Annotated in this window: 53 protein-coding genes (1 of these 53 running past the window's edge); 20 read left to right on the top strand and 33 right to left on the bottom strand. The window is 70.4% G+C overall.

All coding sequences use genetic code 11. The features are described 5' to 3' along the window. The 5 genes from Adu01nite_RS21590 to Adu01nite_RS21570 all read right to left on the bottom strand — a co-directional run. Positions 1–468, bottom strand: partial view of a carbohydrate-binding domain-containing protein gene (locus Adu01nite_RS21590; RefSeq protein WP_239132603.1) — the 5' end (the start) only. The gene continues 1,308 nt to the left of window position 1, outside the view; the window shows 468 of its 1,776 coding nt (coding positions 1–468); it begins with the start codon at positions 466–468; the stop codon falls past the left edge of the window. A 2-nt stretch (positions 469–470) separates the two neighbouring features. Then, positions 471–1,238: a polyphosphate polymerase domain-containing protein gene (locus tag Adu01nite_RS21585; RefSeq protein ID WP_239132602.1), complete on the bottom strand. Its 768-nt coding sequence runs from the start codon at positions 1,236–1,238 to the stop codon at positions 471–473. Further along, positions 1,235–1,801 carry a DUF4956 domain-containing protein gene (locus tag Adu01nite_RS21580; RefSeq protein WP_203728727.1) on the bottom strand — a complete coding sequence of 189 codons (567 nt, stop codon included), beginning with the start codon at positions 1,799–1,801 and terminating at the stop codon, positions 1,235–1,237. The genes Adu01nite_RS21585 and Adu01nite_RS21580 overlap by 4 nt, the downstream gene beginning before the upstream one ends. Before the next feature lie 75 nt (positions 1,802–1,876). Further along, complete coding sequence (gene crcB, locus Adu01nite_RS21575; protein ID WP_203728726.1) at positions 1,877–2,236, bottom strand: fluoride efflux transporter CrcB; 360 nt, start codon at positions 2,234–2,236, stop codon at positions 1,877–1,879. Beyond that, on the bottom strand, positions 2,233–2,664 hold the full coding sequence (locus tag Adu01nite_RS21570; RefSeq protein WP_203728725.1) for a fluoride efflux transporter FluC: 432 nt from the start codon (positions 2,662–2,664) through the stop codon (positions 2,233–2,235). Before Adu01nite_RS21570 ends, crcB begins: the two co-directional genes overlap by 4 nt. Positions 2,665–2,826: 162 nt before the next feature. Here Adu01nite_RS21570 and Adu01nite_RS21565 point away from each other — a divergent pair, with 162 nt between their 5' ends. Further along, a complete protein-coding gene (locus Adu01nite_RS21565; RefSeq protein ID WP_203728724.1) occupies positions 2,827–3,984 on the top strand; it encodes a LacI family DNA-binding transcriptional regulator in 1,158 nt (385 codons plus the stop codon). 77 nt (positions 3,985–4,061) lie between these two features. On the opposite strand, the gene Adu01nite_RS21560 is transcribed toward Adu01nite_RS21565, so the two are convergent. The 10 genes from Adu01nite_RS21560 to Adu01nite_RS21520 form a co-directional block, all read right to left on the bottom strand. Continuing rightward, positions 4,062–4,958: a sugar phosphate isomerase/epimerase family protein gene (locus Adu01nite_RS21560; protein ID WP_203728723.1), complete on the bottom strand. Its 897-nt coding sequence runs from the start codon at positions 4,956–4,958 to the stop codon at positions 4,062–4,064. Continuing rightward, positions 4,955–5,080, bottom strand: coding sequence for a hypothetical protein (locus Adu01nite_RS48525; protein ID WP_275414683.1), 126 nt, complete (start codon positions 5,078–5,080; stop codon positions 4,955–4,957). Before Adu01nite_RS48525 ends, Adu01nite_RS21560 begins: the two co-directional genes overlap by 4 nt. Next, the gene (locus tag Adu01nite_RS21555) at positions 5,077–6,147 is read right to left on the bottom strand and encodes a Gfo/Idh/MocA family protein (protein WP_203728722.1); all 1,071 of its coding nucleotides are present in this window, start codon (positions 6,145–6,147) and stop codon (positions 5,077–5,079) included. Before Adu01nite_RS21555 ends, Adu01nite_RS48525 begins: the two co-directional genes overlap by 4 nt. Next, positions 6,144–6,971: a sugar phosphate isomerase/epimerase family protein gene (locus Adu01nite_RS21550; protein WP_203728721.1), complete on the bottom strand. Its 828-nt coding sequence runs from the start codon at positions 6,969–6,971 to the stop codon at positions 6,144–6,146. The genes Adu01nite_RS21555 and Adu01nite_RS21550 overlap by 4 nt, the downstream gene beginning before the upstream one ends. Before the next feature lie 12 nt (positions 6,972–6,983). Further along, entirely contained in the window at positions 6,984–7,880 is an 897-nt protein-coding gene (locus Adu01nite_RS21545) for a Gfo/Idh/MocA family protein (RefSeq protein WP_239132601.1), read from the bottom strand. Beyond that, the gene (locus Adu01nite_RS21540) at positions 7,877–8,740 is read right to left on the bottom strand and encodes a carbohydrate ABC transporter permease (RefSeq protein ID WP_203728720.1); all 864 of its coding nucleotides are present in this window, start codon (positions 8,738–8,740) and stop codon (positions 7,877–7,879) included. The genes Adu01nite_RS21545 and Adu01nite_RS21540 overlap by 4 nt, the downstream gene beginning before the upstream one ends. Further along, positions 8,740–9,615: a carbohydrate ABC transporter permease gene (locus Adu01nite_RS21535; RefSeq protein WP_239132600.1), complete on the bottom strand. Its 876-nt coding sequence runs from the start codon at positions 9,613–9,615 to the stop codon at positions 8,740–8,742. Before Adu01nite_RS21535 ends, Adu01nite_RS21540 begins: the two co-directional genes overlap by 1 nt. Positions 9,616–9,629: 14 nt before the next feature. Continuing rightward, complete coding sequence (locus Adu01nite_RS21530) at positions 9,630–10,961, bottom strand: extracellular solute-binding protein (RefSeq protein ID WP_203728718.1); 1,332 nt, start codon at positions 10,959–10,961, stop codon at positions 9,630–9,632. A 293-nt stretch (positions 10,962–11,254) separates the two neighbouring features. Further along, positions 11,255–11,674: a hypothetical protein gene (locus Adu01nite_RS21525; protein WP_203728717.1), complete on the bottom strand. Its 420-nt coding sequence runs from the start codon at positions 11,672–11,674 to the stop codon at positions 11,255–11,257. Positions 11,675–11,691: 17 nt separating this feature from the next. Beyond that, positions 11,692–12,867: a thiolase family protein gene (locus Adu01nite_RS21520; RefSeq protein WP_203728716.1), complete on the bottom strand. Its 1,176-nt coding sequence runs from the start codon at positions 12,865–12,867 to the stop codon at positions 11,692–11,694. A gap of 71 nt (positions 12,868–12,938) precedes the next feature. Between Adu01nite_RS21520 and Adu01nite_RS21515 the strand changes: the two genes are divergently transcribed. The 4 genes from Adu01nite_RS21515 (at position 12,939) to Adu01nite_RS21500 (ending at position 17,629) form a co-directional block, all read left to right on the top strand. Then, positions 12,939–13,835, top strand: coding sequence for a LysR substrate-binding domain-containing protein (locus Adu01nite_RS21515; RefSeq protein ID WP_203728715.1), 897 nt, complete (start codon positions 12,939–12,941; stop codon positions 13,833–13,835). 212 nt (positions 13,836–14,047) lie between these two features. After that, entirely contained in the window at positions 14,048–15,493 is a 1,446-nt protein-coding gene (locus Adu01nite_RS21510; protein WP_203728714.1) for a vWA domain-containing protein, read from the top strand. 357 nt (positions 15,494–15,850) lie between these two features. After that, positions 15,851–17,062, top strand: coding sequence for a PP2C family protein-serine/threonine phosphatase (locus tag Adu01nite_RS21505; protein ID WP_203728713.1), 1,212 nt, complete (start codon positions 15,851–15,853; stop codon positions 17,060–17,062). 54 nt (positions 17,063–17,116) lie between these two features. Next, positions 17,117–17,629: a DUF6328 family protein gene (locus tag Adu01nite_RS21500; RefSeq protein ID WP_203728712.1), complete on the top strand. Its 513-nt coding sequence runs from the start codon at positions 17,117–17,119 to the stop codon at positions 17,627–17,629. A 71-nt stretch (positions 17,630–17,700) separates the two neighbouring features. On the opposite strand, the gene Adu01nite_RS21495 is transcribed toward Adu01nite_RS21500, so the two are convergent. Then, positions 17,701–19,116 carry a GGDEF domain-containing protein gene (locus tag Adu01nite_RS21495; RefSeq protein WP_203728711.1) on the bottom strand — a complete coding sequence of 472 codons (1,416 nt, stop codon included), beginning with the start codon at positions 19,114–19,116 and terminating at the stop codon, positions 17,701–17,703. Positions 19,117–19,147: 31 nt separating this feature from the next. Further along, on the bottom strand, positions 19,148–20,137 hold the full coding sequence (locus Adu01nite_RS21490) for an acetamidase/formamidase family protein (RefSeq protein WP_203728710.1): 990 nt from the start codon (positions 20,135–20,137) through the stop codon (positions 19,148–19,150). Between the two features lie 139 nt (positions 20,138–20,276). Between Adu01nite_RS21490 and Adu01nite_RS21485 the strand changes: the two genes are divergently transcribed. Continuing rightward, positions 20,277–21,452: a S8 family peptidase gene (locus Adu01nite_RS21485; RefSeq protein WP_203728709.1), complete on the top strand. Its 1,176-nt coding sequence runs from the start codon at positions 20,277–20,279 to the stop codon at positions 21,450–21,452. Here Adu01nite_RS21485 and Adu01nite_RS21480 read toward each other — a convergent pair. Together Adu01nite_RS21480 and Adu01nite_RS21475 are read right to left on the bottom strand one after the other, a co-directional pair. Further along, complete coding sequence (locus tag Adu01nite_RS21480) at positions 21,437–22,111, bottom strand: glycosyltransferase family 2 protein (RefSeq protein ID WP_203728708.1); 675 nt, start codon at positions 22,109–22,111, stop codon at positions 21,437–21,439. The genes Adu01nite_RS21485 and Adu01nite_RS21480 overlap by 16 nt on opposite strands. A 9-nt stretch (positions 22,112–22,120) precedes the next feature. Continuing rightward, positions 22,121–22,717, bottom strand: coding sequence for an ElyC/SanA/YdcF family protein (locus Adu01nite_RS21475; RefSeq protein ID WP_203728707.1), 597 nt, complete (start codon positions 22,715–22,717; stop codon positions 22,121–22,123). A gap of 135 nt (positions 22,718–22,852) precedes the next feature. On the opposite strand from Adu01nite_RS21475, the gene Adu01nite_RS21470 reads away from it, so the two are divergent. From Adu01nite_RS21470 to Adu01nite_RS21460, 3 genes are all read left to right on the top strand, one after another. Continuing rightward, positions 22,853–23,341 carry an alpha/beta fold hydrolase gene (locus Adu01nite_RS21470; RefSeq protein WP_203728706.1) on the top strand — a complete coding sequence of 163 codons (489 nt, stop codon included), beginning with the start codon at positions 22,853–22,855 and terminating at the stop codon, positions 23,339–23,341. An 87-nt stretch (positions 23,342–23,428) separates the two neighbouring features. Then, on the top strand, positions 23,429–24,418 hold the full coding sequence (locus Adu01nite_RS21465; protein WP_203728705.1) for an ATP-binding cassette domain-containing protein: 990 nt from the start codon (positions 23,429–23,431) through the stop codon (positions 24,416–24,418). Between the two features lie 85 nt (positions 24,419–24,503). Beyond that, positions 24,504–25,331 (top strand): ABC transporter permease, encoded by an 828-nt coding sequence (locus tag Adu01nite_RS21460; RefSeq protein ID WP_203728704.1) that lies wholly within the window; start codon positions 24,504–24,506, stop codon positions 25,329–25,331. Here the strand turns inward: Adu01nite_RS21460 and Adu01nite_RS21455 are convergent. Further along, positions 25,313–28,624: an AfsR/SARP family transcriptional regulator gene (locus Adu01nite_RS21455; RefSeq protein ID WP_239132599.1), complete on the bottom strand. Its 3,312-nt coding sequence runs from the start codon at positions 28,622–28,624 to the stop codon at positions 25,313–25,315. The genes Adu01nite_RS21460 and Adu01nite_RS21455 overlap by 19 nt on opposite strands. 93 nt (positions 28,625–28,717) lie before the next feature. Between Adu01nite_RS21455 and codA the strand changes: the two genes are divergently transcribed. Next, a complete protein-coding gene (codA, locus tag Adu01nite_RS21450) occupies positions 28,718–29,953 on the top strand; it encodes a cytosine deaminase (protein ID WP_203728703.1) in 1,236 nt (411 codons plus the stop codon). Here codA and Adu01nite_RS21445 read toward each other — a convergent pair. The 3 genes from Adu01nite_RS21445 to Adu01nite_RS21435 all read right to left on the bottom strand — a co-directional run bounded on the left by Adu01nite_RS21445 (position 29,932) and on the right by Adu01nite_RS21435 (position 33,696). After that, positions 29,932–31,323: a purine-cytosine permease family protein gene (locus Adu01nite_RS21445; protein WP_203728702.1), complete on the bottom strand. Its 1,392-nt coding sequence runs from the start codon at positions 31,321–31,323 to the stop codon at positions 29,932–29,934. The genes codA and Adu01nite_RS21445 overlap by 22 nt on opposite strands. 61 nt (positions 31,324–31,384) lie before the next feature. Continuing rightward, entirely contained in the window at positions 31,385–32,356 is a 972-nt protein-coding gene (locus Adu01nite_RS21440) for an LLM class flavin-dependent oxidoreductase (RefSeq protein WP_203728701.1), read from the bottom strand. Continuing rightward, a complete protein-coding gene (locus tag Adu01nite_RS21435) occupies positions 32,353–33,696 on the bottom strand; it encodes an LLM class flavin-dependent oxidoreductase (RefSeq protein ID WP_203728700.1) in 1,344 nt (447 codons plus the stop codon). The genes Adu01nite_RS21440 and Adu01nite_RS21435 overlap by 4 nt, the downstream gene beginning before the upstream one ends. A gap of 96 nt (positions 33,697–33,792) precedes the next feature. Between Adu01nite_RS21435 and Adu01nite_RS21430 the strand changes: the two genes are divergently transcribed. Further along, entirely contained in the window at positions 33,793–34,626 is an 834-nt protein-coding gene (locus Adu01nite_RS21430) for a LysR family transcriptional regulator (RefSeq protein ID WP_203728699.1), read from the top strand. 4 nt (positions 34,627–34,630) lie between these two features. On the opposite strand, the gene Adu01nite_RS21425 is transcribed toward Adu01nite_RS21430, so the two are convergent. From Adu01nite_RS21425 to Adu01nite_RS21400, 6 genes are all read right to left on the bottom strand, one after another. Beyond that, positions 34,631–35,530 carry a hypothetical protein gene (locus Adu01nite_RS21425; protein WP_203728698.1) on the bottom strand — a complete coding sequence of 300 codons (900 nt, stop codon included), beginning with the start codon at positions 35,528–35,530 and terminating at the stop codon, positions 34,631–34,633. Between the two features lie 82 nt (positions 35,531–35,612). Continuing rightward, on the bottom strand, positions 35,613–36,041 hold the full coding sequence (locus Adu01nite_RS21420; protein ID WP_203728697.1) for a hypothetical protein: 429 nt from the start codon (positions 36,039–36,041) through the stop codon (positions 35,613–35,615). 445 nt (positions 36,042–36,486) lie between these two features. Further along, a complete protein-coding gene (locus tag Adu01nite_RS21415) occupies positions 36,487–37,557 on the bottom strand; it encodes a D-alanyl-D-alanine carboxypeptidase family protein (protein ID WP_239132598.1) in 1,071 nt (356 codons plus the stop codon). Positions 37,558–37,621: 64 nt separating this feature from the next. Then, complete coding sequence (locus Adu01nite_RS21410) at positions 37,622–38,671, bottom strand: NAD(P)-dependent alcohol dehydrogenase (protein ID WP_203728696.1); 1,050 nt, start codon at positions 38,669–38,671, stop codon at positions 37,622–37,624. After that, positions 38,671–39,123 (bottom strand): DUF4334 domain-containing protein, encoded by a 453-nt coding sequence (locus Adu01nite_RS21405; protein WP_203728695.1) that lies wholly within the window; start codon positions 39,121–39,123, stop codon positions 38,671–38,673. Before Adu01nite_RS21405 ends, Adu01nite_RS21410 begins: the two co-directional genes overlap by 1 nt. Before the next feature lie 11 nt (positions 39,124–39,134). After that, positions 39,135–40,250, bottom strand: a complete 1,116-nt coding sequence (locus tag Adu01nite_RS21400; protein WP_203728694.1) for a DUF805 domain-containing protein — start codon at positions 40,248–40,250, stop codon at positions 39,135–39,137. A 158-nt stretch (positions 40,251–40,408) separates the two neighbouring features. On the opposite strand from Adu01nite_RS21400, the gene Adu01nite_RS21395 reads away from it, so the two are divergent. The 3 genes from Adu01nite_RS21395 to Adu01nite_RS21385 all read left to right on the top strand — a co-directional run bounded on the left by Adu01nite_RS21395 (position 40,409) and on the right by Adu01nite_RS21385 (position 43,544). Further along, entirely contained in the window at positions 40,409–41,197 is a 789-nt protein-coding gene (locus Adu01nite_RS21395; RefSeq protein WP_203728693.1) for a DUF4142 domain-containing protein, read from the top strand. Between the two features lie 48 nt (positions 41,198–41,245). After that, positions 41,246–42,913 carry an aminotransferase class V-fold PLP-dependent enzyme gene (locus Adu01nite_RS21390; RefSeq protein WP_203728692.1) on the top strand — a complete coding sequence of 556 codons (1,668 nt, stop codon included), beginning with the start codon at positions 41,246–41,248 and terminating at the stop codon, positions 42,911–42,913. A 76-nt stretch (positions 42,914–42,989) separates the two neighbouring features. After that, the gene (locus tag Adu01nite_RS21385; RefSeq protein WP_203728691.1) at positions 42,990–43,544 is read left to right on the top strand and encodes a Uma2 family endonuclease; all 555 of its coding nucleotides are present in this window, start codon (positions 42,990–42,992) and stop codon (positions 43,542–43,544) included. A 48-nt stretch (positions 43,545–43,592) separates the two neighbouring features. Here Adu01nite_RS21385 and Adu01nite_RS21380 read toward each other — a convergent pair whose 3' ends face one another. Both Adu01nite_RS21380 and Adu01nite_RS21375 read right to left on the bottom strand, forming a co-directional pair. Further along, positions 43,593–44,015, bottom strand: coding sequence for a hypothetical protein (locus Adu01nite_RS21380; RefSeq protein ID WP_203728690.1), 423 nt, complete (start codon positions 44,013–44,015; stop codon positions 43,593–43,595). 93 nt (positions 44,016–44,108) lie between these two features. Beyond that, positions 44,109–45,134, bottom strand: a complete 1,026-nt coding sequence (locus tag Adu01nite_RS21375; protein WP_239132597.1) for an alpha/beta hydrolase — start codon at positions 45,132–45,134, stop codon at positions 44,109–44,111. 229 nt (positions 45,135–45,363) lie between these two features. On the opposite strand from Adu01nite_RS21375, the gene Adu01nite_RS21370 reads away from it, so the two are divergent. Beyond that, the gene (locus Adu01nite_RS21370) at positions 45,364–46,371 is read left to right on the top strand and encodes a sensor histidine kinase (RefSeq protein ID WP_239132596.1); all 1,008 of its coding nucleotides are present in this window, start codon (positions 45,364–45,366) and stop codon (positions 46,369–46,371) included. Between the two features lie 128 nt (positions 46,372–46,499). Continuing rightward, positions 46,500–48,917, top strand: coding sequence for a penicillin-binding protein (locus Adu01nite_RS21365; RefSeq protein ID WP_203728689.1), 2,418 nt, complete (start codon positions 46,500–46,502; stop codon positions 48,915–48,917). A gap of 71 nt (positions 48,918–48,988) precedes the next feature. On the opposite strand, the gene Adu01nite_RS21360 is transcribed toward Adu01nite_RS21365, so the two are convergent. After that, positions 48,989–50,473, bottom strand: a complete 1,485-nt coding sequence (locus Adu01nite_RS21360) for an alkaline phosphatase PhoX (protein WP_203728688.1) — start codon at positions 50,471–50,473, stop codon at positions 48,989–48,991. Positions 50,474–50,647: 174 nt separating this feature from the next. Here Adu01nite_RS21360 and Adu01nite_RS21355 point away from each other — a divergent pair, with 174 nt between their 5' ends. From Adu01nite_RS21355 to Adu01nite_RS21345, 3 genes are all read left to right on the top strand, one after another. Continuing rightward, on the top strand, positions 50,648–51,994 hold the full coding sequence (locus tag Adu01nite_RS21355) for a PQQ-dependent sugar dehydrogenase (protein ID WP_203728687.1): 1,347 nt from the start codon (positions 50,648–50,650) through the stop codon (positions 51,992–51,994). 157 nt (positions 51,995–52,151) lie between these two features. Continuing rightward, a complete protein-coding gene (locus tag Adu01nite_RS21350) occupies positions 52,152–53,135 on the top strand; it encodes an ABC transporter substrate-binding protein (RefSeq protein WP_203728686.1) in 984 nt (327 codons plus the stop codon). Between the two features lie 127 nt (positions 53,136–53,262). After that, positions 53,263–54,618, top strand: a complete 1,356-nt coding sequence (locus tag Adu01nite_RS21345; protein ID WP_203728685.1) for a hypothetical protein — start codon at positions 53,263–53,265, stop codon at positions 54,616–54,618. A 1-nt stretch (position 54,619) separates the two neighbouring features. Here the strand turns inward: Adu01nite_RS21345 and Adu01nite_RS21340 are convergent, their stop codons facing one another. Beyond that, complete coding sequence (locus tag Adu01nite_RS21340; RefSeq protein ID WP_239132595.1) at positions 54,620–55,441, bottom strand: CAP domain-containing protein; 822 nt, start codon at positions 55,439–55,441, stop codon at positions 54,620–54,622. A gap of 138 nt (positions 55,442–55,579) precedes the next feature. Between Adu01nite_RS21340 and Adu01nite_RS21335 the strand changes: the two genes are divergently transcribed. Further along, positions 55,580–56,290 carry a CPBP family intramembrane glutamic endopeptidase gene (locus tag Adu01nite_RS21335; RefSeq protein WP_203728684.1) on the top strand — a complete coding sequence of 237 codons (711 nt, stop codon included), beginning with the start codon at positions 55,580–55,582 and terminating at the stop codon, positions 56,288–56,290. Positions 56,291–56,306 lie beyond the last annotated feature (16 nt).

Below are 56,306 nucleotides of genomic sequence, written 5' to 3'. Positions count from 1 at the left end.
GGTCAGGGTGTTGGTGCTGCCGTCGGCGAGGACGACGTCGAGCTGGTCGACCTCGGTGGCGCCGATCGCGGCGGTGGTGGAGCTGGTGATGTGCGCGCCGTCGAGGATGAGCACCACGGTGGCGTCGGCCGCGGTCACGACGATCTGCCCGTCGCTGAGCGTCCCGGAGATCCGGTAGGTGCCGGCCGCGGAGATGGTCACCGTCGAGCGGTCGATCTTCACCCCGGCGGTCGCCGACGTGGACGCGGAGGTGCCGCTGAGCGTGATGGTGACCGCATCACCGGTGGTAGCGGCGGAATGGACCTCCTGGTCGGCGGCGAGAACGTCCTTCGCGCTCTGCACGGCGACGGCGGCGGTGCTCGACGTGGCCGTGCTGGTGGCCGAGGAGTCGCTGGAGGAGGAGCAGCCGGCCAGGACGGCGGCGGCGAGGGCCGCCGAGAAGACCGCGGTACCGAGACGCCTTTTCATGATCAACTCGCTTCCGAAAGGGCGAAATGCTGACGCAGGATGCGGTGCCACCGGTTGTCCGGCAGTTCGGGGCGCAGCGCGGCCATCCCGGTGGCGTACTTGGAGATCGGGCACGGCCGGTGCGACAACGACCAGAGCAGCCGGTCCAGCGGGGACGCGCCGCGCGGCGACTTCGTCTCGACGATCACCCGGTCCGGCAGGTGCAGCGAGCTGCCGTCCGGGAGGGTCCAGGTCAGGTCGCGGTCGATCGTCGCCCGGCTGCCGGTCGACGGCAGGAGCAGGGTGATGCGCTCGAAGCGGGTGGTGATCACGGCTTCGAAGCGAGGGTCACGCAAGGTGACCCGAGAGGCTTTCAGGGAGCGTACGGCGTGATCGAGCATCTCCGTGGAAAGCGTGACGCCGTCCCCGGCGTACGGAAATCGATGCTTGACCGTCGCTCCGCGCGCGCCCCGCGTCTTGATCTCCAGGAGATGCAGGTCGGAGTCGAGATAGCTGCGGATACGCAGCTTGAAGCGGCGGCGTCGCCGCTGCGCGGTGGTCAGGTAGCTGTCCAGGCCGGGCGTGTCGAAATACTCGGATCGGTACGCGAAGTGACGGCTTCCGCCGATCTCGAGGACGCTCGCGTCGCGCGGTAACCCGCCCAGGATCACCGGGAGTGAGCTGGCCGGCAGCAGGTATTTCCGGTCGATGCGGGTCAGCAGGCTCGCCCGCTCGACGAGCTCGTCGAGGCCGATCGGGGCTAGGCCGGCCACCAGGTCCGTGGTGATCATGCCGGCACCGTCTCGCGCACGCCGGTCTGGACATATCGGACGTCGACCACGGTGGTGTCGTTGACCAGGTCGACGCTGCGCACCGAGAGGTTGACGATCCGGCCCTTGAGGAGCATCTCCAGGTGCTCACGCAGCGCATCGTCGTCGAGGTAGGCGGCATCGAGCGTGACTGTCCGTTGCCGGTAGCGCTGGAACAGCCGCGGGTGGTCGCCCACCCAGAGCGCCGCGATGATCAGCACCATCAGGCCGGCAATCATCGGGTTCACCTCGGCGCCGAGGCCGGCCAGCAGGCCGAGCGCGAGCGCGGCGAAGTAGTACGCCACCTCGTGCTGGGCGATCTCGTTGGACCGCAGCCGGATGATCGACAGCACGCCGAAGAGCCCGAGTCCGAGCCCGGCACCGACGGTCGACGAGCCGAGCACCATCGCGGTGGCCAGCACGCCGATGTTGACCCCGAGGAACGCGGTGACCAGATCGCGCCGGTGATGCCGGGGGAAGTAGATGCCGAAGGTCAGCAGGGCGATGGCGACGATATCGACCACGACGGCCAGGAATTGACTCACCGCCCCATTACGCCTGGGGCGTCTGTGAACCAGCTGTTCTCAGCCTGTGTCGTTCACCACGCGTCCATCTTCCGTTCAGCTGACCGCCCGCCCCAGGATCAGCCCGATCGCGGCGGCGCCGAGCCCGGCCACCACCGAGACGATGACGTTGGCGGCCGCGTGGAAGCGGTTGCCGTCCTGGGTCAGCCGCAGGGTCTCGTAGCTGAACGTCGAATACGTGGTGAGCGCGCCGCAGAAGCCGGTGCCCAGCAGCGCGGTGAAGGCCGGGTCGGCCGGAATGGCCGTGAGTAGGCCGAGCACGAACGAGCCCACCACGTTGACGGTCATCGTGCCCCACGGGAACGCCGACTCGTGCCGCCGCTGGACCGCCCGATCGGTGAGATAACGCAGCGGCGCGCCGATCGCGGCGCCGATCGCCACCAGCAGCAGGGTCATCGCTTCACCAGCCGGTTCGTCGCTCGGTCCGCCAGCTCGGCGCCGGCCCAGACCGCGGTCATCGCCCCGACCAGCGTGATGCCGAGGTAGGCCAGCGCGGCCCACGGTGTCGTCCTGTAGATGTCGACGATGTAGGTGGAGAAGGTCGTGTAGCCGCCGAGGACGCCGACGCCGGCGAACGGCCGCAGCAGCCGCTGCTGCGGCGTCACCCGGGTCACGATCACCATGAGGACGCCGATCAGGAAACAGCCCGACACGTTGATCAGCAGCGTCGACCAGGGGAAGCCGCCGGCCGGATGCGGCCAGGCCGCCGCGACGCCGTAGCGGGCGAGCGCCCCGAGAACGCCACCGGCCGAGATCGCCGCGAGAACCGCAAGGTCCAGCTCCCGGCGCTGCGCCGGCACATGCAGATCGACATCGGGATCCATCGCATCTCCCTACCAGGGTTGACTGGCAGGGACCGTTGGCATCGATGCGGTTCACCCCTGGGGGTCGGCGGGCCCCACCGCCGTACTCGTAGGTTAACCGCCGTTCGCGGGAGAGCGGCGCGCGGGCAGCGAATGCGTGGTTACGCATTTAACATCCTTGATATGGGTCGCCCGACGATCTACGACGTGGCGCGTGTGGCGGAGGTGTCCGCCTCGACCGTGTCGCGGGCCTATGCGCGGCCCGGGCGGGTCAACACCGAGACCGCCCAGCGGATCTTCCGGGCGGCCGAGGTCCTCGGCTACCGCACCGCGGCGGCCCGGCTGCGGCCCGCCAACGTCACCCAGAACGCGATCGCGCTGGTGGTGGCGGACGTGACCAACCCGTTCTACGGCGACATCATCAAGGGCGCCTACGAGGCGGCGCGGGAAGCCGGCTGCCAGCTGATCCTGTCGCACACCAACGAATCGCCGAAGGTGGAGCGGGAGACGATCGAGCGCGAGCTGGCCCAGGTCGACGGGGTGGTGATCGCCAGTTCGCGAATGACCGACTCGGCGCTGCGGATGGTGGCCAAGCAGAAGGCGATCGTGCTGCTCAACCGGATTCTGCCGGAGGCGTCCTGCGTGCTCAACGACGCGCAGCGGGGGATCCGCCGGGCGGCCGAGCACCTGGCCGGCCTCGGGCACGACCGGATCACCTACGTGGCCGGCCCGGAGACCAGCTGGTCGGACGGGGTGCGCTGGCGGTCATTACGGCAGGCGGCGGCCGAGCTGGGCCTGGAGGTGCGCCGGATCGGCCCGTACGAGCCGACCGTGCTGGCCGGCCGGCACGCCGCACTGCGGGTCGCCGAGCAGGCCGCGACGGCCGTGCAGGCCTACAACGACCAGCTGGCCATCGGCATCGTCAAGGGCCTGCGACAGCTCGGGCTGAGCGTGCCGGAGCAGGTGAGCGTGATCGGCTTCGACAACATCGTCTTCGACGAGTTGGTCGAGCCGCCGTTGACCACGATCGCGTCGCCGCTCTACCGGATGGGCTTCACCGGCGTGCGCAACTGCATCGCGGTGGCCCAGGGCGCCCGGCCCAGCGGCCAGCCTCTCGTGCTGCCGGTCCGGCTGGTGGTGCGCGAGTCGACGGCCCGCCCACGCAGCACGTCACCGGCGCGCGGCACAACCAGAAGGCCCGGCCCGACGGCAAATCCGGCCGTCACGGGTGGCGGCGTGGCCGGGATGCCGGGTGCGGCGGCGATGCCGGCCGTTACGGGTGGCGGCGTGGCCGGGATGCCGAGTGCGGAGGCGAACCCGGCTGCCGGCGGGTCGCGGTAGCCGGGAATCGTCGCCCGCCGGCGGGTCGGGGTAGCCGGGAATCGTCGCCCGCCGGACCTTGGTGGCCGCGCTGCTGGTCATGGGCCGATGCGGCCGGCGAGTGCTTTCTGCGCCCACGCGAAGGACATGCGGTGGGACTCCTTCTTCGACTCCACGCTCGGCTCGTCGACCTCGATCATGAAGTCGCCGTCGTAGTCGGCCGGGATCGCGGCCAGCACCGCGTCGAAGTCGACGACGCCGAGGCCCGGCTCGGCCCAGAGCCGCTTGGACGACGTGGCGTCGCGATAGGAGAGCGGGACACCGGCATGATCGGGGGCGCGGTCGGCGAGCGGGCCGCCGAGGTGGTCGGGGAAGACGTCCTTCAGGTGGAGGCCGCCCAGGCGGTCGGCGTATCGTCGGATGAACGCCGCCGGGTCCACCCCGGCCCAGCGCAGGTGGCCGGTGTCCGGGCCGAGGCCGATCACGTCCGGGCCGAGGTCGTCGAGGAGTCTGGTTAATTCGGATTCGGTTTCGAAGATGCCGCCCACGTGTGAGTGGTGCAGTGGTCGCAGGCCCTCGGCCTGCAGCACTCGGCAGATCTCGCCGCAGAAGTCGATCGCCCGGGTTAACCGGCCTTCGTCGAAACCGGCGCCGACGGCCGGTTCCGCGAGGCGCTCCGGGCGGGACATCGAGGAGATCATCGTGCGGTCGAGGCCGAGCTCGACCTGGACGGCGGCGAACTGCTTGGCCCGCTCGATCTCGTCGGCGAGCACGACGGTCTCGTCGAACGGCGAGTTGAACAGGCTCAGCGAGGGGTCGAGGCCGTAGCCGTCGATCCACTGCCGGTAGCCCGCCGCGGTCATGCCGTCGGGCACGTCCGCCTTGACCGCGGTGAAGCCGATCTCCCGAAAGTCGGCGAACGCTTCGGCGAACACCGCACGCGTCTTGCCGGCCGAAGCCCAGTAGGGAATGGGGTTAGCGGCGATCCGGCTCATCCGAGGGCCACCGCCCGCCGGCTGCGGGCGGGCTTGTCGGCGCTGGTCATGACCTCGACCCGACTCATGCGGGGGCCGACGGCCGGCCGGTCGGCGCCGGCTGTCGCAGCGATCCGGCTCATGACAGCGCCACCGGTCGTCCGGTCCGGGCCGACTCGTAGGCACCGGTGATCACCGCTATCGCCTGGCGGTTGGTCGGCAGGTCCACCCGCAGCTTTTCGGTGCCGGCCAAGGCGCCGAGGAAATTCAGGTATTGCCGGCGGTGTGAGTCGTTCAGCCGGCCCGGGTTGCTGGCGGCGGCGGTGTCGCCGCTGCCGCCGGAAGTCGGCTGTGCTTTGCCCATCATCTTTTCCTCCGGGTCGGTGCCGGCCGGCGTCGCGTGGAAGAACGCCATCTCGTCGTTGTCGATCACCGCTGATCCGCGGTCGCCGTGCACCTGCAAACGGGCACTCAGGCCCGGGTAGGCCGCGGTCGTCGCGTGCAGCACGCCGAGCGCGCCGGATGCGAAGCGGACCAGGCCGACCGCCACGTCCTCGACCTCGATCCGCTGGTGGGCGAGGGTTCCGGTGTAGGCGAACACCTCGATCGGGCGGCCCAGCGCGGCGATCAGCAGGTCGACCGTGTGGACGCCCTGGTTCATCAGCGCGCCGCCGCCGTCGAGGTCCCAGGTGCCGCGCCAGTCGCCGGAGTCGTAGTAGCTCTGGCCCCGCCACCAGTCGATCGACGCGATGCCGGAGGTGAGCCGGCCGAACTCGCCACGGTCGATCGCGGCCAGGGTCTGCTCGGTGGCCGGGTCGAAGCGGTGCTGCGAGATCACCGTGACCAGGGTCCCGGCCTTCTGCTGTACCCGGATGATCTCGTCGGTGCGCTCCACCGTGATCTCCGCGGGCTTCTCCAGGATCACGTGCTTGTCGGCCGCGAGGGCCTCGATCGCGACCTCGCCGTGCCGCCCGGTCGGCGTGCAGACCACCACCACGTCGATCTGTTCCGCGGCGAGGGCGGCGGTCATCGACGGGTACGGACGTCCGCCGCGCTCGGCCGCCAGACGTTCGGCCCGCTCGAACTCGACGTCGGCCACCGCGACCAGCTCGGCCCGCCCGGCCAGCTGGCCGAGAACCGCGCCGTGGTGCTTGCCGATGACACCGGCGCCGACGATCGCGAACTTCGGAACCTCGGTTCGTTCGCTCACGCGTACTCAATCCCCTCGGTTTTCAGGATGTTGGTGAAGGCCTGCCAGGCCGTGCGGAACAGCTCCGGGCCCGAAAAACCGCCGGTGGCGTGGCCGGCGGCCAGGTGGGGCTCCAGGGAGAAGAAACCGTCGAAGCCGTCGTGGCGCAGCGCCCGGATGGTGGCGGCCACCTCGCCGTCGCCCTGGCCGGCCGGCACCACCGTGCCGTCCGCCGCGTGGGCGTCCTTGATCTGGATGTACTCGACGTGCGGGCGCAGCATCGCGTAGCCGTCGGTGAACGGGCGTACGCCGACCTGCACGAAGTTGGCCGGGTCCCAGGCCAGCCGCAGGTACGGCGAACCCACCGAGCGGATCAGGTCCAGGCAGCGGGCCGGCACGTCGCCGTAGATCTGCTTCTCGTTCTCGTGCAGCAGGATCAGGTCGGCGTCCTCGGCCACCCGCACCAGCGCCCGCATCCGGTCGATCACCTCGGCGCGGTGCTCGGCCGGGTCGGCGCCGGGGCGCAGGAAGAACGAGAAGATCCGGATGTACGGGGCATGCAGCTCGTGCGCCACCTCGGCGGCGTGGCGCATCCGGTCGAGGTGCGGCGCGAAGTCCTCGTCGATGAAGATCTTCCCGATCGGCGAGCCGATGCTGGACACGCCCAGGCCGTACGCAAGCAAGGTCTGTTTCAACGTTTTTCGCTGGTCGGGGGTCAGGTCGAGGATGTTGACGTCCCAGGCGCTGCGCACCTCCAGGTGGCGGAGACCGAGGCTGGTGGCGACCTCGCACTGTTCGGTGAAGTCGGGGGAGATCTCGTCGGAGAAGCCGGAGAGAGTCCACATCGGCGTTGCCCTTCAGGTGTTCAGTCGGTAGATCTCGCTGACCAGGTGCAGGGATTTCCGGCCCTCCTCGGGGCCGATCCAGAACGGTTCGGGGTTAATCAGGGTTCGGTAGAAGTCGGCGATCAGGGCCTCGTGCGAGGCGCCCCAGTAGGCGCGGCCGGCGCTCGGTTGTTGTTCGGAAATCGTCTCGACGCGGCCGTCGGCGTGCCGGATGGTCAGGCCGTCGCGGATCAGCAGGGTGGCCCGCTCGGTGTTGATCTCGATGGTGACGGGGGTATCGGCGACGTTGGTGACGGTGGCGAAGAAGACGCTGCGAGCGCCGCCGGCGTGTTCGAGCCGGGCATGCGCGGTGTCCTCGACGTCGATCTTGAGCTCGGGGTCGTAGCGGCCGGTGTGCCCGGTCAGGCCGACGACGTCGCCGAGCAGCCATTCGAGCAGGTCGAGCGTGTGGATGGCCTGATTTATCAGGACCCCGCCGCCGCTTCGCGCCTTTATCCCCCGCCACGGCTTGCTGGAATAGTAATTCGGTTCGCGGTGCCACAGCACCGTGGCCGAGCCGCCGTAGATCCTGCCCAGCGAACCGCTGCTCAGGAGGTCCCTGGCCGCTTGTGAACTGCGGTTGTAGCGGTTCTGGAGGCAAATTCCGATTCGCTGGGCGGGGTGTTCTGAAGCAGCGACGACCAGCTTCGCCGCCTCCTCGACCGTGTGGGCGACCGGCTTCTCCAACAGCACGTGTATGCCGCGCTCCAGGGCCTCGATCGCGATCGGCACGTGCTGGTCGTGCGGCGTGCAGATGTGGACAACGTCCGGCCGGTCGTCCAAACCGCCGACCAACTCGGCGCCGAGCTTCTCGATCGCGGCCAGGTGCACGACCGAGACGTCCCCGCGGCCGATCACCGCCACCCTCACTTGACGCCACCCGCGGTCAGACCGCCGACGAGATAGCGCTGGAAGATCAGGTAGAGCAGCACCACCGGGGCCGCGCAGATCAGCGCGGCCGCCATCATCTGCGAGTAGACCGGCAGCGCTCCGCCCTCCTGCGCCGAACCGAACACCTGCAGGGCGACCGCGGCCGTGTGCGTCTCCGGCCGGGTCAGCACCGACGCGAACAGCACGTCGTTCCAGCCCAGCAGGAAGGCGAAGATGCCGGCCACCACGATCGCCGGCAGGCTCAGCGGGAAGATGATCCGCCACAGGATGACCAGGGTGGACGCGCCGTCGGTGCGGGCCGCCTCCTCCAGCTCGCGCGGCAGGCCACGCAGGTAGGTGACCATCACCCAGGTGGAGAACGGCAGGGCGAACGTCAGGTACGCGAGGAACAGCCCCCAGCGTGTGCCGATCACGGTCAGCCCCAGATAGTTGCCGGCCGACGAGAACAGCACGAACACCGGCAGCAGCATCAGCGTGCCCGGAATGCTCTGCAGGCCGACCAGCCCACGCAGGATGGTCAAACGACCGAAGAACGAATAACGGACCAGGACGTACGCCGTGATGGTGCCGAGAAGCGCCGATGCGATCGCGGTCGCCGCGCAGACGATCAGGCTGTTCACGATGCCGGTGGACAGGTCGGCGGTGGTCCAGATCTTGTCGTAGCTGTTCAGGCTGAAGCTGCTCGGCCAGAACTCGCCGGACGCGACCCCCACATCGCTGTTCAGCGAGGCGAGCACGATGTAGCCGACCGGGAGCAGGACCACCGCCACCAGCACCGTCGTGATCGAGATCAGCAGGCTTCTCGGCAGCAGCCGGGTGGCCTCCGCGGACGCGCTCATCAGCGGCCCCCTTCCTCGTGGACGTCCAGCCGCACCGCGCGCAGGTAGACGAAGAGCGGAATCGCGATCAGCACCAGCGACAGCACCGCCATCGCCGCGCTCAGCCCGAACCGCAGGCTCTGGAAGCTGGTCACGTAGACGATCATCGGCAGCACGTTGACGTCGTCCGGCGCCGGCGATCCGAACAGGACGAACGGCAGCGTGAAGTTGTTGATGTGGTTGAGCGTGGCGAGCAGGCAGGCCAGCAGCACCGGCCCGCGCAGGTAGGGCAGGATCACCGACCGCAGCTTCGGCCACCAGGTCGCACCGTCCACCGCCGACGCCTCGTGCACCTCATGATCGACCGACTGCAGCGCGGCCAGCGCCATCAGATAGATGAACGGCCAGGCCGCCCAGATCTCGACCAGAATCAGCGTCCAGTACGAGTGGGGGCCGCTCAGCCACAGCGTGCCGGTCCGGTGCAGCCACTCGTTGACCACGCCATCCGGTTGCAGCATGGTCCGCCAGACGGTGGCGACCACGAACGACGGCAACACGTACGGGATGAGGAACACCGCCCGCACCAGCCCGCGCCCCCGGTATGCGTTCTGGGTGACCAGCGCGGCGGCGATCCCGATCGGCACGGTCGCCACGGTGGACAGCACCGCGAACGAGACGCTGATCCAGATCGAATGCAGCAGACCCGAGCTGAACGCCTCGGTGTAGTTCCCGAGCCCGATGAACGGCGCCTCGATCCACCGCCGCAGCGTGTACTGGTCGAGGTCGATCAGACTTATCCACAGGGCCAGAGCCAGCGGGATCAGGATGACCAGCACCATCAGGAGGCCGCCCGGCGTCAGCAGCCAGAGCGGGCGCTCCTTGGCTTTCGCCCGCACTGCTCGGCCCGGCATTACTTGGCCCGGTCGAGCGCCGACTGGGCTTTCTTCTGCGCGTCGGCGAGGCGGGTGCTGATCGTCGCCGGCGGGATCGAACCCTTGGCCAGGTCGGGCAGCGACTGCACGGCCACGTTGGTCAGCGCCAGCTGGATGTCACCCCAGGCACCGGTGAACGGCGTCGCCACCGACTTCTGCGCCGCCTCGGTCACCGGCGCGAGCTTCTGGTCGGAAGCGAGCGACTGCAGGGCCGCGGCGTTGGCCGGGAGGTTGCCGAACTTCTGGTAATAGTCCAGCTGGGTCTCGGAATCGGTGACCAGTTTGACGTACTCGAACGCAAGGTCCTTGTTCTTGGAGTAGTCGGCGACCAGAAGGTTGTCACCGGACAGAATGCTGGCCGCCTCGACCCCATTGGCCGGCCGGGAGGTCGCGCCCGGCGGCACGGTCGGCAGCAACGCGAACGCCCATTTGCCTTTCACCGCACCCTGATCGAGCGAGTTGGTGGCGGTCGTGGTGGTCAGCAGGAAATAGCCGGTCTTGCCCTTGGCGAACGCGGCGACCGCCTGCGGATTGGTCCAGCCGACGGCGGCCGGATCGACCACCTTGTCGGTGGCCAGCCACCCGAAATACGTCTCGTAGGCCTTCAATACCGCCGGGTCTTCCAGCCTCGCCGTCTTGCCGTCGACGAGCGGGTTACCGGCCTGCACCGACATGCCCCAGACGAACTTCCACGGGTCGAAGTTGTCCTTGTAGGCGACCGCCAGGCCGTACTGGTCACCCTTGGTCAATTGCTTGGCCTGCTGGGTCAGCTCGTCCCAGGTGGTCGCCGGTTTGGCGATGCCGGCCGCTTTCAGCAGCTCGGTGTTGTAGGCCATCACGAACGGCCGGCTGACCCACGGGATGCCGATCTGGTTGCTCGCGTCCGGCCCGGAGATGCCGAGCGTGGCCGGATTGAACTTGTCCTTGCCGCCGACCTTCTGCCACTCCGCGTCGCCCATTTTCACGAAGGCGCCGGTCGAGTACGCCGTCGGCGTGAAGGTGGTGCCCACCGCGTACACATCGGGCCCGCTGCCGGAGACGACGGAGGTCTGAATTTTCGTCAGTTCATCGTTGGCGCTGGCGAACTGCTCGAATTTCACCGTCGCGCCGGTCTGCGCCTTGAACTTGTCACTGATCGTCTTCTGCCAGGCCGCGAATTCTTCCGGATATTGGGTGTTGGCTCCGATCAGGACGTTGAGGGTCTTGCCGTCCCCGCCACCGTCATCCCCGCCACCGCAGGCCGCAAGCGCGGCGACGAGAGTGGTCACACCGGTAAGCGCCATCGCCAACCGCATCCGTCCGGATCGCATGGGGATCTCCTTCGCCGCACGCAGTGACCCACGTCACTGCCTGGCTGATGGTTTCCCCGGCCGATGCGGCCACGCAATCAGTTGCCATTTGTTGCCCTTGTTTCCGCCGGCTCTTCCAGGATCCGGAGATGGCGTCAAGGTGGTCGTCCGCGTCGAACGACCACGTCCGGCGGATTCGTGCCACCCGTTTTCCTTGATTCGGGGGTCTCGAATCGCGCCCGGGACGCCAACTTCCAGAATTTCGGGCTCTGCGCCCACGCCGAGACCCCGACATCCTGGAAGTGCGTCCGTGGTCAGTCGAGCAGCCAGCTCGACAGCGCCTGGGCCGCCGGCGTCAGTGACACGACCAGGGTCAGCAGTGATGCGGCGGCGGCGCCGAGCAGGGCGATCGTCTGGCGGCGGTTGCCTCTGGTCTGGCCGATCAGGAAGAACAGGGCGGAGATCAGCAGGCCGAGGCCGGCCAGCATCGGGCCCAGCGAGAGCACCCCGCCCACCGGCAATGCCCAGCCCCAGCCGCCGTCGGCCTCGGTGGCGGCGATGAAGGCGTCGCTGGTCGGGCTGACCCAGTGGCCGGTCAGATCGGCGGCGTGCGCCAGCGCGAAATAGCCACACAGCACCCACAGAACCGCAAAACCGTACTGAACCACGGCGACCGCCCAGCCCGCGGCCTGGCTCTGGCTGGGGACGCTGGTGCGCGCTGCGGTCGTCGTCATCGCCGCATCGTAAATCGTCAGGACACGTTTTCCAGTACCACGGCCAGGGCCTGACCCACGCCGATGCAGATCGTGGCCACGCCCCAGCGGTCGCCCGACTCGATCAGGCGAGCCGCGAGGGTGCCCAGGATGCGGCCGCCGGACGCGCCCAGCGGGTGGCCGATGGCGATCGCGCCGCCCTTGGCGTTGACGACCGCCGGGTCGATGCCCCACGCGTCGACGCAGGCCAGGGACTGCACCGCGAACGCCTCGTTGAGCTCGACCGCCGCGACGTCCGCCCACGTGATGCCGGCCCGGGCCAGTGCGCGGTCGGCCGCCTCGACCGGGGCGTAACCGAACATCGGCGGCTCGACCGCGGACACCCCGCGGCCGGCGATGCGGGCGATCGGGGCGCGGCCGATCCGGTCGGCGGCGGCGGCGGAACCGAGCACCAGGGCGGAGGCGCCGTCGTTGAGCGGCGACGCGTTGCCGGCGGTGATCGTGCCGGTCGGGCGGAACGACGGCTTGAGCGCGGCCAGCTTCTCGGCGGAGGAGCCGGGGCGGATGCCCTCATCGCGGGCGAGGCCGGCGACCGGCACGACCAGGCTGTCGTAGAAGCCGGCCGACCAGGCGGCGTCGGCGAGGTTGTGCGACTGCGCCGCGAACGCATCCTGGCGTACCCGGGAAATGCCGAATTTGTCGCCGAGCATCTCGTTCGCCTCGCCGAGCGAAATCGTCCACTCGGCGGGCATGTTGTCGTTGATCAGGCGCCAGCCGAGCGTGGTCGACACCGCCGTCACGTTGCCGGCCGGGAACGCCTTCGACGGCTTCGGCAGCACCCACGGCGCCCTGGTCATCGACTCGACGCCGCCGGCCACGACGACGTCCGCATCGCCGGTCTCGATGGTTCGTGAAGCGATCATCGCGGCGTCCAGCGACGAGCCGCAGAGCCGGTTGACGGTGGTCGCCGGCACGCTGACCGGCAGCCCGGCGAGCAGCACCGCCATCCGGCCGACGTTGCGGTTGTCCTCGCCCGCCTGATTCGCGCAACCCCACACCACGTCGCCGATCTCGGCCGGATCGAGCCCGGGCGTCTTGCCGAGCACCCCCTGCAGCGCGGTCGCGGCGAGATCGTCGGGGCGCACCTCGGCCAGGGCGCCGCCGAAGCGGCCGAACGGCGTGCGAGCGGCGGCGTACAGGTAGGCGGAGGTCATGGTTTCCAACCTACGGCGAGCGCACCTATTGCCACCAATACACAATCAAACGCGATTGATAACGTACGCCTATGGAACTGCGCCATCTCCGCGCGTTCGTGACGCTCGCCGAGGAGCAGCACTTCGGGCGGGCGGCGGCCCGGCTGCACATCGCCCAGCCGGGGCTCTCCCAGCAGATCAAGCAGCTGGAGCGGGAGTTCGGCGTCGAGCTGTTCAGCCGCACCACGCGCCGGGTGGAGCTGACCGAGGCCGGCCACCGCTTCGCCGCACACGCCCGGGCGATGCTCGGTTCGGCCGATCGCGCCACCGCCGACATGGCCCTGATCGCGCAGGGGCAGGCGGGCCGGGTGTCGGTCGGCTTCATCGGCTCGGCCACCTACGACCTGCTGCCGCAGACCGCCCGCGAGGTCCGCGACACGCTGCCCGGCGTGCGCCTGGAGCTGCACGGCGAGCTGCTCAGCCCGGCCCTGCTCGACGGGCTGCTCGACGGCACCTACGACCTCGTCGTGCTGCGGCCGGACAACATTCACAATCCCGGGGCTCGGGTACGCGTACTGCGAAGTGAACGCCTCATCGCGGTTCTGCCCGACCTGCACCCGCTCGCCGGGGAGTGGCGCATCGATCTGGCCGCGCTCGCCGGCGAACCGTTCGTCATGCACTTCTCCGGGCACCGCTCGTCGATGCACGAGCACGTCCTCGCCGCCTGCGCGGCCGCGGGCTTCCAGCCGCCGGAGATCGTCGAGGTCGGCGAGACCGCCACCCTGGTGGTGTTCGTGGCGGCCGGCCTCGGCGTCGCCCTGGTGCCCGAGCCGGTCCGCAGCCTCGCCCTGGACGGCGTCGCCTACGTCGCGCTCAGCGACGCCGCCACCGTCGATCTGGCCATCGCGACCCGGACCGGCGAGGAGTCCGCCGCGGTCGCGCGGGTGGCCGAGATCATCGTCAGGCGTTCAGCTTTCCGGCGACCTTGACGACCCGCTCGGCCAGATGGTTGGTGGCAACTTCCCTTCGAACTTTTAACGTCAGCGAAATCCCGCACCCGGCAATCTTGAGCGGAAACGATCGGCACCGGCGGGGAAGCCGGCACATCGGGCGACGGGCGGGCCAACCCGTTTTGCGGTCGCCGATATGCTCCGCGCTGTCCCGCCTGTCCCTCAGACGGGCGATAGCGAAAGGGCACGCGATGCGTTGCATCGGACGGGCGGGGGCCGTCGCGGTGATCATCGGAGCGATGCTGTTCGGGGGCGCGCCACCGGCGGTCGCCGATCCCGGCGAGCCATCGCTCACCGCGTTGTACAACCTGGTCCAGACGGACGTGGACCGGTCGACGGCGGACGTCGTCGTCCTGATCGACGTGTCCGCCTCGATGAACGCTGTCCGGTATGACCGGGTCAAGCAGAGCCTGACCGATTTCTTCGCGCGGATGGCGCCGGTCGACCAGGTGACGCTCATCCCGTTCGCGGACAGCCCGGCACCGTTCACCCAGCGGGTCGGGAAATCGCCCGGGAAGCTGGTCGACGCGCTGCCGGAGCGGCCCGCCGGCGGCCGGGCCGACCTCGGCGCGGCCCTGGACAGCGCGATCACGACGCTGGAACGGCCGAAGGCGCCCGGGCTGGCGACGGTGGTGCTGCTCAGCGGCAGCCCGAACAGCGGTGCCGGCAACTGGGCCGGGCTGCGGGAACGGACGCGCAAGCTGCGGCAGCACGTGGACGCGTACGCCATCCCGCTGGCCGGCGTGACCGGGGCGCCGATGCTCACCAAGGTCTGGCCGAAGGCCACCGTCATGTCGCCGACCTCGGTCTACGGGCTGACCGCGGCGCTCGCGCAGCCGCGGGAGGTGGCCCGGGCGACCAAGGCCCGCAACCTCCTGTCCTGGGATCTCGGCAAGCCGATCCGGGTCAACTGGCCGCTGACCGGCGGCATCAGCCACGGCACGTCGGTCACCCGGGTGGAGGTCAAGTCGACGCTGAAGTACGTGCCGCTGACCCTGGAGCGGCTCGCCATCAGCGGCGACAACCCGGCGGTGACGCTCAGCGTCCCGGCCGGGCCGATCACGCTGGCCCCGGGCGAGACGGTCATCGTGCCGGTGACCGCCCAGTGGGACGCCGGGCCGCGCCGCCGCCGGCCGCTCTGGACGGTTTCCGGCAAGGACAGCCTCGAACTCTCCGGCCAGGTGAGCTCGCCGTGGGCGGGGGTGCTCGCCGACCAGCTCGACCTCAGCGTGAAGTCGGAGATGCCGGTCGGCCCGGTCGACCGCGACATGTCCGCCCAGCGCGGCAGCTTCTGGTATTGGCTGGCCGCATTCGTCCTGGTCGTCATCCTGGCCGAGCTGCTGCTGTGGTTCCGCCGCCGGCTGTTCCGGAAGCCGGCTCCGGCCTCGCCGCCGCCTCCGGCCGCCCTCGAGCCTCCGGCCTCGCCGCCGCTTCTGGCCGCATCGCTGCCGCCGGCCGCCCCGGAGCCGCCGACCGCTCCGCCGCCCCCGGCCACTCCGCCGCCCCCGGCCACTCCGCCGCCCCCGGCCACTCCGCCGCCCCCGGTCTCGCCGCCGCGGATCATCGAGCAGCGCCGGCCGGGGCAGGCACCGCCCGCCGCGCCCATCGTGAGCCAGTACATGACGGTGGTCGAGTAGGTTCGGCCGCCACGGACACTCCCGAACTCAGGACGCCTGCGGGGCCCGGCGCCGGCCGGGGATTCACGCGGACGTGGTGAACGACCACCTGAAGGAGATCGGCGGCGAACAGATGTCGGCCAAGGATTTCCGTACGTGGCACGGCCCCGTCGAGGCCGGCCCGCAGCCCGCCGCCTGCAGCGATGAATCAGGTCGCGGGGGTGCTCGGCAACACCCCGGCGGCGGCCCGAGCGTCGTATGTGGATCCGCGGGTCATCGAACACGGTGAGAACGGCGGGACGATCCGGCGCGGAACCGATAAAGAAGTACGGGACTTCCGGAAGCCGAATCATGACGTCGCGTGAGTAAGTTGTGCGCATGGGCGTCGACAGCATCCGCAACGGCGAGCGGTTGCGCCGTCTGGAGGCGCTGACCGACGCGACGCTGTCCCGCCTCGACGCCTCCGACCTGCTCGACGAGCTCCTCGACCGGGTCCGTGACCTGCTCGGCGCCGACACCGCCGCGATCCTGCTGGTCGACCCGCATTCGCAGCAGCTGGTGGCGACCGCGGCCCGCGGTCTGGAGGAGGAGGTGCGGCGCGGCGTCCGCATCCCGATCGGCCGCGGTTTCGCCGGGCGGGTGGCGCAGGAGCGCGTCCCGCTGATGCTCGCCGACTTCACCTCGGCCGACGTGGTCAACCCGGTCCTCGTCGAGATGGGCATCCGGGCCCTGCTCGGGGTGCCGATCATCGCGGCCGGCGAGGTGGTCGGGGTGCTGCACGTCGGCTCGCTGCAGCCGCGGGGGTTCACCCCCGACGACGTACGCCTGCTGGAGCTGGCTGCCGACCGCGCCGGCGTGGCCGGCCAGATCCGTACACAGAAAATCGAGCAGGCCACCGCGCTCGCGCTGCAGCGCAGCCTGCTGCCGGGCACCCTGCCCGAGGTGCCGGGCGTCCGGATGGCCGCCCGCTACGTTCCCGGCCACGCGTTCGGCATCGGCGGCGACTGGTATGACGTGTTCACGCTGCCCTCCGGCTGGCTGGGCGTGGTGATCGGCGACGTCTCCGGGCACGGCCTCGCGTCCGCGGTGGTGATGGGCCGCGTCCGCAGCGCACTGCGGGCGTACGCCCTGGTGACCGACGATCCGGCGGAAGCCCTCACCCTGCTGGACCGCAAGGTCCGGCATTTCGAGGCGGGCAGCCTCACCACCGCGCAGTACGCGATGATCTCGCCGGACCGCACCACCGTGCGGATCTCCACGGCCGGCCACCCGCCCCCGGTGCTGTTCGTCCCCGGTCGTCCCGCGGCGACGGTCGCGCTGCCCGCCGACCCGCCGCTGGGCATCGGTGACGACCGCCGGCCGCGCCGCACCACCACCCTCGAGCTGGCGGCCGGGGGCGTGCTGGTGCTCTACACCGACGGCCTGGTCGAGCGGCGCGGCCAGCTCATCGACGTCGGCATGGAGCTGTTGGCCGAGGTGGTCGGCTCGACCCCCGCCGACGACCTCTGCTCGGCGATCATGACAACGGTCGGCCTGGACGAGCCGACCGACGACGTCGCGCTGCTGGTGGTCTGCCGCGATCTGATGTGACGACGATCAATTCAGCGGTTTCGGCAGCCCCGGTTCCGGAGAACATGAGACGCCATGGCTCCCGAGAAGAAGCGCATCCGGTACGAGGACGAGAAGCATCGCTGGGACCGGAACTTCGCCGATCTGCTCCAGGAGCTGCGGGTAACCCAGACCGGCATCCAGATCCTGTTCGCGTTCCTGCTGACCCTGCCGTTCAGCAACGGCTTCCCGCGCACCACCCCGTTCCAGAAGGACGTCTACATCGTCGCCCTGCTGGCCGCGGCCGCTTCCACCGCCATGATCATCTCGCCGGTCGCGTTCCACCGGGCGCTGTTCCGCCAGGGCCGCAAGCCGGAGCTGGTCCGCTACGCCCACGCGATGCTGACCGGCGGCCTGGCGTTCCTGCTCATCGCGATGGTCACCAGCGTCTTCTTCATCGTCGACTTCCTGCTGACCCGCCCGATGGCCCTGCTGCTGGGCGGCCTGACGGCACTGTTCTTCCTGACCTTCTGGGCGGGCATCCCCTGGTTCCGGCACAACTGGATCGACGAGGACGCCGAGGAGGAGAACGAGGAAGCGACGGCCTAGGGCGCGCCGCCCGGGGGAGGGGTGCTGCCCAAGGTGAAGGGCGCTGCCGTGCCTGGACAGGGCGGCGGCGGTCAGGCGGCGGTCAGGCTCAGGGTGCCGATGGTCTTGGTCTTCTTCGACTCGTACATGGCCAGGTCGGCCCGGGTCAGGATGTCGTCGGTGGTGTCGCCGGGGACGGCCTGGGTCAGGCCCACGCTCACGCCGATCCGGACCTGTTCGCCGCCGGTGTCGAACGTTCCCGCCACCATCGCGCGGATGCGGTCGGTCATCGCCTCGGCGGCGCCGGGGCCGCGGCAGATGATCACGAACTCGTCGCCGCCGAAACGGCTTACCAGGTCGGTGCCGCGGGAACCGGCGCTCAGGTTGTCGGCGACCGCTACCAGCAGGGCGTCGCCGGCGGCGTGGCCCAGGCGGTCGTTCACCGGTTTGAAGCCGTCCAGGTCGCAGAACAGGACGGCCAGGTCGTCGGGGCCGGCGGCCAGCTCTCGGTCGATGCGGTCCACGCAGGCGGATCTGTTCGGCAGGCCGGTCAGCGGGTCGGAGGTGGCCAGGCGGTGCAGGGCGCGTTCGGCTTCGCGCCGGGCGTTCGACAGGCGGGCAATCCTGGCCATGACCAGCGGGATCATCCCGGCCGAGGAGAGGGCCAGCAGGATGCCGTCGGTGGGCAGGCCGAACATGACGCGGCCGCCTCCTACCACCGGGCCGATCGCCAGCATGGCGCCGAGGAAGACCAGCCGGCCGTTGTTCAGGTGGTCGTCGGGGACCCGCCCGGGCGTGGTGATCGCGGCCATCGACGGGTGCAGGGCGGCGCAGCCTATCGCCACGAAGGCGGCCATGTAGAACACGTAGACCCAGTCGGTGCCGGATCGGCCGGTCAGGGCCGCGGACACGTTCTCCAGCAGTGCGCAACCGACGGCCGCGGTGAGCAGCCGCACCGAGGTGATCTGCCGGCCGGTGACGAGCGAGACCCGCAGCAGCGCGCCGATCGTGCCGGCCGCCAGGAAGACGTTGATGTAGTTGATGACCTGCGGGCCGGTCGACACCCCGGCGGCGGTCAGGGCCGGCCACAGGGCGGCGTCCCACAGGACGCCGGTGAGCCCGACGGCGGCGATCACCGAGTCGATGATCCCGCCGACGTCGCCGCGGCCGCGCTGCCGCACGACGGCCAGCGACGCCGCGAGCGCCAGCACCCCGCCGACGCTTGTCGCGCCGCTGACCGCCACGTTGTCGTTGGCGGTGGACCGTCCGGCGGTCTCGATCAGCCACACCCAGATGGCGTTGCCGAGGCTGTAGGCGCCGATCGCCCCCAGGAGCAGGCCCCAGGCCAGCCGGGTGCCGGCCGGTGCCCGCCGGAGGCCGCGGATCACCGCGAACATCGGGCTCAGGGCCACCACCAGCAACAGCCAGGGCCGCGCGCTCGCCGGCCACGCCAGGTAGCTCACGACGAGCGTGCCCGTCACGGCGGCGTAAAGGCGAAGAAGCGGCACATTCGGCTTATCGGCCGACTTCCTGCCGCGATTAAGCAGCAGCAGCGGCTCGCAGCCGGGCGTGGATGCCGCCGTACGCGCTGGGAGCGCCCAGGTAACGCTTGGCCACCTTGGCCAGCATCGTGTAGTTCGGGTCGCAGACGTTGCCGACCGGCGCCTCGCCCGCCTGGCTGATCAGCTGGTAGGCGTCGAGGACGTCCAGGCCGGTCAGCGCGGTGGTCCAGGTGACCAGGTCGTGCTGGCTCATCCGGTAGGCGTCCTCGAGCGGCCGGGCCGAGCCGGCCGACATCAGTGCGTCGTCGCTCTCGAAGCGCGGCGTCGGGGTGGCCACCCCCTTGATCAGGTCGAGGATCAGGACCGTGTTCATGGCCGCCTCGACGCCGGTGCCGCAGACCTCGCCGTCGCCCTGCCGGCAGTGCCCGTCGCCGAGGGCGAACAGCGCACCCGGCACGTTGACCCCGAAGTACGCGGTCACCCCGGCGCGCAGTTCCGGCGTGTCCATGTTGCCGCCGTGCGTGTCGGGGACGATCGTCATCCGGCTCTCGAATGCGGCGGGCGCCACCCCCGCCGTACCGTGCATGGGGTCGAGCGGAAGCTCCATCCGGAAGTCGCCCCGGCGGGCGTGATAGCGCACGATGCCGGCGTCGGCATCCACGTCGTAGCGCCAGACCAGCTCGTCGAGCGGTGGATGCAGGGTCGCCGTGGTGTGGGTGCCGGTGAGCGCTCCGAAGTGCGGGAACGTCGACGACACCGCCCAGTCGCGGGCCGGCGTGATCGACACGAAGTGCACGGCGAGGGTGTCGCCGGGCTCGGCCCCCTCGACGTGGATCGGCCCGGTGACCGGGTTGAGGTAGGGGAATTCGCAGACCTGCGACGGCAGGTCGTCGACGGTGCGCACCCGGCCGCCGAAGCAGTCCTCGGTGTAGAGCTCGATCGCCTCGCCGGGCTTCACGCTGAGCGCGGGCTCCCGGCCGCCGAAGGTGTAGGCCAGCGCATCCGGTTCGGGGTGGTAGCGCAGCATCGGCGAACCTTTCCGAGATATAGATAGATCGTTATCTAATCAAGAGCGGGCTACGCCGCTACGATCAGGCGTTAATCGATCGCTCTCCGTCGATCTCCCCGGCGGCGTGGGCGGTTGAGCCTATGGGAGGAGCACGAAGATGACCCTACGTGTCCCCGTTCGGCGGATCGCCTCCGCCGGCCTGTTCGCAGCACTCCTGGTTACCGTGGTCGGCGCGCCGGCCGCCGCCGCCCCGACCGGCTCGATCCGGTATGCCGACAGCGCCACCGCCATCCGCGGCAGCTACCTGGTCGTGCTCAAGAGTGGCGCCGCCGTGCCGGCCGGTGTCGCTGTCACCGAGCGCTACACCGCCGCGCTGAACGGATTCGCCGCGAAGATGAGTGAGGCCGCCGCCAAGCGGCTCGCCGCCGACCCGGCCGTCGCCTACGTCGAGCAGGACCAAGTTTTCACGGTCGCCGACACGCAGAGCAACGCCACCTGGGGCCTGGACCGCATCGACCAGCGGGCCCTGCCGCTCAGCACCACCTACACGTACCCGCGCACCGGCACCGGCGTCCGCGCCTACATCATCGACACCGGCATCCTGACCACCCACACGCAGTTCGGCAGCCCGAGCCGGGCCACCAGCGGGTACGACTTCGTCGACAACGACGCGAACGCGACCGACTGCAACGGGCACGGCACGCACGTGGCCGGCACGGTCGGCGGTTCCACCTACGGCGTGGCCAAGGGCGTGAGCCTGGTCGGCGTGCGGGTGCTGAACTGCTCGGGCAGCGGCACCACGGCCGGCGTCGTGGCCGGCATCAACTGGGTGACCAGCAACGCGGTCAAGCCGGCGGTGGCGAACATGAGCCTCGGCGGCGGCGCCAGCACCACCATCGACAACGCGGTGGCCTCGTCGATCGCGTCCGGCGTCACCTATGGCGTCGCGGCCGGCAACGGCAACATCTTCGGCATCCGGGCCAACGCCTGCAACTACTCGCCGGCCCGGGTGCCGTCGGCGATCACGGTCGGCGCCACCCAGAACACCGACGCGGCCGCGAGCTTCTCCAACTACGGCACCTGCGTGGACATCCTCGCGCCGGGCGTCAACATCACGTCGTCGTGGTATTCGAGCACCACCGCCACCAACACGATCAGCGGTACGTCGATGGCCACCCCGCACGTGGTCGGTGCGGCCGCGCTCGTGCTCCAGGCCAACCCGACTTACACGCCGGCGCAGGTCGCGTCCTACCTGACCACCAACGCCACCCCGAACGTGGTGACCAACCCCGGCACCGGCACCCCGAACCGCCTGCTCTACGTGGTCAACTGACCGGCGGCGTGCCGCATCAGTGAACCCAGCACCCGGACCGAGTCGGTGACGCTTCCGAAGTGGGAGCCGGCGTTGCCGTCCAGGTAGGTCGCGGGAATCGGGACCTCGTCGATGCGGCACCCCGCGCCGGCCACCGCGAGCAGCACGTTCATCTCATATTCGAAGCGTTCGCCGGGCACGTCGCAAAGATCTTTCAAGAGCGTTCCGGGGTACGCCCGGAGCCCGGTCTGCGTGTCCGAAACCGACTGCCCGGTGACCGCCTGGAAGAGCCGCTGCATGACGACGTTGCCGACCCGGCTGCGCAGCGGCATCCGCTCGAACCGTCGCACCCCGAGCACCAGATTGCCGTGCCGCCGTGCCGCGACCGCCCGCACGTCCGCGGCCCGGTGCTGGCCGTCCCCGTCCACGGTCACCACGTCCTGGCCGGGGAAGTGGGCGAGCGCGTGCCGGAAGCCGGTCTTGAGCGCGGCCCCCTTGCCCCGGTTGGTGAAGCAGCGCAGCACGGTGCAGCCCAGCTCGGTGGCCGAGTCCAGGATCAGGTCGGCGTCGGGGCCGCTGCCGTCGTCGACGAGCACCACCGTGGTGTCGTCCCGGCGCAGCTCGCCGAGCAGTTCGAGCAGTTCCGGGCCGGGCCGGTAGACCGGCAGCAGTACGAGCATGGCCACCTGTTACCCAGTCGCGGCCCTCCGCAATAGACCGACCATCAGCCGTTCCCTCTTGCGGAGTACGTCGCCGCGCCGGGCGCCGAGGAAACCGAGCCGGGTGGCCAGCAGCGCACCCCGGTCGTCGTGCTGCTCGCCGCCGGTGGCCGGCACGTCGAGCAGGGCGGCACCGTGCAGCCCGAGCACCTTGCCGGCCAGGTAGCGGACCCGCGGCAGGTGCCAGTCGTGGGTGACCAGGCCGAGCGGGTGCGCGGCGCCGAAGGCGTACCCGTCAAGGAGTTGATCTTCGACGGTGTGCAGGAGGTTTTCCAGGGTGCTGCGCGAGCGGGTCTCGGCATACAGGTCGGCGTGGGCGGCCAGGCCGGCGGCGCGGGCGGCCCGGAGCATCAGGTCGCCCTCGCGGGCACCGGCCGGTGGGGGCGCGGCGCCGGTGCTCGCCTCGGGCCAGCCGCCGGTGAAGACCACCCGCGGGCGGTGCGGGGCGTGCGCCCGGACGTAGCGGGCGGCGGCGTGCAGCCGGGCGGCGCCGGCCGGGGTGAGCGCCCAGCCGGCGCCGGTCCAGCGCACGCCGCGACCGAAAACCAGCAGAACATCGGCAGCCACCCGTCCAGTCTGCCGGTGTGACCGTGCCCACCGCCGGGTGGTGGCACGGTCACCGATCCGCCTGCCGGGAGTTGAGGCAGCATGTATCCGCAGCCACCGCGACGTAGCACGCACATCTCCGGCAGTCCGAGGAACATGCTCGTCTACGACCGGTGGGGGGACTTCGGCCGGCCGGTCCTGCTGCTGCACGGCCTGACCTTCGACCGCACCATGTGGTGGCCGCTCGCCGCCGAGCTGACCCGCGGCTGCACGGTCGTCGCGCCCGACCTGCCGGGGCACGGGGACAGTCCGGCCCGTGACGAGATCAGCATCGCCGGCCTGATCCGTGATCTCGCGACCCTGCTCAACCGGCTCGACCTGCACCGCGCCCCGATCGTGGTGGGGCATGCCAGTGCGGCCCGGCTGGCGACGGCGTTCGCCGAGACGTACGCCACACACCACGTGCAGACGGTCGACGAGATGGTCGGCGAGGTGCCCGAGTATTTCCGGCCCTACACCGAGCCCCGGCACGACAAAGCGCTGCTCACGGCGTACGCAAGCTGGCCTTGGGAAGCGGAAGCGGTCTTCCCGCACCTCGCCGATCCGGCGGGTTTCGCCGGCGACATCCAGGCGCTGTTGCCGTGAGCTGATCTCTGTCAGCCCGGTGTCAGCGGCATGTGCGGGCCATGTCAGCGGCCCGGTCCAGGCTGTCCCCAGAAACGAGGAGGGGACATGACTGATCTTGTGGTGCGGGCCGAGGGGCTCCGCAAGCGGTTCGGGAAGACGCAGGCGCTCGACGGGGTGGATCTCGCGATGCGCCGGGGCACGGTGCTCGGGGTGCTCGGCCCGAACGGTGCCGGCAAGACCACCGCGGTGCGCGTGCTGGCCACGCTGCTCCGCCCGGACGAGGGCTATGCCGAGGTGGCCGGCATCGACGTGCTGAAGCAGCCGCAGCGGGTCCGCCGGCGGATCGGGCTGACCGGCCAGTACGCGAGCGTCGACGAGGATCTGACCGGCACCCAGAACCTGGTGCTGATCGGGCAGCTGCTCGACATGCACTCGAGCGACGCCAAGAAGCGGGCGGCCGAGCTGCTCGAATGGTTCGACCTGAGCGAGGCCGCCGGCCGGCCCGCCAAGACCTACTCCGGTGGCATGCGCCGCCGGCTCGACCTGGCCGCGAGCCTGGTCGGCCGGCCCGAGGTGATCTTCCTGGACGAGCCGACCACCGGTCTCGACCCGGCCAAGCGCGAGGACATGTGGGGCGTGGTGCGCACCCAGGTCGCGCAGGGTTCGAGCGTGCTGCTGACCACGCAGTATCTCGAAGAGGCGGACGCGCTCGCCGACGAGATCGTGGTGATCAACAAGGGCCGGGTGATCGCGTTCGACACCCCCGACGGGCTCAAGCGCCGCGTCGGTGGCCTGACCCTGCGGGTGCGCCCGGCCGACCCGGCCCGGCTGCCGGATGCGCTGCGGGTGCTCGACATGGTCGCCGCGCCCGGCACCAACGCCAGCGCCGACACCGCCGCCGGCGCCCGCGGTGGCGCGGTGAGCGTGCCGGTCACCACCGACACCGCCCTCGACGAGGCACTGCCGGCCCTGCGCCGGGCCGGCGTCGAGGTCACCGAACTGGGCCTGCACCTGCCCAGCCTCGACGAGGTGTTCCACGCCCTGACCAGCGAAGATGCTGTTCCGCAGACCTCGAAGGAGGCTGAGCTGGTGTGACCGCCTGCACCGAGCGGCACTTCCGGAAGCTGACCGCCCAGGCCGCAGGCGAGGGCCAGAAGGGCATACCTAAGGAGGACTCAGAATGACTACCTTGACGATCAACCCCACCACCACCGACCTCGACATCGATCGGCCTCGCGGGGGCGCGTTCGCCGCGCTGGCCCGGCACAGCGTCGCGCTCGCGCGGCGAAGTTTGATCAAGACGATTCGGACGCCGGAAGCCCTGATCGACGTGACCCTGCAGCCGGTGATCTTCCTGCTGCTGTTCACGTTCATCTTCGGCGGCGCCCTGGCCGGCGGCGACCGGCACGTCTACCTGCAGTTCCTGCTTCCCGGCCTGCTCGCCCAGTCGCTCGCGATGGGCGGCATCGCGCTCGGCCAGAACCTCAACGCCGACATCGAGAAGGGGGTCTTCGACCGGTTCCGCTCGCTGCCGGTGGCCCGGATAGCCCCGCTGGCCGGTGCGGTCGCCGCCGACATCGTCCGCTACCTGACCGTCTGCGTGGTCATGCTGGGCTTCGGCACGATCATGGGCTTCCGGGTGGAGACCGGCTTCCTCCCGGCGGTCGCCGCGGTCGCCCTGGCCATCGGGTTCGGCCTCAGCTTCTGCTGGATCTCGGTCTGGGTCGGCATGATCGTGCGGACCTCCGGCGCCGTGCAGGGCGTGATGTTCCTGCTGATCTTCCCGCTGTCGTTCGGCAGCCCCGTGTTCGTGCAGTCCGACACGCTCCCGGGATGGCTCCAGGCGTTCGTGCACGTCAACCCGATCACGCCGCTGGTCAACACGATCCGCGGACTGCTGATCGGCGGCCCGGTGGCGAGCCCGCTGTGGCAGACGCTCGCCTGGATGGCCGGTCTGCTGGTGGTGTTCGTGCCGCTGGCCCTGCGGGCCTACTCGCGGCGAGCCTGAGAGATGACGTTCTGGTCCCCGGCCGGCAGCGCCTCGCGGCGCAGCCGAGCCGGGTCGACCTGTGTCCGGGCCGTTTTTCCGTCGAGCTTCCATCCGATTTCGTACGCCGCGGCGAAGGCGCCCTCGCCGAGCGTCCCGCTGATCCGCTCGATCAGCCGCCGCGTCTCCGGGTCGGTGCGATCGTGGGCGCCGCGCAGCCGGGCCGCCGCGCCGAGGATGACCGCCGCCTCGTGGTAGCGCTCGTAGAAGGCGGCCAGGCCGGCCGCGGTCACCGAGACGACCGCCAGTATCGGCATGTCCCGGGTGTCCAGCCCGGCCGCGTAGGCCGTGGCCAGCGCCACCTCGGCGCCCGGCCCGTCGCCGGTCTCGATGCACAGCGACGCCCGGACCGCGTTGAGCAGCGCCACCCCGTGATCGGGCGCGAAGTTCAGCTGGGTCGCCATCCCGTGCTCGGCCCGTTCCACCAGCTCACGGGCTTGCTCCAACTCGCCGAGCCGCACCCAGAGACCGGCCGCGAGGGCGTCGATCAGGATGATCATCTCGGTCGAGCCGATCCGCTGCACCCGTTCCCGGATCTCGTCGATCATCGTGATCGCCACCTCGGCGTCGCCGCTGCGGATGCTCAGATCGATCCAGCGCAGATCGATGAAGATCTCGTCGCTGAGGCTCAGCGACCCGAACTCGCGGGCCAGCGCCCGCGCCTCCCGCAGGTCGGCCTGCGCGCCGGCGAGATCGCCGTCGTACTGCCGGATCAGCGCGCGCATCGGCAGCGCGGTGGCCTGCCCCCAGCGGTCGCCGGCCCGGCGGAAGCACTCCAGGGCGATCGGCACGTCGACGCGGACGCCGTCGAGGTCGCCCTCGTTCTCGGCGAACTGGGCCCGGAAGATCCGGGCGAGGCCGGCCAGCCAGACGTCCGGCCCGTCGGCGAGCCGCCCCATGATGGCGAGCGCCCGCTCGGTCTCCTGCACGAAGAACAGCGTCACCGAGGTCAGGGCACCGGCCAGGCCGCTCAGCTCCGGGTAGGTGAGCAGCCGGTCGGCCAGCAACCGCAGGTCGGACTTGCTGTCCCAGGCCGATTCGCTGAGCAGTGGCGACCGGTCGTTGATCCGGCTGAGCAGCAGGATGGCCTGGGCGCAGTCGCGGTCGAGGTTGTCCTCGCCGACCGGCACCGCCACCGCCTCGCCCAGCCAGAAGGTGGCATCCGCGTGCCGGCCGAGCATCTGCCAGTACCAGGCCAGATGCAGGGTGAGGGTGACCGCGCCGGGGGAGTCGCCGGAGTCGCACAGGTAGCGCAGGGCGGCGAGGATGTTGTCGTACTCGGCGTGCATGGCCCGCAGGGAAACGAGCTGGCCGGGGCCGCGCAGCCGCGGTTCGTGCTCGGCGACCAGGGCGGCCAGGTGGCGGGCGGCGTGCCCGCGCACGGTGTCGAGGGCGCCCTGTTCGGTGAGGCGTTCGATGCCGTACTCGCGCAGGGTCTCCAGCATCCGGTAGCGGCCCGGTTCCGGGGCGAGTTGCAGGATGGACCGGTCGACCAGGGCGGCCAGCGTCGCGGCCGGGTCCGGGATCTCCCGGCACACCGCCGTGGCCGAGGCCTCGGTCACGCCGCCGGGGAGGACCGAGATGTGCTCGGCGAGGCTGCGCTCGTCGTCGGTCAGGAGGTCCCAGCTCCAGGCGATGACCGCGCGCAGGGTGCGATGGCGGGGGAGCGCGGTGCGGCTGCCGGTGGTGAGCATCCGGAACCGGTCGGACAGCCCGGCCGCCAGCTCGGCCAGGGACAGCGTGCGCAGCCGGGCCGCGGCCAGCTCCAGCGCGAGCGGCATGCCGTCCAGGCCGCGGACCACCCGGACGATGTCGGTCAGGCTGTTCTCGTCCACGTCGAACCCGGGCCGCACGGCCGCGGCCCGCTCGGTGAACAGCCGCACCGACGCGGTCCGGCGGGCCTGTTCGACGCTGCTGCCGGCCTCGGGCAGGGTGAGCGGCCCGAGCGGGACCAGCGCCTCCCCGTCGACGGCGAGCGGCTCCCGGCTGGTGGTCAGCACCCGCAGCCCGGCGCAGCGGGGGAGCAGGGCGGCGATCAGGTGCGCGACCGCGTCGATGAGGTGCTCGCAGTTGTCGACGACGAGCAGGATCTGCCGGCCGCCGAGCTCGTCGGTGAGGGCCTCGAGTTCGTTCCCCTGGGGCGGGGCCTTGCTGGAACCCTCGAAGAACGCGGTCCCGCGCAGCCCGATCGCGGCCAGGAAGGCGGCGCCGACCTTGGCCGGTTCGGTGACCGCGGCAAGGTCGATCAGCCAGGTGCCGTCGCGGTATTCGTGCCGGTGCCGCCGGCCGGCCTCGAGCGCGATCCGGGTCTTGCCGGCTCCGCCCGGCCCGAGCACCGTGACGAGGCGCCCACCGGCGAGCAGCGTGTCGATCCGCCCGAGGTCGTCATCCCGTCCGACGAAGCTGGTCAGCGACGCGGGCAGGTTGCTGGGCGCCGGCCCGTCGCCGATCCCGTGCGGCGCGGCGGCCGCCGCGCCGACGGCGCTTCCGCCCGCGCCTGCGTTTCCTTCCTTGCCGGACATTTCTGAAATGTCCGGAGGGTGTAGCAGGCGCATGTGGCGCTCGCGGAGGGCGGCTCCCGGGTCGGCGCCGAGAGCGTCGGCCAGCGCCCCGCGGACGCGCTCGTAAGCGGCGAGGGCCTCGGCTTCCCGGCCCTGCGCGGTCAGGGCGTCGATCAGCAGCGCGGCGACCCGCTCGTGCGCCGGGTTTTCGTCCAGCAGGGCGGTCAGCCGGGCCTCGGCCGTGGTGGCCCGGCCCAGCGCCAGCTCGGCGGCGGCCAGGTCGGCGATGATCTCGACCGATTCGCGCAGCAGGCGGGTGGCCACGGCCGGCGCCACCGCGGCGACCGCGCCCGGCGTGTCCCAGAGCGCGACGGCCGCGCCGAGCAACTCGGCCGCGGCCTCGGCGTGGCCGGCCCGCAGGTTTTCCCGGCCCGCCGCGGCCAGGCGCTCGAAGCGCAGCGCGTCGACGTCGTCGTCGGTCACGTCAAGCCGGTAGCCGCCCTCGACGCCCCCACCGAGGATCCGGCGGAGGCGGGACACCAGGGACTGGAGCGCGTTGGTGGGGTCGGCCGGCTGCTCGTCCGGCCACAGCGCGTCGACCAGCACGCCCGGGTCGACCGGCCGGCCGCCGGCCAGCGCCAGCCGGGCCAGCAGGCCGCGCAGCCGGGCGCCGACCACGGGCAGCACGGTCTCGCCCCGGCGCACCTCGAAGGTGCCCAGCAGCGTTACCCGCAACCCCCCGCTCTCCCCCACGACGTCGATCCTCTCGCGTTCCGGCCCCGGACCCAAAACAGTCCTCTCTCAGCATCGCCTCAGGTCGTAATGTGCGGCGCGCAGAATGAGCCCATGATCGACCTGTTGCTCACCAATACGTCCCGCGGTGACATCGGCATCTCCGATGGCCGCTTCGTCGCGCCGGACGAGGCCCGGGAGACCCGGGACCTCGGTGGGCGGCTGGTCACGCCGCCGCTGGTCGAGCCGCACATCCACCTCGACGCGGTGCTCACCGAGGGGCAGCCGCGCTCCAACCGGTCCGGGTCGCTGTTCGAGGGGATCGCGATCTGGGCCGAGCGTGTCCAGGATCTGACCGTCGAGGACGTCAAGGAGCGGGTGCGGCGGGTGCTGCGCTGGCAGCTCGCGTGCGGCGTGCAGCACGTCCGCAGCCACGTCGACGTCTGCGATCCCGGCCTGACCGCGCTGCGCGCCCTGGTCGAGCTGCGCGCGGAGGCCCGCGGCGTCATCGACCTGCAACTGGTCGCGTTTCCGCAGCAGGGCATCCTCTCCTTCGACGGCGGCGCCGACCTCATGCGCAAGGCGGTCGACGTCGGGGCCGACGTGATCGGGGCGATCCCGCACTACGAGCTGACCCGGGAGGACGGGGTCGAGTCGGTGCGGTTCGCGATGGCGCTGGCCGAGGAGCACGGGCTCCGGGTCGACATCCACTGCGACGAGACCGACGACGAGCACTCCCGGTTCCTCGAGACGATGGTGGCCGAGACGATCCGGCGGGGGATGAGCGGCCGGGTCACCGCCAGTCACACCACGGCCATGCATTCCTACAACGCCGCGTACGCCTACCGGCTGATCAACAACATCGCCCGGGCCGGCCTGCACATGGTCACCAACCCGCTCGACAACGCGGTGCTGCAGGGGCGCTTCGACACCGGGCCGATCCGGCGTGGGCACACCCGGGTCAAGGAGCTCCTGGCGGCCGGGGTCAACGTGGCGATCGGGCACGACTCGGTGATGGACCCGTGGTATCCGCTCGGCTACGGTGACCCGCTGCAGGCCGCGTTCGTGCTCGCGCACCTCGGGCACATGAGCGGCGCGGACGAGTTGCGGACCCTGATCGACATGATCACGGTGGCGCCGGCCGCGGCCCTCGGCGTACAAAATCATGGTCTTGATCTTGGAACTTCGGCCGACCTCGTCGTGTTCGACGCGACCGGGGAGGCCGAGGCCCTGCGGTTGCAGCGGCCGCGTTATCTGGTGATGCGGGCGGGCAAGGTCGTCGCCGCGACCGAGCCCGCCCACACCACCGTCACCTGGGATGGCGTTACTCAGGACGTGGAGTTTCGCTGAAACCGGAAGAACGCCCAGTAGAGCAGGGCCGAGACCACGAAGCCGACCTCGAAGGTGAAGTCGCCGAACGACGGCCAGTGCGACGGGACCGGGCCGACGTATTCGCTCTGGTTCGAGAAGAGCCAGATCGAGACGACCATGCCGACCGCCATCGCGACCGCGCCGCCCCACGGGTTGTGCGCCTTGTCGTAGAGGAGGCCGTCGACCCGCTTGCCGCGGCGCAGGTACCAGTCGGTCAGGTAGACCGCGAGCCACGGCCCGATCCAGTACGCGATGATCAGCAGGAAGCTCTCGTACTTGTGCCCGGCGTCGCTCAGGCCCGACCAGGCCAGCAGGAAGCCGAGCACGCCGAAGACGCCGGAGACGATGGCCCGGCGCAGGCCGAGCGGCACAGGGAAGCCGAGCGCCAGGAACGACATCGACCCGGAGTAGATGTTGATGGCGTTCGCGCTGATCGCACCGAGCGCGATGGCCAGCAGGGTCAGGTTGGCCACCACCGACGGCAGGTGACTGGTGAAGGCCTCGGTCGGGTTCTCGATGCCGGGCGCCGCGATGGTCGCCGACGCCGCGCCGACGATCTCCAGGAACGCGCACGACACGAAGATGCCCAGGCCGGCGAAGACACCGGTGGAGACCTTGCTGGTCGACGGGGAGAGGTAGCGGGTGTAGTCGGTGGCGTACGGGTTCCAGCCCGCCGCGTACCCGAAGGAGGCGCCGACGGTGAGCAGGAAGCCGCCGAGGCCGCCGGTCCCGCCCGCGACCGCCGAGGGTGACGCCTTGCTCAGCGTGATGATCGACGTGATCAGGAAGATCACCGCGAGGATCGGGAACGCGTAGCGCTCGAACGCCTGCACCAGGTTGTGCCCGAAGAACGCGATCGCCACCTGCGCGACCACCACGAGGACCAGGCACAGCACGTTCGGCAGGTCGGTCAGCGTGGCCAGCGCGAGCGCGCCGCTCACGCTGTTGACCGCGAACCAGCCGATGCCCGCCACCACCGCGTTGAGCCCGGCCGGCAGGATGTTGCCCCGATAGCCGAAACCGATGCGGGACAACACCATTTGCGGTACGCCCATGGCCGGGCCCCGCGCCGACAGGATGCCGTGGGTGGCCGCGCCGAGCGCGGTGCCGAGCACGATCGCGGCCACCGCCTGGCCGAACGTCTGCTGGAAGTAGAGCACCGAGATGACGCCCACGAAGATGGTCGCGAACTCGAGGTTCGGCGACATCCACGTCCAGAACAGATTCAGCGGGCGGCCGTGCCGCTCCGCCACCGGGATGAAGCCCGCGCCACCCGGCTCCACTGCCGTGACGCGAGCTCCGTAACTGCCTTCCCGGACCTCAGCTTCGGTTTCCAACGCTGCTGTCATGCCTGCCTCCGGCCTCGATCGACCTCGATGACCTGGAGTAGACGCCCGATCTGTTTCCGGATTATTGCCGCTTCCAGCCGAGCGCGGGAGCGATCTCGGTGGCGATCAGTTCGAGGGCTTTCACCGCCGCGTCGAAGTCCGGAATACCCGGATTGAACTGCGTAATCAGATCGGTGGCGACCGGCAGCACCTTCTCCTTCCGCAGCGCCTCGATGATCTCGTCGGGGTGGCCGATGAAGGCGTGGAACCGGCGCAGGTACTCCTCGGTGCTCCGGTTCGCCGGGAAGGTGCCGCGCCGCACGAAGCCGGCCGTCGCGTTGTTCAGGCCGTCCTCGATCTGCCGCAGGGCCTCCTGTCGGTCCTTGGCCGGGAAGACGAAGCGGGACAGCCCGATCCGCGGCTTTCTGGGAAGGTCCCAAGCCTCGAGGAACGCGTCCGCCCACACCCGCTGGACGACGTCGGTGTCCTCCTCGTAGCCGTAGGTGGCCCGGTTGAGCAGCAGGTTCGAGCCCTCCTGGGCGGTGTAGCGCGCCCCGCCCTCGCTGAAGATGCCCTGCCAGATGCGGTCGCTGAAGTCGCTGACCGGCGGCGGCTGGATCGTGAAGCCGGGCGCCACCTCCGCGCCGGCCAGCGCCGTCCGCAGCGTGTGCAGTCCGGCCGTGGTCAGCTCGCGCTTCTGCTCGAAGTCCTTGCCGAACACCGCGTATTCGGCCGGCCCGGAACCGCTGCCGACGCCGATCTCGACCCGGCCGCCGCTGAGCGTGTCCACCACCGAGACGTCCTCGGCCAGCCGGATCGGGTGCTCCAGCGGCACGATCGTGATCGCCGTGGACAGCCGGATCCGGCGGGTGCGGGCCGCCGCGTACGCCAGGAAGGTCCAGGGCGAGGAGAGGCCGCCACCCTGCAGCGGCTCGTGGTGCTGGGCCACCCAGCCGACGTCGAAGCCGAGATCGTCGGCCGCGACGAACAGTTCCTGGGCGTTGCGATAGGCGTTCTCGCCCTGGACGTGGGTCAGGAACCCGAGACGATTCACGGGACCAGCACCTTCCGGGCGGCGGTGTGCACGTTCTCCGGGACCGGCAGGCCGAGGTTGCCGCGCAGCGTCGCCGAGTCGTACTCGGTGCGGGCCAGGCCGCGCTCGCGCAGGATCGGCAGCACCTCGTCGGTGAACCGGGCGAACTCGCTCGGCACCCCGACCCCGATGTTCAGGCCGTCGAACGCGCCCGCCTCGAACCACTCCTGGATCGCGTTCGCCACGGTCAGCGGGGACCCGGTGAACGGCGAGCGCTGCGCGTCGATGCTGCGCTGGACGACCTGGCGCAGCGTCAGGTTGTGCTCCCGGGCCAGCTTCTTGATCGACTCGGCCTGGGTCTTGAAGCTGGTGGCACCGGCGTCGCCCAGCTCGGGGAACGGCGCATCCAGGTCGTACTGGGTGAAGTCGTGCCAGCCGAACGGCCGGCCCAGCTCCTTGAGCGCGCGGTCGAAGTCCTTGCCGCCGACCCGTGCCGCCTCGATCGCCCGAGCCTCCTCGTCGGTGTCCGCGATGATCGGGTTGAAGCCGGGCACGATCAGCACGTGGTCGGGGTCGCGGCCCTTCGCGGCGGCCCGGGCCCGCAGGTCGTTGCGGAACGCCACCGCCTGCTCGATCGTCGCCGCGTGCGTGAAGATCGCCTCGGCGATGCTCGCGCCCAGATCGCGGCCCTCGTCCGAGTCGCCGGCCTGGAAGATGACCGGCTGGCCCTGCGGCGAGCGCTCGATGTTCAGCGGGCCGACCACCTGGAAGTGCTCGCCGACGTGGTGGAGCGGGTGCTGCCTGCTCTTGTCGAAGAAGACGCCCTGCTCCTTGTCCCGCGGGAACGCGTCGTCCTCGTACGAGTCCCACAGCCCCTGCACCACCCGCACCGATTCGAGGGCCCGGCCGTAGCGGGCCGCGTAGTCGTAGTGCTCCTTGCGGCCGTAGTTGCCGGCCGTGCCGCCGTCGCCGGTCGCGACCACGTTCCAGCCGGCCCGGCCGCCGCTGATCAGGTCGAGCGAGGCGAGCCGACGGGCCAGGTTGAACGGGTCGTTGTACGAGGTCGTCAGGGTGCCGACCAGCCCGATGTGGCTGGTGTGCACGGCGACCGCGGACAGCAGGGTGAGCGGCTCGAGCCGGTTCAGGTAGTGGTTCGGCGAGTCCGGGGTGATGAACTGGCTGTCGACGATGAAGAGGTGGTCGAACTTCGCCGCCTCGGCCTGCTGGGCGCGGGCGATGTACCAGCGGATGTCGACGCTCGCGTCACCGGGGATCTCCGGGCTGAGCCACGTGTGGTGCTGTCCGGGACCGCCCACGCCGTAGAAGACGGCGCCGAGTACGAGTTTTCTGCGAGCTGCCATGCCCCGAGTCTCGGCGGCGGCCGGTCGTCATGTCCAAGGAGAGAACGTGATGTCAGCCATTACGCAGGCTCATTAATCCCTAGTAAACTGGTAGGCATGAGTCGGATTCTCGGCATCGCCCCACTGCGCAGCTTCGTCGCGGTGGCCGACTGCGGTGGCTTCCAGCGCGCCGCCACGTCACTGCACCTCACCCAGGGTGCGGTGAGTCAGCACGTCCGCCGGCTGGAGTCCACCCTCGGCCGGGCCCTCGTCCAGCGCGACGGCCGCGGCTCCCGCTTCACCACCGACGGCGAGACGCTGCTGACCCAGGCCCGGCGGATCCTCGCCGCGCACGACGAGACCCTGCGTGTCTTCGAGGTCGAACAGGAGCGGGCGCTGACCATCGGCGCCACCGAGCATGCCGCCGCCCTGCTGCTGCCGGCCCTGGCCGCGGCGTTCCCCGGCCGCCGGGTCCGGTTCCGGATCGACCGGGGAGCGCAGCTGCGCACCGCGCTGGCCGAGGGCCGCATCGATCTGGCCCTGCTGATCGGCGCGGGCGACGAGACCGACGCCCGGACCGTCGGTGACCTGCCGCTGACCTGGTATTCCGCGCCGCACTGGGCGGTGCCAGGGCCCGGCGAGCCGATTCCCCTCGTCGCCTTCGACGCGCCCTGTGCGCTGCGCAGCCGGGCCCTGGAGACCCTCGCCGGGCACGGACTGCCGGCCGAGATGGGCTGCGAGGCGGCCCATCTGGCCGGCGTGCAGGCGGCCGTCCGGGCCGGCCTCGGGGTGGCCCTGATGGCCGGCCTCGGTCAGGGCATCGAGGGCCTGGTCGCCCGGGACGACCTGCCCGCCGCCGAGCCGCTGACGCTGGCGGTCCGGCCGCGCGGCGGGCTGCCGGACGGGCTGCTCGGCGACGCCGCGACCGCGCTGCGGGTGCTGCTCGGCTGAGTGACTACCGGGCGGTGCCGGTGCTGGTCACCAGCTTCGCGTTCGCGATCTGGGTGTCCAGCAGCTTCTTGACCGCGGCCAGTTGGGTGCTGACCTTGGCCATGCTGCGCTGCTGGTAGGCGGTCTCGACAGCCAGCATGGTGCCGGCCACCCTGGTCTGGGTCTTGCAGGCGACGTCGGCGGTCGCCACCGCGATCTCCGGCTTGCCCGGTTTCGCGGTCTGCCAGCGCTGGTCCGCGGCGGCGGCCTTCGGGCTGGGGTAGTCGAACCTCTGCGCCTTCATGCACCGGCTCCACTCGGCGACGGCCCGGACGACACGGCTGTCCCGCTCCATCTGCGCGTAGGTGTTGACCTGGAGGGTCTCCGCGATTCCCGGATCGGCGACGGCCGCCCCTTTGCTGAGCTGCCGCATGGCGTCCTGCGCGCATCCGCCGGTCGGCACGCTCCGACCGTGGAATGTCGGCCGGCTGCCACCCCAGACGTCAATCGCATCCTGGGTCGGCTGCTTTATCTTCGCCTGCTGGTCGGAAATGTATTTTTGTCGGCGTTGCGTGTCGAGCGCGTGGTAGCCCTCGGTCGTCACCTTCGCCGAATCGGTGATCCAATAACGCCGTTCGTTCTGGGTCGGCGCCGCACCGGGGGTCGGCGAATCGGCGGGCCAGTCGAGACCGAACTTTTTCATGCATTCGCGGCCGAGAATATTCAGGGCCGCCGTCATAAAAGGAATCTGTTCCGGGGACACCCGATAGGGGTCGATCGGCAGCACGATATCGGAATCCGAGCGCACCGCCGGAATGGCGCCGATGGCCGGCTCGGTGGGTGGTGCGGGGGTGGCGGCGCAGGCCCCGGCCGTGGAAATGACCAGGACGATGCCGGCGTGGGCGAGGATCCTTCTGGTGATCATCTTCGACGACTCCTTGCCGGGGGACAGCCCGCCCGGGAATGCCGGACGGGCTGTCGTTCGGGTGGCTGTCTCCGTTACCGACTCAGATGAACTCGTGGCCGCTCAGGGCCAGGTCGAAGCTCTCCAGGTCGTAGTAGGCCCAGCTCAGGCTGCCCGACGTCTGCTGGTAGGGCAGAACCGTGATGTACGCGCCGCCGCCGCCCGCGGCACCGCCGAAGTTGATGTAGGTGTGGACGTACTTGGTCTGGTGGTAGTTGGCGATGCTGCGGGCCTTGTCGTTCACCGCGCCGGCCGCCACGCCCGCTGCGGACTTGAAGACCTTGCCGGTGTAGGCGACGACGTCCACGTTGGTGTCGTACCGGTTGCCGGCGTAGTTCTGGGCGTCGAACAGGACGAACTCACCGAGGTTGGGCTGGCCGTCCTCGGCGGCGGCGAGGGCCGGGGTGGAGAGGGCGGCGACACCGAGGACGCCCGCAGCAATAGCCAGGGCAACACCAGTCTTACGGATCATTTCGAACTCCCGGTTATCGGGCGGAGCTCGGCTACGGTTTGAACCGAGCTGGGGGTCCGCACAGCCGCTTGGCGATCATTTGTGGTGTCAGCACTTACTGCCTCGTACGCTGGGTTCTGTGCGGTCACCGTGGATAGCCCGGCAATGCGGCTGTGAGGTACCAACAGTGTTAACCCGGAAACTGGTTCCCGTCAATGACAGTTTCTACGGTGCAATCGTCGGTGATCGAATTAAAGTGCTCGCCCATTAATGCAGCGCTCACGAATAGGTGAATGAATAGCACTCATCCCCGCAGTGCGTTGTCCGAATGGCCGATCCGAAGGTGGCCGGAGGGAGGACGATCGGCTCTGGCCTGTCGGCGGACCCCGATCGAGCCCGGCCCTCCACCGACGAAAACGGGGGACCTGCGCGTGTGCGCAGGTCCCCCGTTTGCCCGGGCGGGTGGTCAGCCGCCGGTGATCGACCAGTGCCAGGCCTCGGCCGGCAGGTTGATGAACCCGTATTCGGCGGCGTGCAACTTCAGCCAGGCGAATGCCGGGCTCTTCGACGTGAGTGTCCTGCCGCCGGACGTGATGTCGACGGCCATGCCGATCTCGTGCAGCGACCGGCCGGGGATCGCGGTCGGGACCCGGCAGGACGACGCCGGCGCGGTCCACACGTCCGGGCAGCCGTTGATCGTCCGCAGCTCGATCTGCCGCTGCTTGGTCCGGAATCCGCCGCCGGAGATCGCGATGCCGTCCGCCTTGGCGTCGTCGACCATCCGCCGGAACGCGAACGCGACGTTCTTGTGCACGGTCACCCCGTACACCTGGGCGGTGTCGGCGATGGTGAACGCCGGCCGGATCTGGGTGACGACGGTCTGGCTGAGCGCGGCGGCCTGCCCGGCGAGGACCGGCGCCGAGCCGACCCCGGCGATCCGCACCTGCGTCTGCGAGATGGCGACGGACGCGGCCTTCCAGCCCGCGATCGCGGTGGTCAAGCCGGTGGTCGCGGTCCGCGCGGCGGTCGCGGCCTCGTTGCGTACGCCGGAAGCACGCTCGACCTGCACCTTGCGGGTGTTCACGGTCTTCACGGCCGCGTTGACCACGCCGGTCGCCTTGGCGATCGCGGCGGCACTGCGCGGCTTCACCTTCGAGGCCTTGGCCAGGCTCTTCTTCGCGTCGGTGGCCGCCTGCACGGCCGCCGCGAGCTGGGCCCGGGCGTCGGCGTCGGCGGTGGTCGCGGCGGTCAGCCGGGCCTGCGCGGCACCGTTGGTCGCCTTGGCCGCACTCACCTCGCCGACCCGGGTCGCGAAGGTGGCCTGGGCGGCGGTCAGGGTCTGGCGCAGCGTGGCGAGCTGCGCGTCGGCGGTGAGGCTGCGGTACATCAGCGTCGACCACGTCTGGGCGACGGTGGGGACGACGGCTTCGGCCGGACCGGCCGGCGAGGCGATCGTGCCCCCCACCGCCGCGATGATCAGTGCTGCGGTGAAACGTCGGGCTCGGGCGCTCTTGGGATGCTCGGGTCGCGTAGTCACCCCGAAGAGACTGGCTACCGCCGGGTGCAGCCAAGTCCCGGCGGCGGAGCGAGCCGGTTGCAACCTAATCGAAAGTGAGCACCGGTTTGATGGCCGTGCCGTCGCGCATGCCGGCGACCGCGTCGGTGATCCGCTCGAACGGGAACGTGGTGATCAGCCGCTCGATCGGCAGCACGCCCTGCCGGTGCAGGTCGATGAGCTGCGGGATGAAGGTCTGCGGGTCGGAGTCGCCCTCGAGGACGCCGTGCAGGCGGATGCCGGCGTTCATCAGGCTCATGATGTCGAAGGTGACATCGCGGCCGATGCCGACGACGGCCAGGTTGCCGAGCGGCCGCAGCGCGCCGACCGCCTGCTTGAGCACGTCGGGCCGGCCGGTGGTGTCGACGATGTGGTGCATGCCGGTGACGTCGCCGACGCTGTCCGCCTCCTTCGCGCCGAGCTCGGCGGCCAGGGCGCGGCGGGCGGCGACCGGGTCGACGGCGACGACCGTGCAGCCCGCGGCGACACCGGCCATCACCGCGCTGAGCCCGACCCCGCCGCACCCGATGACCAGCAGCGATTCGCCGGGCTCGGGGCGCAGCCGGTTCAGCACCGTGCCGACGCCGGTCTGCACGCTGCACCCCAGCGGGGCGGCCACCTCGAACGGCAGGTCGGCCGGCACCCGGACGGTGTTGCGCTGGTGGGCGAGGGCGTACGTGGCGAAGCTGGATTGTCCGAAGAAAGCGCCGTGCACCGGGGTGCCGTTGCGGGACAGCGGGGTGGTGCCGTCGCCGCGGCCGCCGGAGGTGTTGAGCGAGCGCGCCGCGCGGCAGTAGGCCGGCTGCCCGGCCGCACACTGCGCGCAGCGGCCGCAGCTGTGGAAGGTGAGGCTGACGTGATCGCCCGGCGCGAGACCGGTCACTTCGGCGCCGACCGCCTCGACGATCCCGGCGCCCTCGTGGCCGAAGACCATCGGCGTGCGCGGCCAGACGGCCTGCATGGTGAGGTCGGTGTGGCAGAGACCGGCGGCGGAGATCCGTACGCGCAATTCGTCTGCTCTGGGGTCTTCGAGGTCCAGATCTTGAACCACGAAGGGCGCGCCCCGGGTCTCGGTGACGGCCGCCCGGATGCGCATCAGGCCTTTTCCAGGATGAAGTAGTAGAACAGCCCGCCGTTGCGCTTGACGTTCATGATGCCCATCAGCGTGCTGTCGTCGACCCGTTTGAAGTGGTCGAACACCGGCTGACCGTCGTAGACCATGGTGGCGGTGACCTCGCCGCGGAACTCGATGTTCCACAGGCTGGCCTCGCCCTTGCCGAGCTCGGAGTTGGAGTAGAGCTCGCCGTTGGCGCCGCGGCAGATGAGCGGTTTGGCGTCCTGCACGCTCACGAACGTCTTGCCGAACCAGCCGGATTTCGCCAGCTGGCCGTTGAGGGGGTGCCCGGTGTCGAACTCGCTGCCGCGCCACTCGCCGAGGATGTCCTCGGCCCGGACGGCGGGGAGGGCGGCCCAGATCTCGTCGAGTTCGCCGGTGGGGATCCGGCCGTCCTGCTTACGGAGCTCCGCGAACCTGCTCGGGGCATTCATCCTGACATTCTCTACTCCTCGATGTATTTGGCCAGCAATCCGATGAGCTGATCGTCGCTGAGATCGGCATACGCGACGCCGTCGCTGCCGACCACCACCAGCAGGCCGCAGGACTGCTCGGCGCCGGACAGCTTCTCCTGCGCCAGCCGGCGGCGGGTGGCCACCTCGTACACGGTCACCTGGTAGTCCGCGGCCTTCATCGGCACCGCCTGCGGGGACGGCTCGGACACCGCGCAGTCGGTCAGTCGTGCGCCGCCCGACCCGACCTGGTCCACGCACGCCACCACCTGCACCGTGGTCGGATCGGTCGGGTACCAGGCCTCCTTGAGCGGCTTGGTGGCCGGGTAGGGCAGGTGGAGCTTGGGGCGGACCAGGCGGTCGTCGCCGAAGGTGCGGTCGCGCACGCCGATCAGGGCCGGGTGCGGCGAGAGACCGGTGAACGTCGGGGCGGCCGGGTAGTACCAGCCGTCGCAGACCCGGAGGAGGTCCGCGTTCACTCGGACCGGGGTCGTACTCCGCTTCGACCCGGCCGGAACCGTGCCGGTGATCGCGGCGGCGCCGTTCGCCCCGCCCGAGTGCATCGGGCCGGACGGGGTGTCGTCGCCCGGGTCGGGGGCGAAGTGCAGGGCGATGGCGCCGCCGGCCGAGCAGGTCACGATGATCGCCACCACGATGCCGGCCCGCACCGCCATCCGACCGGCGAAGCCCATCCCGTAGGCCGGCACCGGCGGACCCAGGTACGGCTCGCGGGACTTCGGGTCGGGGCCGTAGCGGTTCGGGCCGGGCGTTCCGTCGGTCCGGAGCTGGACGAGCAGCATCAGCCCGCCGATCACCGGGATCAGCTGGATCAGGTAGTAGAAGCCGGAGTAGCCGGTGTCGTGCAGCCGGCGGACGGCGATCGCCAGCGCCGGGAGCTGCGACACCAGCACGTAGCCGAGGAAGAGGAACTCCAGGGTGGCCGGCACCGCGGTGAACCGGCCGTCCAGCGCCGCCGCCGACCCGGCGGTGGCGGCGAACAGGCCGATCTCGACGAGGATGTTGACCAGCGTGAAGATCCAGTATTCCGAGCGACGGGTACGACCGGTGAAGGTCCCGCAGCGCCGCCATCCCCCGATGAACGCACTCATTCGCGGCAGTTTAGGGGTGAACATCGATGCGAGCTGTCCCACTCACAGGTGATTAGGGACCTTGGTCCCTTGCCTTTTCTGTGAAGCAGTGATCCGTTCCGGTTTCCTGTGCGTACTGACTCCCAACAGCGACCGTCGATACGCCAAGGGAGGCACCCATGTTGTGGTGGCGTCGTGTGTGGGGTCCGGCGATTGCCGCAAGCGCGCTGATCCTGCTCCAGACGGGGCCGGCGGCCGCGTTCGCCGAACCCGGCGTTCCGGTGCCGCCCGGCGAGCTGCTCGGCGACACCAACGAGGGCGACGTGTCGGACGCCGACATCGACTTCGTGATCAAGGTGCGGCTGGCCGGCCTGTGGGAGATCCCGGCCGGCGAGATGGCCCAGAAGCAGTCGAAGGACCCGCGGATCCAGCAGATCGGCAAGAGCATCGCCGCGCAGCACGTGGTGCTCGACAAGCTCGACCGGGCGGCCGCGGCCAAGCTCAAGATCAAGCTGCCGAACCAGCCGAACAAGGACCAGCAGGGCTGGCTCGGCGAGATGCGCGACGCCCAGGGCGAGGACTTCGACCAGATCTACGTCGACCGGCTCCGTGCCGCGCACGGCAAGATCTTCCCGGCGATCGCGACGATCCGGACGTCGACCCGCAACGACACCGTGCGCAAGCTGGCCCAGCAGGCCAACCAGTTCGTGATGACGCACCTGACGCTGCTGGAGAGCAGCGGGATCGTCGACTACGCCGCGCTGCCGACCGCGCCCGCCCCGGCCGCCGCCACCACCACCAGCGCCGCCGCGCTGGCGTCGGTCGCCGATCAGCGGTCGTCGACGGCGACCAACCCGAACGTGATCCTCGGCGTCCTCGCCGCCGCGGTCGCCGCCGGTGGTTTCCTGACCTGGCGAATGATGGTGAGCAGGCGGCGCCCGGCGCGGAACCGCCGCTACCGTTACTGACCTCTTTCGGGCTGGTTTTCGCAGCCGGGGTGCGTCAGGCTTCCGAACATGAACGCACCTTCACTCGAGCGGATCCGCCGGGGCCTGATCGGCGCCGGCGCGGTCCTCGACGGCCCGTACGGTCCGCGGCGGACAACCCACGCGGACTACACGGCCTCCGGTCAGGCCCTGGACTTCGTCGAGGACTTCATCCGTTTCCGGGTGCTGCCCGGCTACGCGAACACGCACACCGAGGCCTCGGCCACCGGCGCGCAGACCGGCCTGCTGCGCGAACAGGCCCGGGCGATCGTGCGCCGCAGCGTCGGCGCCGGCCCCGACGACGTGGTGCTGTTCTGCGGCTCCGGCGCGACCGCCGCGGTCAACAAGCTGGTCGGCCTGCTCGGCCTGCGGCTGCCCGAGGCCCTCGACGACCGCTACGACCTGGCCGCGCACATCCCGCGCGCCGACCGCCCGGTCGTCTTCATCGGCCCCTACGAGCACCACTCCAACGAGCTGCCGTGGCGCGAGTCGATCGCCGAGGTGGTGCCGATCGGCGCCGACGCCTCCGGCCACGTCGACCTCGAAGACCTGCAAAAACACCTTCTTGCGTACGCCGATCGCCCGCTGCTGATCGGCGCGTTCTCGGCCGCCTCGAACGTCACCGGCATCCTCACCGACGTGACCGCGGTGTCCGCCCTGCTGCACGAGCACGGCGCCCTCGGGGTGTGGGACTACGCCGCCGCCGGCCCGTACGTGCCGATCGGCATGCACGACAAGGACGCCGTCTTCCTGTCCCCGCACAAGTTCGCCGGCGGCCCGCAGACCCCCGGCGTGCTGGTGGTGCGGCGCGCGCTGATGACGAACCGGGTGCCGGTCGTCCCCGGCGGCGGCACGGTCGCGTTCGTCGACCCGGTCGGCCACAAATACCTGGACGACCCGGTGGCCCGCGAGGAGGGCGGCACCCCCGCGATCGTCGAGTCGATCCGGGCCGGCCTGGTTTTCCAGGTCAAGGACGAGGTGGGTACGGACGTGATCGGCGCCCGCGACCACCAGCTGTGGCAGCGCCTGCTGACCCGATGGTCGACCGAGCCGCGCATCGAGATCCTCGGCGACCTGACCGCCGACCGCCTCCCGATCGTGTCGTTCCAGATCCGGGCGGGCGCCCGCTACCTGCACCACAACTTCGTGGTGGCGCTGCTCAACGACCTGTTCGGCATCCAGACGAGGGGTGGCTGTTCCTGCGCCGGCCCGTACGGCCACCGCCTGCTCGGCATCGACGACGCCCACTCCCGCGAGTTCCGCGACGAGATCGCGGCCGGCTGGGAGGGCATCAAGCCGGGTTGGTCCCGCCTGAACCTGGGCTGGTTCATCTCCGACGAGGTGGCCGACTACCTGGCCGAGGCGGTCCTGTTGATCGCCACCCACGGCGAACGCCTGCTGCCGGACTACCGCTTCAACCCGCACACGGGCCGCTGGACCCACCTGTCCCACACCGCCCCCACGATCAGCCTCGCGGACCTGACCCTGACCACCGACCTCCCACCCGCCCCGCGCACGCTGGGCGAGGAGGTCCTGCCTTCGCACCTGGCCGAGGCCCGGGCCCTGATGGAGTCCCGCCCCGACCCGATCGACGGCACCGCCCCCGGCCTGCCCCCAAGCTTCGAAAAGCTCCGCTGGTTCCTCCTGCCGGACATCTGCCTTCAGCCGTCCGCGGAGGCCCAGCTGTTACGGTCGTGAGACGAAGTGAGCGTGCAGCCAGTTGACTAGTGACATCTGGTCTTGGGACCAGTAGGGTGAAGGGGTGTTGGCCACTATGCCGAGCATCAATCTGCCGCCCATCGAGGACCTCGACGTCGATGACCTTGCATCGTTGCCCTCGGGATACCGCTACGAGCTGCACGACGGGAGCCTCGTCATCATGACGCCATCCACCTACTGGCATAAGCGGATGGCGCGCCGGCTCATGTTCATGCTCGATGCGGTCGGCCTCGAAGCCATGCAGGACACGGGAATCCGCGGGGATCGGCCGCGGGACAGTCGTCTGCCCGACCTCGGCGTGGTCAAGGATCTTCCGCCCGACGTCGCCGACTACTCCAACCTGCCTGGTTCCGCCTTTCAACTGATCATCGAGATCGTTTCGGAGAACTCCGCGAACGGCGAATACACCGAGAAGGCCGGGTGGTATGCGGAGCGCGGTATCCCCGAGTACTGGATCGTCGACCGCACGGCGGAGCGTTCGCACGACGACGCGTTGGTGCACCTTCACCGCCTGACGCTTTCGGGCGGCGTCGCGCCAGCCTACGTTCGCCAGCGCACCGTCCGGCTCTCCGAGCTGGAGGCGGAGTTCACTGCGAAGGGCAAGTCGTGAACGGCGGAGGCCGGTCGCTGGGCGGCCGGCCTCCGGGTTTGTTCGTCATCAGCCCTTTCCGGGCTTGCCGGGCTTGTTTCCGGGCCATCCCTGACCCTGACCCTGGTTCTGGTTCTGGTTCTGGTCCTGGTCCTGGTCGGGCCAACTCGGGCTCGGGCCCTGGTTCTGGCCCTGGCCGGGCCAACCCTGGTTCTGGCCGGGCCAGCCGTTGTTGTTGCGGTCGGCCTTCAGCACCCACTGGTTGCGGTACGGGCCCCAGTTGACCTGGTCGCAGTCCGGGTCGTCCCAGCGGTGCTGGGCGTCGCCCAGCCGGCCGACCCACTCGCAGTCGAACCGGTTGCTGAAGTAGCCGATGGTGTCCTGGTTGTTGTGCGGAGGCGGTGCTGGGCTCGCCTGCGCCGGTCCGGCGCCGATGACGGCGGTCAGAAGCGTGGCTCCGAGCAGCATCGACAGCTTTGTCGTGGTGCGCATGTCCGTCCTCCCTCTTCGTGACATGACCCGACCAGGCCATCACGGGGGAGGGGGATGTGTCTGACGAACCGGACTTTTGCCACCGCTTTCGGCTCAGCGCTCCAGGCGGTGCGCCAGCCAGGCCGTCGCCTGCGGGTAGCGGTAGTCGATGCCGCCGTGCGCCGCCGGGAACAGCTCGAAGTGCACCCGCTCGTCGGGGACGCCGATCCGCGCCAGGCCCTGCCGGAACGCCTCGGCGCCCAGGTCGAGGAACCACTCGTCGCGGGTGCCGGCGTCGATCCAGATGGCCCGCTGGGAGCGCAGCGCGTCGGCGTACCGGTCGATCATCCGGATCGGGTCCCACGCCAGCCAGCGCTCCCACAGCTCGGGGATCAGCTCCCCGCTGCGCGGGTCGACCGGCAGCCGCGGGGTGCCGTCGGGGTCGGGGGAGAAGGCGGCGGCGCAGCCGAGGGTGAGAACGAGTAGCTGGTCGTGCTCCTTGGTGAACGGGGTACGGCCGCGGAAGTCCGCCCACCACTTCAGGATGTCGTGGTCGTAATCGCGCAGCGCCCGCACGGTCTTGGCGAACTCGTTGAGGTAGCTGTACTCGTACAGGGCGTCGCCGGCGTGGGTGGCGAGCGCGCCGAACAGATCGGGCCGCAGCATCGGGGTGATCATCGCGCCGAAGCCGCCGGACGACTTCCCGCTGATCCCGCGGGACGCCGGCGCCGCGATCGTCCGGAAGTGCGCATCCACCCAAGGGACAACCTCATTGCAGAGGTACGAGTGGTACGCCCCGGTCCCGGCCGAGTCGACGAACTGCGACCCGCCGTAGGCCGTCCACGCGTCGACGTAGACCAGGATGCAGCCGGGCGCCTCACCTCGGGCGAACACCGCGTCCGCGGTCTCGATGAACGGCTGCCGGAACGGCGTCCGGTTGGCCCACATGCCGATGTGCCCGGTGTACCCCTGGATCACGTAGATCGCCGGATAGCGCCGATCATCCGATTCGTAGCCGGGCGGCGTGTAGACCCACAGCGGCCGCACGTGCGGATCGCCGAGCGGATTGCCGCGCAGCAGCTCCGACTCGATCGTCTCGTGGTGCAGTTCCCCGGCGAGCTCGTGATCCCATGGCAGCACGATCGCCAGCGTAGTTCGGCCCCAGGCGCCGAAGGCGCCCCTTTAAAGTTGAGCGATCCGGCGAAAAGGGTTATTTCGGCTGCTCGGGACCGGGTCGCGCACGGCGGCCCGGCAGGCCGGTGCACTCTTTCTCCTGGCCGGGCTGCTCGGCGTCGCCGCCATCGGCAACGATCCCGGCCACGCCGGCAACCTGCTGACCGTCGCCGGCTGTGACTTCGCGCTCGGGCTCGTGGCCCTGCTGGTGCCGTGGGACCGGATGCGGCGGAACGCCCCGGCCCTGCTCGGCCTCTTCGGGTTCGCCGTCCTCGGGCTCGCCACCTGGTCGTTCGGCGGCATCGCGGGCGGCACCGGGCCGTTCCTCGTGCTGCTCTACGCGTGGGCGGCGCTGCACTTCCCGCGCTGGATCCTGCTCGCCTACGCGGCGCCGGCCACCGCCGCCTACCTCGTCCCGCTGATCGTCACCCACCAGCCGCCGATGGTGGTCGGCAGCGCGTTCATCTTCATGCCGGTCGCGGTCGCCGTCGCCCTGCTCGTCGAGGCGCAGGCCCGCCACCTGCGCGACGACCGGGAACGCCTGGCCCGGATCGAGCAGTGGCGCTCCGCGATGGTCAACACCCTGGCCCACGACGTACGGTCACCGCTCTCGACCGTACGCATGACGCTCGAAGAATTGAAGGAGAGCGCAACCGGGCACGAGGAGCGGATGGTCGATGCCGCCCTGCGGCAGACCGCACGGGTTTTCCGGCTGGCCGACGGGCTGCTCGACATGCAGCGGATCGACAGCACCGGTCATCTCAAGCTGGACCGTCGCGAGGTGCGGGCGCGGACCCTGGTGCAGGACGCCCTGGTCTACGTGCGCATCGACCAGGAGCTGATCATCGACGTCGCCGACGACCTGGTGGTCTGCGTCGACAAGCAGCGCTTCGAGCAGATCCTGGTCAACCTGGTCGGCAACGCGCTGCGCTACGGCAAGCCGCCGGTGGTGATCCGATTCGCCCGGGAGGGTGGTTTCGACCGCCTCGAGGTGCGCGATCACGGGCCGGGCATCCCGGACGAGCTGCGCTCGACCCTGTTCGGACAGTTCGCGGTCGGCGGTCCGGAGGGTGTCGGGCTCGGGCTCTGGATCGTCCGGCAGCTGGCCGTCGCCCATGGTGGCGAGGCCGCGGCCGAGGCCCGCGAGCCGGGCCTCGCCATGGTCATCACGTTCCCGGTTCCGGCGCCCGGTCGCGCAGAGTAACTCTTTGGCATCAGAAACCCCGATTGCCTCACTTGACAGGGTGAGGTGTGATTGACGCGGCTCGCTATCATCGCGAGCCCGGTTGTGCACCGGGTCGATCGAGCGCTGGGTCACGGGGTGGTGGAGCGGTGAGTTCCTGGTTGCGGCGTCGCGATCACAATATTTTTTTCAATGTGTCCGCGTTCCTGATCTGCGGACTGTTGACCGGTGTCGTCGTCGCGGCGGCGGTGTTCCCGGTGGCCGCGATGTCGGGGCTGGCGGCGCGGGCCGGCAACCAGGCGTTCGCGAGCCTGCCGAGCGAGATCAAGCAGTTCCGCTCGCCGCAGATCACCCGCATCTACGCGTCCGACAACAAGACGCAGATCGCGCAGTTCTACGACGAGTTCCGCAGCGACGTCGCGTTGAAGGACATCTCGAAGTACATGCCCGCCGCGATGATCGCGGCCGAGGACCGGGAGTTCCCCAACCACAACGGTGTCGACATCAAGGGTGTCGCCCGGGCGCTGGTCAGCAACAACAACGGCAAGTCCTCCAAGCAGGGCGCCTCGACCATCACCATGCAGTTGGTCCGGATGTCCCTGGCCTACTCGGCGACCAACCCGCAGGAGGTCGTCGACGCCACCAAGGACACGCCGCAGCGCAAGGTCACCGAGATGAAGTACGCCATGCAGCTCGAGAAGGAGCTGTCCAAGGACCAGATCATCGAGCGGTACCTGAACATCGCGCCGTTCGGCAAGCAGACGTACGGGATCTTCGCGGCCAGTCAGGTCTACTTCAACAAGAAGCCGAAGGACCTGACCATCGGCCAGGCCGCGATGCTGGCCGGCATCGTGCGGGCGCCGTCGTGGTACGACCCGACCACCGCCAAGGGCTACGAGGAGCTGCGGCAGCGGCGCAACGCGTACGTTCTGCCGGGCATGGTCCTGACCGGCGCGATCACCCAGGCCGAGGCGGACAAGGCGGGCAAGGAGCCGATCCCGAAGCAGGTGCGGCAGATCAGCAACGGCTGCGTCGCGGTGGCGAAGAACGACTGGGGCTTCTTCTGCGACTTCTTCTACCGCTGGTGGCTGGGGCGCGAGGAGTTCGGCGCCACGGCGTACGACCGGGAGCGCCGGCTGAAGTCCGGTGGTTACCGGATCACCACGACGCTGGACGTCGAGGCCCAGAAGGACGCCCGCAAGCGGGTCTCCGACCAGATCTCCGACGGCAACAAGAACGCCCTGCTGCTGGCGGCGGTGGCACCCGGCTCCGGCAAGGTGCGGCTGCTCGCCGCCAACCGCCGGTTCAAGCTGGACGACAAGGCCCACCCGGCGAACAAGATCTCGTCCGATCCGGCGAAGGCCCGCAAGGGCATCCGCGGCACCTACCCGAACACCACCAACCCGCTGCTCACCGGCGGCGGGGACATCACCGGCTACCAGGCCGGCTCGGTGATGAAGATGTTCACCATGGTGGCCGCCCTGGAGAAGGGCTATCCGCTGGCCTACACGATCAAGGCGGAGAAGCAGTACAAGTCCGGCTACATCATCAGCTCCAGCAGCGACTCGGCCTGCGAGGGTACGCATTTCTGGTGCCCGCAGAACTCGGGCGGCGGCGGCGAGGGCGTCTACAACATGTGGACCGGCTTCGGTAAGTCGATCAACACGTTCTTCGTGCCGCTGGAGGAGCGGGTCGGCGCGGAGAACGTGGTGAGCGTGGCCAAGCGGTTCGGTGTGAAGTTCCGGGCGCCGAGCGACGCCGTGCTGGCCCAGCCGGGCAACTCGCACCAGTGGGGCGCGTTCACCCTGGGCGTCTCGTCGACCACCCCGCTCGACATGGCCAACGCGTACGCGACGCTGGCCGGCGACGGGATGTACTGCGAGCCGACCCCGATCGAGCAGATCACCACGATCAGCGGGGAGAAGCTCGACGTCGGCAAGCCGCAGTGCACCCGCGCCACCAGCCCCGACGTGGCCCGGGCCGCGCTCGACGCGACCCGCTGCCCGGTCGGCGACTCGGCCCAGCTCGGCAGCTGCAACGGCGCCACCGCCCGGGCGACCCGCGGCGTGGTCGGCCACCCGGTGTTCGGCAAGACCGGCACCACCGACGCCGACAAGACCGCCGCGCTGATCGCCGGCACCACCTCGCTGGTGGTGGCCGGGTACCTGGTCAACCCGGACTGGCAGGCGCACCGCGACCACATGGAGCACTCCACGGTCAACCCGGCGGTCTGGAACACGCTGGGCGACTACATGAAGGGCAAGCCGAAGATCCAGTTCAAGCGCCCGGAGAGCCGGAAGATCGCGATCGGCGACCAGCGGTCGATCCCGGACGTCGAGTGCCTGACGGTGAGCCGGGCCCGCAGCCGGATCGCCGGCGCCGGCTTCTCGGTCTGGGTCGCCAACGGCCAGGTCGACTCGAAGTGCCCGGCCGGCACGGCCGCCGGCACCGATCCGAGCGGCCGCACCATCAAGGGCGGCGTGGTGGTCATCCAGGTGAGCAACGGCAAGGGCGCCACGCCCGGGGCGCCGACCCCACCGACACCGGGACGACCACCCGGGCGCTGACCTTCCCGGCGGGGCCGGTACCTAGGTAACTGATTTGCCGGCGGGCGGGAGCCCGCCCGCCGGCTCGTCGATCAACCGAGGTACTTCTCCCAGGGGCCGGTGATGGCCAGCGTGATGCCCGGCACCTGGATGTTGACGAAAAGGACCTTTCCGTCCGGCGAGAAGGTCGGGCCGGTGAACTCCGAATAGGTCGGTGCGCCGTTCGCGGTGCCGTTGCTGATCTGGTTGCGGGCGATCGCGTAGGTCGGGCCGCCCGGCACCGAGCTCAGCACGTGCGAGGCGCGGACGCCGTCCTCGGCCAGCACGAGCGTGCCCCACGGCGTGACCGTCACGTTGTCCGGGCCGTCGAAGGTCAGGTCGGCGTACTTCGGGAACGCGCCCTCGGTCGCCGCCGCCGGGTTGTGCGGGAAGTACGTGGTCAGCGTGATCGTCTGGTCGGCGTAGTCGTAGAACCAGACCATGCCGTCGTGCCGGGTGGCGTCGGCGGGCAGGTCGGCGTCGGCGAACGCGAAGCTGTTGACGATGTAGCAGCCCTTGCCGGTGCTCCAGACGCCCTCGAACTTCTTGCCGCGGGTGACCGTGCCGTCGGCGAACTGCTTGCGGATCGGGGTGGTCTTCGCGTCCCGCTCCGGCACCTCGATCCAGGTCACCTTGAAGGGGCGACCAAGCTGCGCCGACGTCAGATAAGCAACGTCCGGCAGCACCGAACCGTCGTCGAGGCGGATCTGCATCGCCTCCAGCTTGCCGGCCGTGTCGCCGAGCCAGTTGGCGGCGCCCTCGCGCAGCCGGACGCCGTGCGGCGCGGTCCAGCGGTAGAACAGGCCGGTCGGGCCGCTCGCGTCCTCGGAGAGGTAGACGCGCTGCAGGCTCGGCTCGACGGCGAGCGCCTCGTGCTCGTACCGCCCGAACGCCTTGATCGGCTTGGGCAGCTGGTGCTGGGAGTCGCCGGTGAGCACCTCGAAGACGTACCCGTGGTCCTTGGCGTAGGTGCCGGTGTCGGTGCCGGCCGTCCAGGCCGTGCCGGCGTTGATGAAGGTCTCCTCGCAGGTGTACCAGGTGCCCCACGGGGTGACGCCGCCGGCGCAGTTGCGCACCGTGCCGGAGATGCCGACCCACTCGGCGGTCGCCTTGCCGTTGCCGTCGGTGGTGATCACCGTGCAGCCGCCGGCGTTCGGCGCACCCGGGTCGTAGACGGTTCCGGCGATGTGCGGAACACCGTATGTCGACATGTGCGGGGTCATTTCGTGATTCTGGATGACGGTCAGCCGGTTGCGCCCGGCGCCGACCACTCCGGTGCCGTCGTGATAGGCGGGCGTCTTTCCCTGACCCGAGGAAAGCTCACTCACACCTTCGCGGGTGACGATCTTGTAAGAAAAGCCGGCCGGCAGCGCCAGAATGCCATTCGGGTCGTCCTGCAGCGGCGGGAACGGCCGCCCTTTTGACCTGCTCGAACCGTGTGCGGCGGCCGGCTCGGCCAGGGTCGGCAGCGAGCCGGCGACGGTCAGGCCGACACCCGCGGTGCCACCGGCAAGAATTTGACGACGACTCAGGGTCATCCGATTTCCCCTTTGATTTTTCGAGTTACCGATCGCCACCGACTATCCATTTTGGCTCTGGCCCTCGAACGACATTACGGGAAACGGCGGGTGACCACGGCGTATGGTCCGGCTGACTTAGGGGTGCCTTATCTGGAATTGGCAGGACACGCCGGTGACGGGTAAAGATGCAGCATGACGACCGTGGTACGTGCTCTGCTGGCCGGCAGTCTGGCGCTCACCCTGGCTGCCGCATGCTCCTCCTCGGACGAGAGCGCCGAGGGGGCCGAGCCGGCGACCACCGTGCCGCCGTCGAGCGGCCCGGCGCCCGAGCTGACCGGCACCACCGTGCGCGCCCTGGCCGGCACCGGCTCCGCGCCCTTCGACCAGACCCGGCAGCTGCAGGCCCCACCGGGCTGGACGGTCACCGTCTGGGCGCGGGTCCCCAGCGCCCGGCTGCTGGCCTGGACCCCGGACAAGCGGCTGCTCGTCTCCCGGCCCAAGATCGGCGACGTCGTCGAGCTCGTGCCCGGCCAGGGCGACGCGCCACCGGCCCAGCGCACCCTGGTCGAGGGCCTCACCCAGCCGCACGGGCTGGCCTTCGCCGGCGACACCCTCTACGTGGCCGAGAGCAACCAGGTCGACAGCTTTGCCTATAACGACGGCGCGCTCTCCGGCAAGAAGGTGGTCGCCGGCGGCCTGCCCGACGCGAAGAGCCCCGAGCTGGGCGGCGCCTACGCGCACGCGCTCAAGAGCGTCGCGGTCGGTAAGGACGGCGCGATCTACGTCTCGATCGGCTCGACCGGCAACATCTCGGCCGACGACCGGGACGCGAAACCCGAGCGGGCCTCGATCCTGCGGGTGCCGCCGGGTGGTGGGCCGGCCACCACCTTCGCCCGCGGCGTGCGCAACGGCACCGGGCTGGCCGTCGACCCGGACGGTGGCGTCTGGACCGCGGTCAACAACCGGGACAACATCGAATACCCCTACGAGGGCTCCGACCAGGGTGATGTCCTCACGTGGTACGTCAACGACCACCCGATCGAGCCGCTCGCGAAGCTGACCCAGGGCCGCGACCTCGGCTGGCCGTACTGCAACCCCGACCCCGATCTGCAGCCCGGCAAGAAGGACTCGCCGCTGAGCTACACCGCCCGGCCGTTCGTGCGCGACCTGCAGACCAACGCCGACGGGTCCAAGCTCGACTGCGCCAAGCTGGCGCCGGTCGAGCAGGGGATGGGCGCGCACAGCGCGCCGCTGGGGTTGAGCTTCGCGGTTTCGCCGGGGCTTCCCGGAGCGTACGGCGAGGGAGCGCTCGCCGGCATCCACGGATCCTGGAACCGTAAGCCGCCGCGCGCGCCCGAGGTGTCGTTCTTCCCCTGGCGCAACGGGACGCTCGGCGCCCAGCAGACCTTGCTGACCGGCTTCCAGAACAAGGACGGCTCGCGCTGGGGGCGGCCGGTCGCGGCGGTGCAGGGCCCGGACGGCGCACTGTACGTGAGCGACGACCTCGCCGGCGCCGTCTACCGCGTCGCGGGGTCTTGATCACCGGCACGTGCGGACGGGTAGCCCCGCGGTGCTCACCCCGGAGGTGCTGGTCAGCGCGTTCGACCTCCACGCCCGTGTGGTTCCTGATCCCGTGACCGGCACCCCGCTCGTTGTCCCCGGAGAAGACAACTGAACCCTCCGGAGGAAGCCCCCCATGAAGAAGATAGTCATCGCGATGCTGGCCGCCGCCGCTCTCGTGCTCACCGGCTGCTCCAGCTCCACCGAGGGGTCGGCCGCGGCCGCGGCCGAAGCGGGCCCGTGGACCTTCACCGACGACCTCGGCAAGACCGTCACCCTCGATCACCGGCCGGCCCGGGTGGCCGGCCTCAACGAGCTCGTGGTGTCGCTGATGCAGTACGGCATCACGCCGGTCGCCGCCTGGGGCTACTCGTCGATCAAGAACGACGACCGCTTCAAGAGCCTGGACACGTCCAAGGTCACCGAGGTCGGCGCGACCTTCGGCGAGATCGACATCGAGAAGCTCACCGCGGCCGCGCCCGAGCTCATCGTGGCGCACGTCTACCCGACCGACGAGAAGGGCACGATCGACAAGACCCAGCCCGACTACGGCTTCAAGGACGTGGCGCAGCAGACCCAGATCGCCAAGATCGCTCCGATCGTGACGATCCTGATGGGTGGCGACGGCGCGAGCGTGATCAAGCGGACCACCGAGCTGGCCACCTCGCTCGGCGCGCCGGCCGACAAGGTCGCGGCGGCGGAGAAGACCTACACCGCGGCCAAGACCGACCTGAAAGCGGCCGCGACCGAGAGCAAGGTGCAGGTCACCGCGCTCTACGCGGACGCCGACGGGGTCAGCGTGGCGAAGGCACAGGACGACCCGGCGCTGCGGCTCTACGCCGACACCGGGGTCGACTTCTTCAAGCCGACGCCGGACGGTTTCTACTGGGGCAACTACAGCTGGGAGAACGCCGGGAAGATCGGTGGCGACGTGTTCCTGCTGAACGCGACCGGCTACCAGACCGCCGAACTGCTCAAGCAGCCGACGATCGCGGCGACCGCGGCGGTCAAGGCCGATCAGATCCACCCGTGGAGCTCGTCCGGCCTCGACTACGTCTCCCAGGCGGCCTACATGACGCAGCTGGCGGGCTTCCTCCGCGGGTCCAAGAAGGTCAGATAAGACCGTTTTGGGTAAAACGCACGTTTGTGCCGATGGCGAGACAGTGCGCACTTGACCGCTACCGGTAGATCACCCTCTCAATAAGCAATCCGGACAACCCTCGCGTATCCGATTGTCTGGAGAAGGCTTGATCTCGCCAGCCCGTGTCTCGCCGACCCGTGTCTCGCCGGCCCGGAAGCAGCATGCGTCCGTTCCCGCCCTCATCGCTCTGGCCGCCGTCGCCGCCGCTCTGCCCGCGGCGCCGGCGGCCGCTGCGCCCTCACCTGCCGTTCCGTCCGCCGTGCCGGCTGCCGCGGACGGCTGTGCCCGCTTCACCGCGGAGTCGCAGGCCGATCTCGTGAAGATCACGGCCCTCGACGCCCGAAACCCCGAAATTCCACCCCTTCTTGATGTACGCCTGGCCAGCGCACGCGGCACCGTGGACAGTTCCGCCGAGACGCGCAAGACCGTCGCGACCGGACGGTATGCCGACGCGAAGCTGGCCGGCCTGCAACTACCCGGCCTGCCGTCGGCCCGGACCACCGCCGAACGGGTCGCCCCCGGGGAGGCGGCCGGGGACACCACGGTCGGCCTGGCCGAGCTGGAGGCGGGCGGGCTGGCGACCGTCTCGCTCGGGAAAGCCGTCGCCGACGCGCGCTGGACCGACGCGTACAGCTGCACGGAAGCCGGACCCCTCACCCGGGCCGGAACCATGCTCACCGGCGTCGCCCTCCTGGGCGGCGGCCGCCGGACGGCGCTGTTGCGTCTCGGGCCGAGCGGGTCGACGCGGAGTGCCACCGATCTGGTGCGGCTGCCCGGCGGGCGGCGTGGGGTCGCGGCCAGTGCCGGGATCGCGCTGACCGACCTCACGCTGTTCGGCGGGACGCCGCAGGAAATCTCGGTGAAGGTGCTCACCCAGCCGACGCTGACCGTGATCGCCGACGGTGGGCGGCCGCGGATCGACTATCGGCCGGCGACCCTCGCCGTCACCGCCGGTGGCAAGTCGATGGCAACGCTGAGCAACGACAACAACAGCGTCGGGCTCAGTGTGCTCGAGCGGGTGTCGGAGCGGGACCAGCTGTCGCTGCTGGGGGTGCGGCTGTCGATCGGGGAACCGCGGGAGGAGGTGTCCGAGCGGGGTGGGCGCGCCGAGGTGGCGGCGTTGCGGCTCGAGGTGACGCTCGGGCGGGTCCACGTGCTGGACGTCGCGCTGGGTTACCTGTCCGCGTCGGCCTCTCTCGGTCCGGCCGTTCTGGCTCCGGCGGCCCTGGCCCCGCCCAGGTCGGCTCCGCTCGGGTCGGCTCCGCCCGCGCCGGTTTGGCTTTCTCGCGACGAGGTGCCGGTCTCCGGCTGGGGCGCGCCGGTCGCTCAGGATCGCCCGGAAGAGGCCGGTGTCCTGGCGGTGACCGGGGCGAACGTCGCGGCGATCGGGACCGGTGGCGGCGCACTGCTGTTCCTCGGGGTGATCACCCTGGTGCTGGTGCGCCGCCGCCTCGACCGATAGGTCAGTTCACGAAGTCCTGGGTGAACCAGACCTTTCCATTGGAATCGCGGGTGACCGCGAGCCCGATCCGCTTGAACGAGGTGTTCAGCAGGTTCTTGCGGTGCCCGTCGTTCGGCGCCACCTCGGCCATCATCAGGTCGGTCAGCCCGTTGGCCGCCGCGATGATCGACGCGTTGGTGTTCGACGCGTTGCCCTGCCCGATGTTCTCGCCCGCGGCGTTCCAGGAGACGCCCGCGGCGCTGAACCGATCACCCAGGCCGGCCTCGCCGGGGCACTGGTGCGACAGGCCGCAGCCGCCGGCCATCAGCGCGTTGTGCGCCACCGAGGCCGCCGAGAGCTCCGGGCTCAGGGTCAGCGCGGCCACCCCGTTGGCGGCCCGCGCGGCGTTGATGTGCTCCAGCGCCGCCGCGATGACCGGGTCGGTGGCCGGGTTCGTGGTCGGCGCGACGGTCGCCGGTGCGCTGGTCGGAGCCGTGGTCGGCGTGGTGGTCGCCGGCGTGGTGGCGGCCGGCTCGGTGGTCGGCGGCGTGGTGCCCGGCTCCGTCGTCGGCGGGTCGACCGGCGGCGTCGTCGGGGCGGTGGTGCCCGGCTTCGTCGTGGTCGGCGTGGCCGTGGGGGAGTAGGTCGGTCGCGGCCGGTGCCGGCCCGCGAGGGCCTCGGTGGTGGCCGGGCCGAGCGATGCGGCGGCGGGACGGGCCTGATGCGGACGGTTGAACGTCCGCGCCGAGGCGACCCCGACCCCGGTCGCGCCGAGCAGGGCGACGGTGACGCCGGCCATGACGACGTAGCGGGTCCGGGTGGGCTTGCGGTGGCGCGTGAGCACAGTAATCCTCGTCGATCTGTTGTCGTGGGGCGACGGCCCACTATGCGGGGATTCGCTCCGGCCCGCACGCCACTTCAGGAGTCCTTAAAGATCGGCACAGGCGGGCGTAAGCCGAACCGTGGGTACTGTTTGTCGCCTATGACTGGTCGCCGTCTCGCTCTGATCCTCGGTGCCGTGGTGCTGGTCCTGGCCGCGGTCAACGTCGCCGGCAAGTTCGGCCCCCGGCACACCGGTCTCGTCGCCGGCCCGCTCGTCGCCGGAATCCTGGTGGTGATCGCCCGCCGGGCCGGGCTGACCTGGCGCGATCTGGGCCTGTCCCGCCGCACCCTGCTGCCCGGCCTGAAATACGCGGTCGGTGCGGTGCTGGCGGTCGCGGTCGTCTACGCGATCGGCATCGCCCTGCCGCTGACCCGGCCGGCCTTCCAGGACGTCCGCTACCACCTGCACCCGGGTGCCGCCCTGATGACCGCGTTCATCGTGGTGCCGCTCGGCACCGTGCTGCTCGAGGAGATCGCCTTCCGCGGCGTCCTGCTCGGCCTGATCAACCGGCACCGCGGCGCCACCTGGGCCAGCATCACCTCGTCGGTCCTGTTCGGCCTGTGGCACATCCTGCCGTCGCTGCGCCTCAACAGCGCCAACCAGGCGGTCGGCTCGGCGTTCGGCTCCGGCGCCACCGGCCGGGTGCTGGCCGTGCTCGGCGCGGTCGCGTTCACCGCGGTGGCCGGCCTGCTGCTGTGCGAGCTGCGCCGGCGCAGCGGCAGCCTGCTCGCCGCGGCCGCCCTGCACTGGGCCACCAACGGCCTGGGCCTGCTGGCCGCCTCGGCCCTGGCCGCCACCCGCTTCGCCTAGGCCCTACGAAACAGGG

This window comes from Paractinoplanes durhamensis, from assembly GCF_016862175.1.
In the GTDB taxonomy this organism is placed as follows: domain Bacteria; phylum Actinomycetota; class Actinomycetes; order Mycobacteriales; family Micromonosporaceae; genus Actinoplanes; species Actinoplanes durhamensis.
Note: the sequence above shows the minus strand (reverse complement) of the source record. Positions and strands in the feature narration are given on the sequence as shown.

Coding starts and splice junctions, on each gene's coding strand:
- Adu01nite_RS21490 (WP_203728710.1), bottom strand. CDS start 20,137: ATGCTGCGCTACCACCCCGAACCGGATGCGCTGGCCTACACCTTCGGC.
- Adu01nite_RS21420 (WP_203728697.1), bottom strand. CDS start 36,041: ATGATCCGTAAGACTGGTGTTGCCCTGGCTATTGCTGCGGGCGTCCTC.
- Adu01nite_RS21540 (WP_203728720.1), bottom strand. CDS start 8,740: ATGAGCGCGTCCGCGGAGGCCACCCGGCTGCTGCCGAGAAGCCTGCTG.
- Adu01nite_RS21390 (WP_203728692.1), top strand. CDS start 41,246: ATGAACGCACCTTCACTCGAGCGGATCCGCCGGGGCCTGATCGGCGCC.
- Adu01nite_RS21360 (WP_203728688.1), bottom strand. CDS start 50,473: ATGACCCTGAGTCGTCGTCAAATTCTTGCCGGTGGCACCGCGGGTGTC.
- Adu01nite_RS21530 (WP_203728718.1), bottom strand. CDS start 10,961: ATGCGATCCGGACGGATGCGGTTGGCGATGGCGCTTACCGGTGTGACC.
- Adu01nite_RS21510 (WP_203728714.1), top strand. CDS start 14,048: ATGCGTTGCATCGGACGGGCGGGGGCCGTCGCGGTGATCATCGGAGCG.
- Adu01nite_RS21505 (WP_203728713.1), top strand. CDS start 15,851: ATGGGCGTCGACAGCATCCGCAACGGCGAGCGGTTGCGCCGTCTGGAG.
- Adu01nite_RS21520 (WP_203728716.1), bottom strand. CDS start 12,867: ATGACCTCCGCCTACCTGTACGCCGCCGCTCGCACGCCGTTCGGCCGC.
- crcB (WP_203728726.1), bottom strand. CDS start 2,236: ATGACCCTGCTGCTGGTGGCGATCGGCGCCGCGATCGGCGCGCCGCTG.
- Adu01nite_RS21335 (WP_203728684.1), top strand. CDS start 55,580: ATGACTGGTCGCCGTCTCGCTCTGATCCTCGGTGCCGTGGTGCTGGTC.
- Adu01nite_RS21515 (WP_203728715.1), top strand. CDS start 12,939: ATGGAACTGCGCCATCTCCGCGCGTTCGTGACGCTCGCCGAGGAGCAG.
- Adu01nite_RS21410 (WP_203728696.1), bottom strand. CDS start 38,671: ATGCGCATCCGGGCGGCCGTCACCGAGACCCGGGGCGCGCCCTTCGTG.
- Adu01nite_RS21550 (WP_203728721.1), bottom strand. CDS start 6,971: ATGTGGACTCTCTCCGGCTTCTCCGACGAGATCTCCCCCGACTTCACC.
- Adu01nite_RS21560 (WP_203728723.1), bottom strand. CDS start 4,958: ATGAGCCGGATCGCCGCTAACCCCATTCCCTACTGGGCTTCGGCCGGC.
- Adu01nite_RS21395 (WP_203728693.1), top strand. CDS start 40,409: ATGTTGTGGTGGCGTCGTGTGTGGGGTCCGGCGATTGCCGCAAGCGCG.
- Adu01nite_RS21445 (WP_203728702.1), bottom strand. CDS start 31,323: ATGACAGCAGCGTTGGAAACCGAAGCTGAGGTCCGGGAAGGCAGTTAC.
- Adu01nite_RS21500 (WP_203728712.1), top strand. CDS start 17,117: ATGGCTCCCGAGAAGAAGCGCATCCGGTACGAGGACGAGAAGCATCGC.
- Adu01nite_RS21385 (WP_203728691.1), top strand. CDS start 42,990: ATGCCGAGCATCAATCTGCCGCCCATCGAGGACCTCGACGTCGATGAC.
- Adu01nite_RS21350 (WP_203728686.1), top strand. CDS start 52,152: ATGAAGAAGATAGTCATCGCGATGCTGGCCGCCGCCGCTCTCGTGCTC.
- Adu01nite_RS21480 (WP_203728708.1), bottom strand. CDS start 22,111: ATGCTCGTACTGCTGCCGGTCTACCGGCCCGGCCCGGAACTGCTCGAA.
- Adu01nite_RS21465 (WP_203728705.1), top strand. CDS start 23,429: ATGACTGATCTTGTGGTGCGGGCCGAGGGGCTCCGCAAGCGGTTCGGG.
- Adu01nite_RS21525 (WP_203728717.1), bottom strand. CDS start 11,674: ATGACGACGACCGCAGCGCGCACCAGCGTCCCCAGCCAGAGCCAGGCC.
- Adu01nite_RS21565 (WP_203728724.1), top strand. CDS start 2,827: ATGGGTCGCCCGACGATCTACGACGTGGCGCGTGTGGCGGAGGTGTCC.
- codA (WP_203728703.1), top strand. CDS start 28,718: ATGATCGACCTGTTGCTCACCAATACGTCCCGCGGTGACATCGGCATC.
- Adu01nite_RS21435 (WP_203728700.1), bottom strand. CDS start 33,696: ATGGCAGCTCGCAGAAAACTCGTACTCGGCGCCGTCTTCTACGGCGTG.
- Adu01nite_RS21430 (WP_203728699.1), top strand. CDS start 33,793: ATGAGTCGGATTCTCGGCATCGCCCCACTGCGCAGCTTCGTCGCGGTG.
- Adu01nite_RS21485 (WP_203728709.1), top strand. CDS start 20,277: ATGACCCTACGTGTCCCCGTTCGGCGGATCGCCTCCGCCGGCCTGTTC.
- Adu01nite_RS21400 (WP_203728694.1), bottom strand. CDS start 40,250: ATGAGTGCGTTCATCGGGGGATGGCGGCGCTGCGGGACCTTCACCGGT.
- Adu01nite_RS21585 (WP_239132602.1), bottom strand. CDS start 1,238: ATGATCACCACGGACCTGGTGGCCGGCCTAGCCCCGATCGGCCTCGAC.
- Adu01nite_RS48525 (WP_275414683.1), bottom strand. CDS start 5,080: ATGAGCCGGATCGCTGCGACAGCCGGCGCCGACCGGCCGGCCGTCGGC.
- Adu01nite_RS21460 (WP_203728704.1), top strand. CDS start 24,504: ATGACTACCTTGACGATCAACCCCACCACCACCGACCTCGACATCGAT.
- Adu01nite_RS21470 (WP_203728706.1), top strand. CDS start 22,853: ATGCTCGTCTACGACCGGTGGGGGGACTTCGGCCGGCCGGTCCTGCTG.
- Adu01nite_RS21425 (WP_203728698.1), bottom strand. CDS start 35,530: ATGATCACCAGAAGGATCCTCGCCCACGCCGGCATCGTCCTGGTCATT.
- Adu01nite_RS21380 (WP_203728690.1), bottom strand. CDS start 44,015: ATGCGCACCACGACAAAGCTGTCGATGCTGCTCGGAGCCACGCTTCTG.
- Adu01nite_RS21355 (WP_203728687.1), top strand. CDS start 50,648: ATGACGACCGTGGTACGTGCTCTGCTGGCCGGCAGTCTGGCGCTCACC.
- Adu01nite_RS21570 (WP_203728725.1), bottom strand. CDS start 2,664: ATGGATCCCGATGTCGATCTGCATGTGCCGGCGCAGCGCCGGGAGCTG.
- Adu01nite_RS21405 (WP_203728695.1), bottom strand. CDS start 39,123: ATGAATGCCCCGAGCAGGTTCGCGGAGCTCCGTAAGCAGGACGGCCGG.